Below are 55,886 nucleotides of genomic sequence, written 5' to 3'. Positions count from 1 at the left end.
TGATCGTGGTGTTCGTCGGTCTCGTCTACTGGGCGCCGGATATCTTCAAGCTGCTGGCGCGCCCGCTCATGAACAACTTGCCGAAGGACGGCAAGATGATCGTCACCGACGTCACCGGCTCGTTCTTCGTGCCGATGAAAGTCACGATGCTCGTCGCCTTCGTGATCGCGCTGCCGGTCGTGCTCTACCAGATCTGGGCGTTCGTGGCGCCCGGTCTCTATCAGCACGAGAAGAAGCTGGTCGCGCCGCTGGTGGCGAGCAGCTACACGCTGTTCCTGTGCGGCATGGCCTTCGCGTATTTCGTGGTGTTTCCGACCATCTTCCGCGTGATGGCGCACTACAACGCGCCGCTGGGCGCGGAAATGACCACCGATATCGACAATTACCTGAGCTTCGTGCTGACGATGTTCATCGCGTTCGGCGTGACTTTCGAGGTGCCGATCGTCGTCGTGATTCTCGTGCGCATGGGCCTCGTGACGGTCAAGAAGCTCAAGGAAGTGCGGCCGTATGTGATCGTCGGCGCGTTTATCATCGCGGCCGTCGTGACGCCGCCGGACGTGTTCTCGCAACTGATCCTCGCGCTGCCGCTGATCGTGCTGTACGAACTGGGCATCATCGCTGCGCGAATCTTTATCGGCACCGGCGAGAAAGCGCCGGACGAGAGCGAAGCGACCAGCTGACCGGCACGCCCGGATCGACAAGGAAAAAAGCCCGCGAACAGCGCTGTTCGCGGGCTTTTGTCTTATTGCGTTTGCCGATGAGGGCGGCGGCCTCAACCGCCGTCGTCTTCGCCTTCGCCGTCTTCGTTGGCGGGCTGTTTGGGCGGCGGCGGGCGCTTGCCGATCGTCACGTCGAGGTCCATGTCCTTGTTCTTGCGTACGAGGTGGACCTTGGCGTCGGTGCCCGGTTTGATCTGCGCGATCACGTTCAGCAGGCGCGTGGTGTCGGTGATTTCCTCACCGTTGACGGACAGCAGGATGTCGCCCGGCTTGATGCCGGCCTTGTCCGCCGGGCCGCCTTGCAGCACGCCCGCGACGATCGCGCCCGACTTCTGGTTGATGCCGAACGATTCGGCGATCTCGGGCGTGAGATCCTGCGGTTCGACGCCGATCCAGCCGCGCGTGACCGAACCCGTCGTGATGATGCTTTCCAGCACGCTGCGCGCCGTGGACACCGGAATCGCGAAGCCGATACCCAGCGAGCCGCCCGAGCGCGAGTAGATGGCGGTATTGATGCCGAGCAGGTTGCCGTTCACGTCGACGAGCGCGCCGCCCGAGTTGCCGGGGTTGATCGGCGCATCGGTCTGGATGAAGTTCTCGAAGGTATTGATGCCGAGGTGATTGCGCCCGAGCGCGCTGATGATGCCCATCGTCACCGTCTGGCCCACGCCGAACGGATTGCCGATGGCGAGCACGACGTCGCCCACGCGGGTCTGATCCATGCGGCCGAGCGTGATGGTCGGCAGGTTCGGCAGGTTGATCTTGAGCACCGCGAGGTCGGTTTCCGGGTCGATGCCGATCACCTTCGCATTGGTGGTGCGGCCATCGGACAGGGCGATTTCGATCTGATCCGCGCCGTCGATCACGTGCTGGTTCGTTAGAATGTAACCGTCCGGACTCACAATGACGCCCGAGCCGAGATTCGCCGCAGGCTGTTCCTGCTGCTTGTTGTTCTTGTTGCGATCGCCGAAAAAGTAGCGGAATAGCGGGTCGTTCTGGCGCGGATCGGGCGGCAACGAGCCATCCTTGCTCGAGAACACGTTGACGACCGCGGGCATCGCCTTCTGGGCGGCATCCGCGTAGGAGCCCTGGGCGGAACCGCCGCCGATGCCCGGCGCTACCTCCCGTAGCGCGACGATCGGCTCGGCGAGCTGCTTGCCGAATTGCCCCTGGTGCTGAAGCCATTGCGGCTTGAGCGTCGCGATGATGAACATCAACGCCAGCAGGACCGTCACCGCCTGGGCGAAGAACAGCCAAAAGCGTCTAAGCATCTGAAGATTAGAGGATTATATGGATCGGATCGAACTGGAATTGTATCTGAACAATCTTCTGGAAACCGCGCGGTTCAAGGACTACTGCCCCAATGGCCTGCAGGTGGAAGGCCGGCGGCGCGTGGAGAAGATCGCCACCGGTGTGACCGCTTCGCTGGCTTTTCTCGAAGCCGCGCTGGAATGGGGTGCGGACGCGGTCCTCGTTCACCACGGTTATTTCTGGAAGAACGAAGCGCCGCAGATCACGGGCCGCAAATATCAGCGCCTGAAGACGTTGCTCGCCAACGACCTTAACCTGTTTGCGTATCACCTGCCGCTGGATTGCCACCCGGAACTGGGCAATAACGCGCAGTTGGGCGCGAAATTCGGCTGGAACGGCGAACAACGCTTTGGCGAGCAGAACCTTGGCTGGATGGCCACGCTGCCCATGCCGATCACGCTCGCGCACTTTACCGCCGAGGTCGAACAGACGCTCGGCCGCACGCCGCTGGTGCTGGGCGACCCGGACTGGCAGATTCGCCGCGTGGCGTGGTGCACGGGCGCCGCGCAAAGCCTGTTCGATTCCGCCATCGACGCGGGCGCCGATGTCTTCCTCACCGGCGAGATTTCCGAGCAGACCACCCACACGGCCGCCGAAAGCGGCGTGGCGTTCCTCGCGGCCGGTCATCATGCGACCGAGCGCTTCGGCGTGCAGGCCGTGGGCACGCATCTCTCCGAAGCCTTCGACATCGAACATCTGTTCATCGATATTCATAACCCGGTCTGAGCATCGGGTCCGATGCGGGTTTTAGATTCATCGCGCATAAAAATCGCTTCGCCCGGTCCTTCGTGGCGAAGCGCATTGCGTTTATGTATTCGCCGGGCATTTACAAAAGCAAAAGAAAATGGCCCCGTTTCTTCGGGGAAAACCCCAAGATATCAAGGACTTCGGGCGCTTTCTGGTAACCGCCCCTTGTAAATGGCAACTCCATTCGAGCACACTAGCGTTCGGCAGCACCGCGGGTAAGCAACGGCGTGACGGAAAAATCCAACTCAGAAGTGGGGCGATGTGATGCGAGACAAAGATAATGACCGCGTCGATGGCAGCCGCCGTACCTGGCTGATTGCGACGTCCGTAGCAAGTGGCATAGGAGGCGTTGCCACAGTCGTACCGTTCGTAGGCTCGTTTGCACCATCCGAAAAAGCCCGCGCCGCCGGCGCGCCCGTCGAAGTCGACATCACCGGGCTCGAACCCGGCTCGATGATGACCGTGGCCTGGCGCGGCAAGCCCGTGTGGATTCTCAACCGCACCGACCGCATGATGGCCGACGTCAAGAAGGCCGATCCCGAACTGGCGGACCCGAATTCCGAGCATCCGTTTTCCATGCCGATGCCCGAGTACTGTCAGAACGAATTCCGCTCGCGTCCCGAGCACAAGAACATCCTCGTGGCCGTCGCCGTGTGCACCCATCTGGGCTGTACGCCGACGGCGCGCTTCCAGGAAGGCCCGCAGCCCAACCTGCCCGACGACTGGCCAGGCGGCTTCCTGTGCCCGTGCCACGGCTCCACCTACGATCTTTCCGGCCGCGTGTTCAAGAACAAGCCCGCGCCGCAGAACCTCGACATCCCGCGCTACATGTTCGCGTCGGCGACGACGATCGTGATCGGCAAGGACGAAAAAGGAGAAGCGTGATGGCGACGGGAACCGACAAGGAAGTGGTGGAGGCGTCCGAAGCATCCGGTCTGCAGGGCTGGATCGACAAACGCTTTCCGATGACCGCGACGTGGAAAGCCCACGTCTCCGAGTACTACGCGCCGAAGAACTTCAACTTCTGGTACTTCTTCGGCTCGCTCGCGCTGCTGGTGCTGGTGAACCAGATCGTCACCGGCATTTTCCTCACCATGAACTACAAGCCCGATTCGACGCTCGCGTTCGCATCGGTCGAGTACATCATGCGCGAGGTGCCGTGGGGCTGGCTGATCCGCTACATGCACTCCACGGGCGCGTCGATGTTCTTCGTGGTCGTGTATCTGCACATGTTCCGCGGGCTGCTTTACGGCTCGTACCGCAAGCCGCGCGAACTAGTGTGGATCTTCGGCTGCGCGATCTTCCTGTGCCTGATGGCCGAGGCCTTCTTCGGCTATCTGCTGCCGTGGGGGCAGATGTCGTTCTGGGGCGCGCAGGTGATCGTGAATCTCTTTTCGGCGATTCCTTTCATCGGCCCCGATCTGTCGCTGTGGATTCGCGGCGACTACGTGGTCTCCGACGTCACGCTCAACCGCTTCTTCGCGTTCCACGTGATCGCGATTCCGCTCGTGCTGGTCGGGCTGGTGGTGGCGCATATCGTCGCACTGCACGAAGTGGGGTCGAACAACCCGGACGGCATCGAGATCAAGGAGAAAAAGGACGCGAACGGTATTCCGCTCGACGGCATTCCGTTCCATCCCTATTACTCGGTGCACGACTTCATGGGCGTGTGCATCTTCCTGATGATCTTCGCGGCGATCGTGTTCTTCGCGCCGGAAATGGGCGGCTACTTCCTCGAAGCGAATAACTTCGTGCCCGCCAATCCGTTGCAGACGCCGCCGGAAATCGCGCCGGTCTGGTACTTCACGGCCTTCTACGCGATGCTGCGCGCGACCACCGATCCGTTCAAGATCGTGCTGATGATCGTGATCGGGCTGCTCGGCCTGTTCGCCATCGTGCGGGCGCGGGGCAAGTGGCGCGCGGGTCTGCCGGCGCTGGCGGTGCTGGTGATTCTGGCGATGGCCTTCACCGAGTCGAAATTCTGGGGCGTGGTGGTGATGGGCACAGCGGTGATTTCGCTGTTCTTCCTGCCGTGGCTCGACCGCGCGCCGGTGAAGTCGATCCGCTACCGGCCGCTGTTCCACAAGGTTTTCCTCGGCATCTTCGTGCTTGCCTTCCTGACGCTGGCGTTTCTCGGCACTAAACCGCCTTCGCCGGCGGCCACGCTGATCGCCCAGTTCTGCGCGCTCGTCTACTTCGCGTTTTTCCTCGGCATGCCGTTCTGGACGCCGCTTGGCACCTTCAAGCAGCCGCCCGAACGCGTGCGGTTCAAGCCCCATTAATCTGCGAGCGAGGAAGACATGATGATGAAATTGTTCTTTTCGACGCTCGCCCGGGCGAGCGTCCGGATGGGCCTGACGGTGGCTTGCGCGCTGTCGCTTGGGGTCGGATCTGTGGCGGCTCAGGAAAACATTCCGCTCGACCGCGCACCCGATAACGGCGAAAATCTTGCTTCGCTGCAACACGGCGCGCAATTGTTTGTAAACTATTGCCTGAATTGCCACAGTGCGAATCTGATGCGCTATAGCCGGTTGCAGGATCTCGGCATTCCGCAAAAGCAGATCGAAGATAATCTGTTGTTCACGACGGACAAGGTCGGCAACACGATGTCGGTCGCGATGCGCCCGGACGACGCCAAGGCGTGGTTCGGCGTGCCGCCGCCGGACCTCTCCGTGGAGGCGCGCGCAAAAGGGCGCGACTGGCTGTACACGTATCTGCGCAGCTTCTATCGCGACGACACGCGCCCGACCGGCTGGAACAACATGGTGTTCGAGAACGTAAGCATGCCGCACGTGCTCTGGCAGTTGCAGGGCGTGCGCACGGCGAAGTTCGAAGACACGGTGGATGAAGAAACGGGGGAAAAGGTCCGCCGGTTTGTGGGGTACCAACAGGTCACGCCAGGGAAGCTTTCGCCGGTAGATTATGATTCTGCCGTGGCCGACCTGGTTGCGTACCTCGGCTGGATGTCCGAACCGGAGCAGCGCACCCGCAAGCAGCTTGGCGTCTGGGTGCTTCTGTTTCTCGGCGTCCTGAGCTTTTTCGCGTGGCGATTGAACGCTGCGTACTGGAAAGATATCAAATAGGCACGTCCTGACCGACGTGGGGCCGGTATGACGACACACCGCCTGACAGTCTAGCGACCGTCGGGCGGTGTTTTCGCCCGCTGGCCTTTTGGGTTTATTGAGGAAATGTAAATCATGATGGTTCTGTACTCCGGCACTACCTGCCCGTTCTCCCAGCGCTGCCGGCTGGTGTTGTTCGAAAAGGGCATGGACTTCGAAATCCGCGACGTCGACCTGTTCAATAAACCGGAAGACATCGCAGTGATGAATCCGTATGGTCAGGTGCCGATTCTGGTCGAGCGCGACCTGATTCTGTACGAGTCGAACATCATCAACGAGTATATCGACGAGCGCTTCCCGCATCCGCAACTGATGCCGGCCGACCCGGTCCAGCGCGCCCGCGCGCGCCTGTTCCTGCTCAACTTCGAGAAGGAACTGTTCGTGCACGTGAGCACGCTCGAAAACGAGAAGGGCAAGGCCGCCGAGAAGAACCACGAGAAGGCACGTCTGGCGATCCGCGACCGCCTCACGCAGCTCGCGCCGATCTTCCTGAAGAACAAGTACATGCTGGGCGAAGAGTTCTCGATGCTCGACGTCGCGATCGCGCCGCTGCTGTGGCGTCTGGATCACTATGGCATCGAACTGTCGAAGAACGCCGCGCCGCTGATGAAGTACGCCGAGCGCATCTTCAGCCGTCCGGCCTATATCGAAGCGCTGACGCCGTCGGAAAAGGTGATGCGCCGCTAAGCGGTCACTGTTGCAACAGGAGGCGCGGGTGCCGGCGCGATTCACTGCCGGCGCGCGCTGCCTCTTCTGAGGATTGTTGATGCAAGAGATTTCCACCAAGCCGTATCTGCTGCGTGCGCTGTACGAATGGTGCACGGACAACGGCTTCACGCCGCATATCGCGGTGCGGGTCGACAACCGCACGCGCGTGCCGCGCCAGTTCGTGCGCGACGGCGAGATCGTGCTGAACATCAGCTTCGACGCTACCAGCCAGCTGCAGATGGGCAACGAGATGATCGAGTTTCACGCTCGCTTCTCGGGCAAGTCGCACAAGATCGAAGTGCCGGTGTCGAATGTGCTGGCGATCTACGCGCGCGAGAACGGCCAGGGTATGGCGTTCCCGGTCGAAGCGCCCGCTGGCGACGCCGACGACGTGCTGCCGTCCGCGCAGGACGAGCACGAAGATGTGCCCGCTTCGGCAGTCGAAGCTGCGCCACAGGAGGCCAGCAGCAGCGAAGAGGCCGCATCCGCAGCAGAAAAAGCCGACGATGGTGCAGCAAAGGGCGGTAAGGGTCACCTCAAGATCGTGAAATGAAGTAGAATCACGGGCTACGCCGGCTTAGCTCATCTGGTAGAGCAGTTGATTTGTAATCATCAGGTGGCGGGTTCGAGTCCTGCAGCCGGCACCAAACATCGCGAAAAGGGTTACAGCTAAAAGCTGTAACCCTTTTTTCGTTTTGGCCTGTTTGTCTTTTTGCCTTCGTTTCAGGCGCGGCTGTTTGCGGGCTGCTCGATCAGCGCGATTTCATCGGCGTTCAGTCCGTACGCTGCGTAAAGCATGCGGTCGATGTGGCGGGCGAGCGTTTCGCTTTTTACGTGTTCGCCGGTCTGTGCCAAGCGCATCACTTCATTGACTTGCCTGGCGATGCCCGCGCGCACGTTGGCGTCGTGAGGTACCGGTAGCGCATCGATCATCGCCTTCGTGAACGCCACGCCGCCGTTGTAGCTCGACGCTCCGAAACGCGAGCGCGTGACGAAGGCTGCGAGCGGGCAGTTCAGCACGGCGGCCGCAAATTTCAGCAGGTCTTCGTCGGCCGAACGCAGGATCAGCGTGGTCTTGCCGGGCACGGTATCGCCGCTCAGATCGAGTGTGGCGTGCAACAGCGTGAGGCCTTTCACGATGATCTTTTTCGCCGCGGCTTTGCTGCGATAGCCGTTTGCGAAAGCCGCTTCGAAGTCCGCGCGCGCGACAACCGGCTGCGCGTAGCGGCGGCCCAGATACGTCATCGGTTTGCTGGCCCAGCGCGAGACGTAGCGGCCTAGCGTGCCCGTGTTCACCACGCGATAGTGCTGTGAGGCGTCGAAGTCTGCGCTGGATTCGACCAGCAAAGGCGCAAGCCGATACGCGTCGCCGGTCGCGCAGGCGTTCTCGCAACTGAGCAACGTGCCGAGCGTCGGATGCGCGCGCGCGAGCCGCTGCACAAACGCGTAGTGCGCGCAGAGCAGGGCGTCGAGCGTCCACGGCGCTTCGATTTCGCATTTGTTCACTGTCGCGAGCATTTGAAGCGTTGCGTTTTCCAGGCGAGCCGTTGCGATCGTTTCGCTACCGGCTTTGCGATAGACCGTCACGATCGAATCGACCAGCGCACGCTCGAACACATCGCGGCCCAGCGCGACGATGCGCTCGATTTTGTCGAGATGGCGCGCGCGAAACGCCTCGCCGAAGGGCCGCGCGAGCCATTTGTCCGGCGTGAGATACGCCATCGCGCCGTGCGGCGCCATGAGTGCGACGCCCAGTTCCATGAACGGAATGTAGAGATCCCAGTTGCCGCGTGCGCCCGGCCAGCGTTGCGCGAGCGTTTCGCGCAGCGGCTTCTGGCCGGCGTTGATCATGCGTTCGGAGTCGATATACGGCGGGTTCGCGATGACCGCGTCGAAGCCCGCGAAGCGTCCCTGCGCATCGCACGCCGAGGGGAAGGCGCGGTGCCAGGCGAAGTCGCCGGGCGTGTGGGTGTCGTCGGCGAAACTGGCGAGTACGGCGTTGCCGAGTTTGAGATTGGCGGCGAGGTCCGGCAGTGCGGGAAACTGGCCTGCGCCGTCATAGGTGGCATGGGCGAGCAGTTCGAATGTCAGGCGCAGTCGTGCGAGCTGGAGCGCGTGCGCGTCGATATCCACACCGAACAGATTCTGCTCGACGATGGCGCGTTTTTCGCGATAGAGCGCGGCGTCATTTTCCACGCGTAGGCCGAGCTTCGTCTGGATATCGATTAGCGAATCGAGCGCGGAAACCAGCAGATGCCCGGTGCCGACAGCCGGGTCGCAAATGCGCAGTCCGCTGAGGATCGTGCGCGCTTCGGCATGGTCCGAAATTCGTTCGGATAGCTGATCGAGCGACGTGCAGTGCCAGTTTTTATGGCGATTGAAACGGCCCAATACGGCACGTGTGAGTGCTTCTTCGGTGAGCAGTTTTGCCACGCTTTCGGGCGTGTACCAGGCGCCGTTTTGATAACCGTTGAGCCGCTCGAAAATCAGCCCGAGCGCGGCGGTTTCGCCGTGAAATTCGAAGGCAGCGAAAAAATCGAGCAGATCGCCGATGGGATGCGGCGCCAGTGCGGCGTCGAATGCGGCGAGATCGGCGGAGTCGAACAGGGTGGTTGCGAAACGCGGCAGGTGACGAGAGTGACGCGCAACTTCATCGCCTTGCTCGTCACCGAAGAGTTCGCGGCACAACGCCGTAAGCTCACCGAACGTAGCGATCCGGCTGCTGCTCAGGAAGGCATAAGCCGGGTCGTGCGCATGCAGCGTCAGCAGGCGCGCTTCGAGCAGCTTGAGCAACACGAGGCGGCCGATCCATTCGATGCAAAGCCGCAGCGCGGCGTCGATTGCCGGATCATCGACTGTGCGCTCACGCGCTTCGATGTGCGTGGTCGCGTGTTCGATCAGCGCGTTTGCGTGCCGCTCGCCCGGCGCGTGCCGCACGACGATCGCCGCGCCGCGCTCAATCCGCTCCTGCACGCCCACGATATGCAGCAGTGCCGCATAAAAATCCGCGTCGAGGCCCGCGCGGGACGTGCATGCATTGCGTATGCCTTGCTTGCGCGCGGGTGCGTGGCGCGTCGTCGGATTCGTCTCTGACATATTCTGTTGATGGCGCCATTGCGCGGATTGGCGGTCATTTTACTGGCGAGTGCGCGGCGAATCTGCCTGGCCGTTCGGCTTATGCCATTCGGCTGAGTCGACGTCCGCGCCAGGCTGCGCGATGATGCGCACATGCCTGCACCTGGCCGCAACAGCCGGCCATGACCGTGCTCTGCTATAAGATGGCGCCGCATCGCAGGCGCGCCGTCGCGGCGAGCCTTTTAAGCATCGAGCGTTACGTATCAAGCATCCAGACCTTATGACCGACTTTCCCACCTTGAGCTGGCCCGACACGGACGGCCCGCGCACCGTCCGCTGGCGTTCGGAGGCGGGCGTGCCCGAGCCGAAGCGCGTGGTCGTCGCCGACGATCGCACGACGGCCGACGCCGCCTACCGTCTCGCCTGCGAGGGCACTGCACTGCTGTGGCGCGGCGACTACCAGAACGCGCGGCAACTGCTGCAGGCGATGGCGCGCCGCGCCGAGCGCAAGCCGCGCAAGGGCGAGCCGAAGGCGCCCGCCACGCCGCTCGAGGCGTTTCACCTGCATCGCCAGGCGCAGGCGCAACGTGCGCGCACGCTCGGCATGGTGCTGCTGCCGCTCGAAGGCGATTATTCGATCGCGCTGCGCCGCGCACCCGACGTCAAGCTGGCCTGCGAAGAGGCGTGGGGCGCGCCGGACGGCGAGCCGTCCGCTGTCTCGCTGCGCGAAGTGCTCGGCCTGATCGGCGCGCACGAGTGGCGCAGGAAGGGCGTGCCGATTCCCGCGCTCGGCGGGGCGCACGTGCATCCTTACTACGGCGTGTTTTCGCCGGTGCGCGGCGAATATCTCGATCTGATTGGGCGTGTGCCGTTGCCGGCTGCCGCGGTCGAAAAAGCGTTCGACATCGGCACGGGTACGGGCGTGATCTCCGCCGTGCTCGCGCAGCGCGGCGTGAAGCACATCGTCGCCACGGATCAGGACGCGCGCGCGCTGGCATGCGCGCGCGAGAATCTGGACATGCTCGGCGTGGGCAAGCAGGTCGAGGTATTGGAAGCCGATCTGTTTCCGTCCGGCCGTGCGCCGCTCGTGGTCTGCAATCCGCCGTGGGTGCCGGCGCGGCCCGCGTCGCCCATCGAATATGCGGTGTTCGATCCCGATAGCCGCATGCTGCGCGGTTTCCTCGGCGGGCTTAAGGATCATCTGGAGCCGGGCGGCGAAGGCTGGCTGATCCTGTCCGATTTCGCGGAGCATCTGGGCCTGCGCACGCGCGACGAACTGCTGGACATGATCGGGCAAGCGGGTCTGGACGTGGCGGGGCGCGAGGATATCCGTCCGCGCCATCCCAAGGCGAGCGATCCCAACGATCCGCTTCATCGCGCACGCGCGGCCGAAATCACATCGCTGTGGCGACTGAAGGTGCGCAGCGCCTGAACTCGTGAACGTCTGAACGCCTGAACGTCTGGGCGGAGGAAAGCGCAAACGCCGCCGTGTGGAACGGCGGCGCGAAGAAAGGTGAGCGGTATAAGCGCACGGACCGACCTCGGAATCGGGAGTGCGCTTTGTCCTTCTAAACGGCGGGCGTGGCGCCCGCCGGTCACTCATCGATGCTCAGCCCGCATCAACCGGGATAAGCCTCGTCCACACGCAAGCCGGCGAGCTTGAAAATCACCCGCAGCGTTTGTGGCTTGATGTCCCGCCGCGCAGCCAGCGCGGACATCACGAAATCGAGCACTTTGGCGTACTTCAGCAGGATCAGACAGGCTTCCAGATCCGAAGCGCCATCGCGCATATCTTCGGCTAGCCGCAGCATCTCGACCGAGATGTCGCGTGCCATTTCCAGTTCCAGTTGTTGCTTTTCCGTCCACTCGGGTACCTCTACGAGCCTGGCCAGCATTTCCTGGAATTTTTGCTCAGCGTTACCGTCGGGTATTGTGTTCATTGCATGCCCCATGCAAGGTCGCGCAGCACCGTGCGCTCGTGCGCAAGCGGAATCTGCGTCGTACCTGATTTATCGCGCCCGGCCAACCCGGTGCGATCTCCCATGCGCGCTTTCCCGATACTTTGCCGGTCGGTCGCGCCCCAAAAACGGTCCTTTCTGAACATCGGCGCGCGCAGTCATACCGCCTGGCGACGGCGTGCCGTGTCTCTTTTAATCAACCCCTCCCTGCCGTCCGGACGTGGGTCAGCGTGCCGGACGCTCCAACTATCAGATGAATGGCTCGCTCGGGCTGGCGGCCTCTTCCTGCTTTTTCCGTAAAATGACAGATATATTTGCGTCGTTCCGTCGCCTGCCGCACGTTTCCCGGCAAAAGACCCTTTTCTTTTTAAGCCGCCCCGATGTCCAGTAAGACTTACGAAATCCGTCCTAACCAGTCGATCGAGCTTCTCAAGGAGCTCCATATCCTCACGCGTGACGGAAAGATGAACCAGGACAGCCGCCGCAAGCTGAAGCAGGTCTATCACCTGTTCCAGTTCATCGAGCCGCTGCTCAAAGACGTCAAGCAGGATGGCCGCGACGTGACGCTTGTCGATCATGGTGCGGGCAAGTCCTACCTTGGTTTTATTCTCTACGATCTCTTTTTCAAGGAACTGCGCGACAAGTCGCATATCTTCGGCATTGAGACGCGCGATGAACTCGTTCAGCGGTCTCGCGAACTCGCGCAGCGACTTGGCTTCGAAGGGATGTCGTTTTTGAATCTCTCGGTCGCCGATTCGATCACGTCGAAGGCGCTGCCCGAGACGGTCGATATCGTGACGGCGTTGCACGCCTGCGATACCGCCACCGACGACGCGCTGCATTTCGCGCTCAGGAAAAAGGCGCGCCATATCGTCGTGGTGCCGTGCTGTCAGGCGGAAGTGGCGGGCGTGTTGCGGCGGAACAAGGGCAAGTCGCTCGGCCAGGCGCTCACGGAAATCTGGCGCCATCCGCTGCATACGCGCGAGTTCGGCAGCCAGATCACCAATGTGCTGCGCTGCCTGCAACTGGAAGCGCACGGCTACCAGGTGAGCGTGACCGAGCTGGTGGGCTGGGAGCACTCGATGAAGAACGAGCTGATCATCGCCCAGTACAAGAACCTGCCGCGTCGCCGGCCGACCGAGCGGCTCAACGAAATCCTCGATACCTTCGGGCTGGCGGAGTTGCGCGAACGCTTCTTCTCCGATGAAGGCGAGGCCGCGGCAGAAGCGGGCTAAACGTAGCCCGCTCTAAACGCGAATAGTGATGCGCGTGTAGCGCTGGCGTTAGTCTTCGCCGCGCTTCGCCATCCATTCGCGCCAGCCGTCCAGACCCAGACGGCGCAGCGTTTCCTGATTGCGTTCGTAGATGTCGGCGGCGTCCGGGAAGGCATCCACGGCGCGCTCGATGCTGTCTTCGCGCAGCAGATGCAGGATCGGATACGGCGCGCGGTTCGTGTAGTTTTCGATATCGTCGGGACCCGTACCTTCGAACTGATATTGCGGATGGAAGCTGGCGATCTGCAGCGTGCCGTCCAGACGCAACTGGCCAAGCAGCAGATCGGCGAAATGCAGTGCGTCGTTGTATTCGAGGAAGTCGGCCAGTGCGTGCGGCACGATCAGCAGCGTCGTGTCGATTTCGGCTGGGTCCGTATCGGCGAGCGTGCGCAGTTCGGTTTCGAGATCGGTTAGTACACCTTCCAGATCGGTCGCCTCGCTGATTGCGTAGCGGATCTGGCCCTTCACGTGGACGCTTTTCGCAAACGGGCAGAGATTCAGGCCGATGACGGCGCGCGTGAGCCAGTGGCGCGTGGCGTCGATGATGTCGGCGTGATCGGGCGAGGGGGAGGCGGCGGTATCGTTCATGGCCGCGATTCTACTCGCGGGTGCTCGCGCGGTTACGCCGCGAGATCAATCGTCCTGCCGCACGCCGCTTCGATCAGCAGCTTCGCTACGCGCGGCGCGGCGAGGATCGGTCCGCAGCCGGGGCCGTAGGTCTGGCTCGCGGCGTAGACGCCTTCGACCAGCAGCGCCAGTTCGTCCGCGAGCGATGCCGGGTCGCCCGCCTGGGCTGCGCGCGCCATCTCGTTCAGGCGCGCCATCAGCCGGGTTTTATTGTCGATGACGCTGCGGCGTGCCGGATGCTCGACGTCGGGAAACTCGGCGGCGACGTTCACGAACGGGCAGCCGCGATACTCGGGCGTCGATGCGCGTTGCGCCAGATCCACGAAACACTGCAACAACTGCTTCGCGGCGTCGCCGGGATGTTTGGCGACGCTCGCCTCGAAGCGCTCGAAGAAACGCACATCGCAGCGCTTCAGATACGCCACCACCAGATCGTCTTTCGACGAAAACTGCCGGTACAGGCTCATCTTGTTCACGCCCGCGCGCTCGACCACGGCTTCCACGCCGACGGCGCGTACGCCCTCCTGATAGAACAATTCGTCGGCGGCAAGCAGCAGTTGCTCCTGCGCGCGCGGGCCGGCCGTCTGTGTGCGGGCGGGCGTGCTCGAAGCAGTGGTGGCGGAATCGGGGCGCTTGGCCATGGCGGGCATCTCGTCATCAGGGTTACGCTTGACATGTTACCGAGCGGTCACTACTATCGCAACACACTTGTGACCGATCGGTAACAATCCGCGGCTGATGTACTGTGGCGAATGGCGGACGAGATCGGCCCGACACCAATCAGGAGCAGGGATGAACTGGGCAGCGAGAATGGCCGGCGGGCGTTTCCACTATGGATGGCTCGTCGTGGCGGTGGTGTTCCTCGTGCTGCTGGCGGCGGCCGGCACGCGCGCGACGCCGAGCGTGATGATGGTGCCGCTCGAGCATCAGTTCGGCTGGAGCCGGGCGACGATTTCGCTGGCGATTTCGGTCAACATCGCGCTTTACGGCCTGATGGGCCCGTTCGCGGCGGCGGCGATGCAGCGCTTCGGCGTGCGGCCCACACTGCTCGTGGCGCTCGGCACGATGGCGGCGGGCGTGGCGCTGTCTTCGCTGATGACGCATCCGTGGCAGATGATCCTGATCTGGGGCGTCATGGTTGGCGGCGCGACGGGCGTGGCGGCGCTGTCGCTCTCGGCCACCATCGTCACGCGCTGGTTCACCACGCACCGTGGTCTCGCGATGGGCATCCTCACCGCAAGCTCGGCCACGGGCCAGCTGGTGTTCCTGCCGTTCCTCGCCGCCATCGCCGAAAAGCACGGCTGGCAGATGGTCGTGCTGGTGGTGGCGATCGCCGCCGCCGTGGTGCTGCCGCTGGTAGCGTTCCTGTTGCCGGAGCGCCCGGCCAGCGTCGACCTGCGCCCGTTCGGCGAGCCGCACGACGCGCCCATCGTCCCGCCTGCGCCGCAGCAGAATCCGCTCACGCTCGCGTTCGGTGCGCTGGCATCGGCCAGCCGCACGCGCGACTTCTGGCTGCTGTTCTTCAGCTTCTTCATTTGCGGTGCGAGCACCAACGGTTACGTGGGCACGCACCTGATCGCCATGTGCGGCGATTACGGCATGACGGAAGTGCAGGGCGCTTCGCTGCTCGCGACCATGGGCATTTTCGATCTGTTCGGCACGACGCTTTCGGGCTGGCTCTCGGACCGCTTCAATAGCCGCGTGCTGCTGTTCTGGTACTACGGGCTGCGCGGGCTTTCGCTGATCTATCTGCCGCACGCCTTCGGCATCGACTTTTTCGGTCTGCCGATCTTCGCCGTGTTCTACGGCCTCGACTGGATCGCGACCGTGCCGCCGACGGTGCGCCTCGCCACCGATGTGTTCGGCAAGGAGCGCGCGCCCATCATCTTCGGCTGGGTGGTGGCGGGTCACCAGCTGGGCGCGGCGTTCGCGGCATTCGGCGCCGGGCTGCTGCGGTCGAGTCTGGGCACCTACACGGTGGCGTCGATGATTTCGGGCGGGTTGTGCCTGATCGCTTCGTTCCTGGTGCTGCGCATCAATCGCCGCGCGCGTGAAGTGGGCGTGCAGGCGGCTTGAGACGCTTTGCGTCGAGGTTGCGGCGTCCACATCGTATTCGATGCTTGAGCGCGTTTTGTGCAGCGCGGGTATGCTGATGGCCCCGGGCGAGCGCCCGCTATCCTCAAGGACAGACAAGGCATGACGAAGCAAAAACCCGCACCGACAGCCGTGCCCATCCACGAATTGATCGCCGGCCGCTGGAGCCCGCGCGCCTACTCGAACGAGCCGGTCTCGCGCGAGGCGCTGCATGCGGTGATCGAGGCTGCGCGCTGGGCGCCGTCGGGCTACAACCTGCAGCCGTGGCGCTTCATCGTGTTCGATCGCACGGCCGACGAAGCCGCGTTCAAGCGCGCCTTCGGTACGCTCGTGCCGTTCAACCAGCAGTGGAACGCGCCCGCGCCCATCCTGATCGCGGTGACGGCGCAAACGCTCAACGCGAAGGGCGAGACCAACCGCACGGCGCAGTACGATGCGGGCGCGGCGGCCATGTCGCTGGTGCTGCAGGCGCATGCGCTCGGTCTGGCCGCGCACCAGATGAGCGGCTTCGACGTGAACGCCTTCCGCAAGGAGTTCGCCCTGCCGAACGACGTGGAACCGCTCGCGATCATTTCGATCGGCCACTACGGCGAGATCGAAAAGCTCGAACCGGTGCTGCGCGACCGCGAAAAGGCAGAGCGCACGCGTTCGGCCGTCGGCGAGATTGCCTACGCGAACGCATGGAAGCAACCGTTCAAGGGCTGACCGGTCCAAAGCGATAAAACAGGACGCGCGGATGATCCGCGCGTTTGCGCTTACAGGGCCGCATCAGGGCCCTGCGGTTGCCCCGCGCCGCGCTTTCGTGATACAAAGCCGGTCCTCCCAGCCTTCCTCATCGCGCGCGCCTTGTGCCGTGCGTCATTGCCATGACCCCGTTTTGCGCGATCGACTTCGGTACTTCCAATTCGGCCGTGGCGCTGCCAGGCGCCGCTTCCGGCGATGCCATGCGGCTCGCGCCCGTGGAAGGCGCGCACACCACGTTGCCGACTTCGGTGTTCTTCAACACCGACGAGCACACGCGTGAATTCGGCCGCGCTGCGCTCACCGCTTATATCGACGGTTTCGACGGGCGCCTGATGCGCTCGATGAAGAGCATTCTCGGTTCGCCGCTGGCGGAAAGCACTACCGATCTCGGCGACGGTAGCGCGATGCGCTATACGGAAATCATCGCGATCTTCCTCGATCACCTCAAGCGCAGCGCCGAGCGTTGCGCCGGCGCGCCAATCACGCGCGCGGTGCTGGGCCGCCCGGTGTTTTTCGTCGACGAAGATCCGCGCGCCGACAAGCTCGCTCAGGATCAGCTCGAAGCGGCGGCGCGCACGGTCGGTTTCAAGGAAATCCAGTTTCAGTACGAGCCGATTGCGGCGGCATTCGACTATGAATCGCGTCTGACGGAAGAAGGGCTGGTGCTGGTGGCCGACATCGGCGGCGGTACGTCGGACTTTTCGCTGGTGCGCGTCGGGCCGCAGCGCATGACGCGTCTGGAGCGCAAGGACGACGTGCTCGCACACCACGGCGTGCACGTGGCCGGCACGGACTTCGACCGCCGCGTGGAACTGGCGACGATCCTGCGTGAACTCGGCTATCAGGCGCTCGACCCGGAGGGCCGCGAACTGCCGAACCGCGTCTATTTCGATCTGGCCACCTGGCATTTGATCAACACGGTTTACACGCCCAAGCGCGCGACCGAACTCAAGCTCATGCGCCATCTGTATACGGATACCGCGCAGCACGACCGTCTGCTGCGCGTGGTCGACTGGCGTCTGGGTCACGCGCTGGCGGCGCGGGCGGAAGAGGCGAAGATCGGCGTGTCGGCGGGCGGCGAAACGATGATCGATCTGGAGCAGGTGGAAACCGATCTGCGACTTGCCTTCGACGATGCGCAACTGGTCGAGGCCGGCCGCGAAGAAACGCGCCGCATCGTTCAGGCCGCGCGCGACACGGTGCAGGCAGCCGGTGTGGCGCCTGCGTCGGTGAACGCGCTGTATTTCACGGGCGGCTCGACGGGTCTGCTGTTCCTGACCCAGGCGCTCGCCGATGCATTCCCGCATGCGCAAGCCGTGTTCGGCGACCGTCTCGCCAGCGTGGCGACGGGTCTGGGCATTCACGCGAAGCGCCTGTACGGCTAAACGTCAGGCAGAAAGTGGGGGGGGCGCAAAATGCGCAGGCGACAAAAAACCCCACTTTCAAAGAGAAGAGTGGGGTTTTTCTGTAAGCTTGCCAGTCAGGACCAGAGGTAAATCCTGACAGTCAAAGACGGTATTTAGACCGGCTTGATGTTCGCAGCTTGCTTGCCCTTCGGGCCCGTACGCACTTCGAATTGAACCTTTTGGTTCTCTTGCAGCGTCTTGAAGCCGTCGATCTTGATTTCCGAGAAGTGCGCGAACAGATCTTCGCCACCGCCGTCCGGCGTGATGAAGCCAAAGCCCTTAGCGTCATTGAACCACTTGACGGTACCGGTTTCCATATTACTTTCCTAAAAATGAATGAACAAAGAGGTGCCGAAAATCAAGGAAGGGGTATGGGACCAACCGGAGTACCGTTGATGGGCGAACTACGAAAGACCTATTCACACTCGCCGCTTGAAATCCTGCCCGAACTTTATACGGCTTATTGATTAACAGGTCAACTAGGACCCAGGGAATCTCCATATATTTTTACCCTGGGGTCGAAACAAAGTCTTACAAAGCTTGCTAAGTTGCTGTTTTTTTTGTAGTGGCAGAAGATTTTCGGCGCCTTTTGGCGGTGCAACCGTTAAACTACGCGCCGCGCATGAGTTGCGCCTACGGGCGCAATCGACATCGCGCGCAGGTGCGACTGCCGCTGGAACCCCGCCCGCACAACAGACGGGGCATGCGGTGTTGAACTGCTCTTGATACAGGAGAAGACGTGAAAAGTTCTATTCAACGGAACATCGGCCCGTTCGCGCTGATGTTTACCGGCCTCGGGTCGATCATCGGCTCGGGCTGGCTGTTCGGCGCATGGAAAGCCGCCAAGATCGCGGGTCCCGCCGCGGTCTGCGCGTGGGTGATCGGGGCCGTGGTCATTCTGGCCATTGCACTCACTTATGCCGAACTCGGCGCGATGTTCCCGGAATCGGGCGGTATGGTCCGCTACGCCCGTTACTCGCACGGCGCACTGGTGGGTTTCATCAGCGCATGGGCGAACTGGATCGCCATCGTTTCGGTGATTCCGATCGAAGCCGAAGCCTCCATCCAATACATGAGCACCTGGCCCTATCCGTGGGCACACGCGCTGTTCGTCGACGGATCATTGACCCATTCCGGGTTGTTCCTGTCGGCGCTGCTCGTGATCGTGTACTTCATGCTGAACTACTGGGGCGTGAAGCTGTTCGCGCGCGCCAATAGCGCCATCACGATTTTCAAGTTCATCATCCCGGGTCTGACGATCATCGGCCTGATGACGACGGGTTTCCACCACGAGAACTTCGGCGAGGCGACCACGTTCGCGCCTTATGGCTGGTCGGCAGTGTTCACGGCAGTCGCGACCAGCGGCATCGTGTTCGCGTTCAACGGTTTCCAGAGCCCGATCAACCTCGCGGGCGAAGCGCGTAATCCGTCGAAGAGCATTCCGTTCGCGGTGATCGGTTCGATCGTCTGCGCACTGGTGATCTACGTGCTGCTGCAGGTGGCGTACATCGGCGCGGTCGATCCGGCTGAAGTGGCGAAGGGCTGGAACCTGTTCAACTTCAAGTCGCCGTTCGCGGAACTCGCGATCGCGCTGAACCTGAACTGGCTGGCGATCCTGCTGTATGTGGACGCGTTCGTGAGCCCGAGCGGCACCGGCACGACCTACATGGCAACGACCTCGCGCATGATCTACGCGATGGAGCGCAACAACACGATGCCGGCGATGTTCGGCAACGTGCACCCGTTCTACGGCGTGCCGCGCCAGGCGATGTGGTTCAACCTGGTCATCTCGTTCATCTTCATGTTCTTCTTCCGCGGCTGGAGCTCGCTGGCAGCGGTGATTTCGGTTGCGACCGTGATCTCGTACCTGACCGGCCCGATCAGCCTGATGGCGCTCAAGCGCGCTGCGACGGATATCGAGCGCCCGCTGTCGGTGCCGTTCATGAAGGTCATCGCGCCGTTCGCCTTCGTCTGCGCATCGATGATCCTGTACTGGGCCAAGTGGCCGCTGACGGGCGAAATCATTCTGCTGATGGTTGTCGCGCTGCCGGTGTACTTCTACTTCCAGGCCAAGCAAGGCTTCGGCGGCTGGGGCCAGGATCTGAAGGCTGCATGGTGGCTGTGCGCCTACCTGCCGACGATGGCCGTGCTCTCGCTGATCGGCAGCAAGCAGTTCGGCGGTCACGACCTGATTCCCTACGGCTGGGACATGCTGGTCGTCGCGATCATCTCGCTGGGCTTCTACTTCTGGGGCGTGAATTCGGGTTACCGCACGCCGTATCTGGAAGAGCGCAAGGAACACGACGAAGTGCTCGAAGGCATCGGCGCGCACTAAGCAACGCTAGCGCATCGAGCCAACAAAAAGCCCGCCTGAAGCGATTCAGGCGGGCTTTTTTGCGTCTGGACGTTGGTTTGTGCGCTTACTGGGCGATAGCCGATCCGAACACGTAATTCGTCATCGCCAGCGCGCGCTGGTAGGTGCCGAGCGATTGGACGCCCAGCGTGTAATCGTCGTCGGCGGCGCCTAGTGCGGCGAACACCGGCAGCAGATGTTCGTCGGTCGGGTGCATCAGGACCGCGTGCGGCGCCTGGCGCCGATAGTCGAGCAGGGCGTCGATGTCGCGTTCCGCAAGGCGCGCTTCGAACCATTCGGTGAACTCGGCCACGCGCGGATCGGCATCCTCGGGGCGCGCCGAAAAATCCGCCTGACGCAGGTTATGCGTGATCTGGCCCGAACCGATCACCATCACGCCTTCGTCGCGCAGTTCGCGCAGCGCGCGGCCCACGGCGAAGTGATACGCGGCGTCGTTGCGCGGCTGGATCGACAACTGGGCGACGGGGATGTCGGCGTCCGGGAACATCAGCAGCATCGGCACCCAGGCGCCGTGGTCGAGCCCGTGCGCCTCTTCATCGACTTCCACGCCCTGGGCGCGCAGCAGCGCCGCCGCGCGCTGCGCGGTTTCGGGCGCGCCGGGCGCGGGGTACTGGATCTCGTAGAGCGCGCGCGGAAAGCCGTAGAAGTCGTGGATGGTTTCGGGCTGCGTCGCCGTGCTCACGGCCGGGCGCTGCGTGTACCAGTGCGCGGAGAGCATCAGGATCGACTTCGGACGCGGCAGATGCTGGGCCAGCGCCGTGAAGCCTTCGCGCGGCATGGCGGGATCGATCGGCAGCGTGGGTGCGCCGTGCGACAGGAAAAGCGTGGGAGTACGGGTGGTCATGATCGTAAGCCACGTGGAGTGGCTGAAAAGTTTTGCATTACGATCAATATAAGACTCAACTCTCGCGAATTAAACGTGTGTCGAGCGAATTGATTGTGTCGCCGATGTTGATAATCGGCGTGGCGATACAAACCAGAAAAGGTCAGTCGGCGGTATGGCGCAAACCGGGCCAGGCAGGCGCCAGTGCGGGGCCGAGCGCGAATTGATCGAGCACGCGCGCGACCGTGTGATCGACCATTTCGTCGATCGAGGCCGGCTGGCTGTAGAACGCGGGCAAAGGCGGGAAAATTACGCCGCCCATTTCGGTGACGGCCGTCATATTGCGCAGATGCGCGAGGTTGAACGGCGTTTCGCGCACCATCAGCACGAGCCGGCGGCGCTCCTTGAGCGTGACGTCGGCGGCGCGGGCGATCAGGTTGTCGGAGAGGCCGTGAGCGACGCTCGCGAGCGTCTTCATCGAGCAGGGCGCGACGATCATGCCGTCGGTCGCGAACGAGCCCGAGGCGATGGTGGCGCCGACGTCGCGCACCGAATGCACGACATCGGCGCGCGCATGGAGGTCTTCCTTGCTGAGCTGCAGCTCGTGCTGGATATTGAGCCAGCCGGCGGCAGAAACCAGCAGATGCGTTTCGACGCCGCCCACGCGGCGCAGCGTCTCCAGCATCCGCACGCCGTAGATCGCGCCGGTGGCGCCGGTGATCGCGATGATCAGGCGGCGTTGCACCGGCGACGGCGTGGCGTTCACGTCAAACGACAAGCGGGGCGTGCCGGGAAGACGTGCTTACGCTGCTGCGAACAGCTGTTGCAGTTCGCCGTTCTGGTACATCTCCATCATGATGTCCGAACCGCCGATGAATTCGCCCTTCACGTAGAGCTGGGGAATCGTCGGCCAGTTCGAGAATTCCTTGATGCCCTGACGGATGCCGTCGTCTTCGAGCACGTTGACGGTCTTGAGCTGATCGACGCCGCACGCCTTCAGGATCTGCACGGCACGGCCGGAGAAACCGCACATCGGAAACTGCGCGGTGCCCTTCATGAAGAGGACGACGGCGTTTTCGTCGACGATCTGCTTGATGCGCTGTTGGGTGTCCATGTCTGACCTTGGCTTGCTTGAATAGGGTTGATGCGGAATACGTGGATTGCAGAACGAAATGATAGCGGATTTCGCCGGTGCGGGCCTGGCATGGCCTGGGCGAGCCAGGTCGCGCTGCGCGGGCTAGCCGCTAAAACGTCCGCCGCTGATGCGCTCGATCTCCGCCAGATCCCGCTTTGAAGCGACATCGGCGAAACCGCGCGCGTCGAGCAGCGTGCGGACCGCCGCCGCCTGATCGTAGCCGTGCTCCATCCAGAGCACGCCGTTCGCCACCAGCCGTGCGGGTGCGCCTTCGATAATCGTGCGCAGGGCGCTCAGGCCGTCGGCTTCGTCGGTGAGCGCGCCGCGCGGTTCGAAGCGCAGATCGCCCTGATCCAGATGCGGGTCGCCGTTCGCGATATAGGGCGGGTTGCTCACGATCACATCAAAGCGCAGCGCGGCGTCGAGCGCGTCGTACCAGCTCGCTTCGATAAACGTGAGCGCGCCGCCCGGACGCGCGGCGTCGAGCAGCTTCGCGGCATTGCGCGCGGCCACGGCCAGCGCGCCCGCCGAACGGTCGACGGCCCACACGCGTGCATCGGGCCGCGCCGAGGCGATCGCCACGGCAATCGCGCCGCTGCCCGTACCCAGATCGAGCACGCGCGGCTGCGCCGTGCCTTCCATCGCCGCGAGCGCGGTTTCCACCAGCAATTCGGTTTCCGGGCGCGGAATCAGCACGTCGGGCGTGACTTCGAAATCGAGGCCGAAGAACTCGCGCGCGCCCACCAGTTGCGCGATCGGCTCACCGGCCGCGCGGCGCGCTTCGAGCGCGCGATACGCGGCAACGTTGGCGGCATTGAGCGCCTGATCGCCGCGCGTGATGAGATCGGTGCGACGCCAGCGCAGCACGTGCATCAGCAGAATGCGCGTTTCGAGCGCGGGCAGCGGCGAGGCGCGCAGCAGCGCGTCGGCGGTGACTTGCGAGTCGGATTGCGAAGCGTTCACGGGTTCAGCGCGCCTTAATCCGCATCGCCGAGCGAGGCCAGCTGTTCAGCCTGATGCTCGGACAACAGCGCGCCGATCAGCTCTTGCAGATCGCCGTCCATGATTGCTTCGAGGCGATAAAGCGTCAGATTGATCCGGTGATCGGTCAGACGCCCTTGCGGGAAGTTGTAGGTGCGGATGCGCTCCGAGCGGTCGCCCGAGCCCACGAGGCTCTTGCGCGTGGCCGCTTCCTTCGCGTGCTGCTCCTGATACTGCTTGTCCTTGATGCGCGCGGCCAGCACCTTGAGCGCGCGATCCTTGTTCTTGTGCTGCGAGCGATCGTCCTGACATTCCACGACGATGCCCGTGGGCATGTGCGTCACGCGTACAGCCGAATCGGTTTTGTTGATGTGCTGACCGCCCGCGCCGGAGGCACGGAAAGTGTCGATGCGCAGATCGGCGGGATTGATTTCGACTTCGCCGATTTCGTCCGCTTCCGGCATCACCGCGACCGTACACGCCGACGTATGGATGCGGCCCTGCGTTTCGGTCGCCGGCACGCGTTGCACGCGATGGCCGCCCGACTCGAACTTGAGCCTGGAGTAGGCCGCCTCGCCCGCGATGCGCACGATCACTTCCTTGTAGCCGCCCAGATCCGACTCGCTCGCCGACATCATCTCGATCTGCCAGCGGTTGCGTTCCGCGTAGCGCAGATACATGCGCAGCAGGTCGCCCGCGAACAGCGCCGATTCGTCGCCGCCCGTGCCCGCGCGGATTTCGAGGAACACGTTGCGGTCGTCGTTGGGGTCCTTCGGCAGCAGCATCATCTGCAATTCGTGCTGAAGCTGCGCCATGCGTTCGCGCGAAGCTTTCACCTCTTCTTCGGCGAAATCGCGCATCGAGGCGTCGCTCAGCAGATCCTTCGCGGCCGTTTCGTCGTCTTTCGCCTGGCGCCATTGCGCGTAATGCTCGACCACCGGCCCGATTTCCGCGTGCTCGCGCGTGAGCTTGCGGTACTGGTCGCGGTTGGACGTCACATCGGGACGGCTCAACAGGTCGTTCAGCTCGGCCAGGCGTGTCGTCAGCTGGTCGAGCTTCGATTGCATGCTCGTTTTCATCGGGCGGTACGGAGCGGGCTCCGGTCAGGACTGCGGGAAAAGAGGGGCGGGCGCAAGCCCAGGCGTTGCCGCGCAAATGCCATGCGCGGACGTTTGGCGCGGCGAGTGCCGCTAACGGTCCGAAGAGCCGGACGCGTTGGACGATTCGTCGAGGTTCGATGCCTGCGCGGTGGTCTGCGGCTCGCGCGCATCGTTGCCTTTGGCCAGCTGGCCGTGGCGATAGAAACCGCTCATCAGCTCGATCAGCGAATCGCGGCTTTCGCCGCTCGACGTGTTGAGCGCGTGCGTCGGGCCGTGGATCAGCTTGTTCGTGAGCGCCTGCGACAGCGCTTCGAGCACGGCGGACGGATCTTCGCCGCGCGCGAGCATCTTGCGCGCGCGATCGAGTTCGGCGCGGCGCAGCGCGTCGGCTTGCGTGTGCATGTGGCGGATCACTGGCACGATGCTGCGCGAGTCGAGCCACTGCATGAAGTTCGCCACGCGCGATTCGATGATGGTTTCGGCCTGCGCAACCGCCGCCTGACGCGAAGCATTGCCTTCGCGCACGATGGTGCCGAGGTCGTCGACGGTGTAGAGGAACACGTCTTCGAGCTGGCCGACTTCGGCTTCGATATCGCGCGGCACGGCGAGGTCGACCATGAAGATCGGACGGTGACGGCGCGCTTTCACCGCACGCTCGACCGCGCCCAGACCGATGATCGGCAGCGTGGAGGCCGTACACGACACGATGATGTCGAACTCGTGCATGCGCGCGGGCAGCTCGGAGAGCGGAATCGACTTGCCGCCGAAACGTTCTGCAACAGAGCGGCCGCGTTCGGCGGTGCGATTGGCGACCACCAGTTCGCGCGGCTGCTGCGCGGCGAAGTGCGCGGCGCACAGCTCGATCATTTCGCCCGCGCCGATGAACAGCACGCGCTGGTTGGCGATCTTGTCGAAGATGCGCTGCGCGAGACGCACGGCGGCGGCGGCCATCGATACCGATTGCGCCCCGATTTCCGTGGTGCTGCGCACTTCCTTCGCCACGGCGAAGGTGCGCTGGAACAGCTGGTTCAGATAGGTGCCCAGCGCGCCAGCCTCGGTGGCGGTGCGCACGGCCGTTTTCATCTGACCGACGATCTGGGTTTCGCCCAGCACCATCGAATCGAGACCCGAGGCCACGCGAAACGCGTGACGCACGGCTTCGGACTGCGGCAGCGTATAGACGTGCGGCGCGAGTTCCTCGGCGCGGATACCGTGATAGTGCGAGAGCCATTCCACCGCGGAGTCGCGCGAAGCCTGCGCGTCGGTCGCGCAGTAGAGTTCGGTGCGGTTGCAGGTGGAGAGGATGGCAGCTTCGGGCGCGCTGAGGGAGCGCTTGCCGCCGGTCCACGCCTCTTTGAAGAGTTCGAGGGCCGGTTTGATCTGTTCGAGCGGAAACGCCACGCGTTCGCGCAAGGCGACGGGCGCGGTGTGGTGATTGATTCCGATCGTTAGAAGCTGCATACCATGGGGCGAAGATTTAGGCGGATATTATAACTTTTCCGCGCTTCTGACATTGGCGTCGGCAATGTCAGCGTCCTCCCCAGTATTAATCGGCAGTCGTTCGAGTTGATATCCGTAGCCGTATAGCGTGGTTAAGCGCCAGCCATGCTCGGGCCCGAGCTGCAATTTGCTGCGCAGCCGCGAGGCGTGCGTATCGAGCGTGCGCGACCGAACGTCGCGGTTCAGATTCCAGACCGTTTCCAGAATGCGCGCGCGCGAAACGGGGCGCGATGCATTGGTGAAAAGCAGCAGTGCGAAGCGAAATTCCTTGGGCGTGAGCGTGACGCTATGGCCCCTGAAAGTGACCGCGTAGCGCGCCGAATCGAATTGATAATCGCCGAAACCATAGTGCGCGCGATTGCGCGGGCGGCGCACGCCGGCGCGGCGCAGCAGCGCGTCGATGCGGGCGAGCATTTCGGGGCCGCGTACCGGCTTGGCGATGCAGTCGTCTGCACCGGCCTGGAGGCTGGCGACGATTTCGCTTTCGTGCGGCGAGGCCATCAGCACGATGGCGGGCAGGCCCGGCAGCAGACGGCGCACACGCGGGATGAGTTCGTCGCCGCCGGCGTCGCCGCACCAGTAGGCGGCCATCAGCAGGTCGAAGGCGTCGTCTTCGAGCGCTTCGACGAGCGGAGCGCCGAGAGGGAAATGGCGACAGGCGTGACCGCCTGCAATCAGCAGACGTTCGATGATTTCGGCCTGGCGCGCGTCAGGTTCGACAAGAGCGATTCGCATAGGGGTGTCCAGCCAGGGCGGGCCGGGGTGCGCTTGCCTTGCGCCATCCCGCCCCCTACACTCAACCGCTACGCGGGAAGCGCCAAGCCGACCGTTTTCCGGTAAAAATACTGTTGTAAAAGAGACAAAAGAATGCTATCCGCCGCCCTCTTGCAGTCCTATAGGACTCGTCTGAAATTCCTTAGGACAAAGCGCTAATGGGCTGGCCAGGCATCGTCGTGCTCGGACTCGCCACGGGTTTCGCGGGATGGCTGCTCCATCCGCTGCGCCGCGCCTCCGGGCCCGCCGCTCGCACGCTCCTGCTCGCGATTGCCGCTGCGCTCATTGGCGCGGCGCTCGCGAAAACGGCGGGCCGCGCGACCGGTCTTTTCTACGATGGCGAACTGCTCGAATGGCCGGTCTGCACGGCCGTCGCGTTTGTCTTCGTGGCCGTGCTGGTGGCGCTGCGCGCCCGCCGCTGACCGCCCAGACATCCGCCAATGCGCACCTGATTAATGCCTATCCAAGGTTCGAATAGCGCCCCACGCGCATCACTACTCTCGCAGGTGAAAACATGAACGCCCGACTCCCCGAAACGTCCACGACTCCCGAACGCATTGCCGCGCTGCGTGTCGCCATGGCCGCTGCCGCCGTGGACGCCGCCCTCGTGCCGTCCGCCGATCCGCATCTCTCCGAATATCTGCCGCGCCGCTGGCAGGGCCGCGAGTGGCTGTCGGGCTTCACGGGCTCGGTGGGCACGCTGGTCGTGACGAAGGATTTCGCGGGCGTGTGGGTCGATAGCCGCTACTGGGTGCAGGCCGAAAACCAGCTCGCCGGCACCGGCGTGCAACTGATGAAGATGACGGCCGGCCAGCAGAGCGCGCCGCACATCGCCTGGCTCGCGCAGAACGTGCCTGCGGGCGGCGCGGTCGCGGTGGATGGCGCCGTGCTGGGCGTGGCCTCGGCGCGTGCGCTGGCCGAGGCGCTCGAAGCGCGCGACGTCAAGCTGCGCACCGATCTCGATCTGCTCGACGATGTCTGGAGCGCGCGTCCCTCGCTGCCGGTCGAGCCGGTGTACGAGCACGTCGCGCCGCACGCCGACGCGCAACGCGCGGGCAAGCTCGCGCAGGTGCGCGCGGCGATGGCCGAACTGGGCGCGCAGTGGCACTTCGTTTCGACGCTCGATGACCTCGCGTGGCTGTTCAATCTGCGCGGCACCGACGTGAACTACAACCCGGTGTTCGTCGCGCACGCGCTGATCGGCCCGGACGATGCAACGCTGTTCGTCGCCGACGGCAAGGTGTCCGCCGATCTCGTGCAATCGCTCGCGCGCGACAACGTGCGCGTCGTGCCTTACGCGCAAACCGCGGCGGCGCTCGGCGCGCTGCCTGCGGGCGCTGCGCTGCTGGTCGATCCGCGCCGCGTGACCTTCGGCGTGCTCGAAGCGGTGCCGGCGCAGGTGAAGCTGGTCGAGGCGCTGAATCCGAGCACCTATCTGAAGTCGCGCAAGACGGCCGTGGAAGCGCAGCACGTGCGCGCGACCATGGAGCAGGACGGCGCGGCGCTGGCCGAATTCTTCGCGTGGTTCGAAGCGGCGCTGGGCCACGAAACCATCACCGAACTCACCGTCGACGAAAAGCTCACGGCGGCGCGCGCGCGCCGTCCGGGCTATGTGTCGCTGTCGTTCTCGACGATTGCGGGCTTCAACGCAAATGGCGCGATGCCGCATTACCGCGCGACCGAACAGTCGCATAGCGTGATCGAAGGCGATGGCCTGCTGCTGATCGATTCGGGCGGCCAGTACCTGGACGGCACCACCGACATCACCCGCGTGGTGCCCGTGGGCACGCCCAGCGCGGAGCAAAAGCGCGACTTCACGCTGGTGCTCAAGGGCATGATGGCGCTCTCGCGTGCGCAGTTCCCGCGCGGCATCCGCTCGCCGATGCTCGACGCCATCGCGCGTGCGCCGATCTGGGAAGCGGGCGCCGATTACGGTCACGGCACCGGTCACGGCGTGGGCTACTTCCTGAACGTGCACGAAGGCCCGCAGGTGATCTCGCACTACGCGCCGGCCGAGCCGTGGACCGCGATGGAAGAGGGCATGATCACCTCGAACGAGCCGGGCATCTATCGTCCGGGCAAGTGGGGCGTGCGGATCGAAAACCTCGTGCTCAACGTGAGCGCGGGCGCGACCGAATTCGGCGATTTCCTGAAGTTCGAAACGCTGACGCTTTGTCCGATTGATACGCGTTGCATTGATCTGGCGCTGTTGCGCGAAGACGAGCGCGCGTGGCTCAATGCGTACCATCAGACGGTTCGCGAACGCGTCTCGCCGCACGTCAGCGGCGATGCGCTGGCGTGGCTCGAAAAGCGCACGCAGCCGATCTGACCTTTCAACGGCGGAGCAACGCAAACGCAACGCAAACGCAACGCAAACCCAGGGAGCGCAGGCGCATGGCGATCAAGGCAGTGGTGTTCGATTTCGGCGGAGTGCTGGTGGACTGGAGTCCTGAGTATCTCTATCGCAAGCTGATTCCCAACGACGACGAACGCCGCTGGTTTCTCACCCACGTCTGCGCGATGGACTGGGTCGTGCGTCAGGACGGCGGCGAGCCGATCGCCGTCGGCACCGAAGAACTGGTCGCGCGCTTTCCCGGGCACGAAGCGCTGATCCGCGCTTTCTACGAGCGCTGGCACGAGATGATCGGCGGGCTGCTCGAAGGCGGCGTGGCCACGTTCGAGCGTCTGGAAGCCGCCAATGTGCCGATCTTCGGTCTGACCAACTGGTCGGCGGAAACTTTTCCGTGGGCGTGGGAGCGCTTCGGCATCCTGCGCCGTTGCCGCGATGTGGTGGTCTCGGGGCGCGTGCGGCTCGCGAAGCCCGATCCGGCGATTTACCACGAGATGTTCCGCCGCATCGAAGCGCAACTGCCCGGCGTGCAGCCCGACGAACTCGTTTTTATCGACGACAACCCGCACAACGCCGCGACCGCCACGAAGCTCGGCTGGCATGCGGTGCATCACACGAGCAACGCCGGCACCGATGCGAAGCTGCGCGAACTCGGTCTGCCGGTTTAAGCCGGCGTCACTTTGAAGCCGGCGCGGCAGGCTGCGCCGGTTTGACGAACAGGCTGCGCAGCGCGTCGGCGATGCCCTTTGCGGTTTGTCCGGCGCCTTGCGCCACACCTTGCGCGCTCACCCCGAGCGCCTGCGCGAAGCCCGCGCGCAACTCGGTCATCAGGCTCTCGTTGAGCTTGAACTTCGGATCGTGCAAATCTCCGTCGAGTACGAAATGCAGCGTGATGTCGCCCTTGTGCGACTTGAGCGCGGCGACGGCGGCGCGCGTCGGAATCGACATGAAGGTATCGAGCGGATCGCTGCTTTCGGCCAGTTGAAGCTGGCGGATCGTCACCACGCCAGGCGCGTGCAGGCGATAGCCGCGCACCGTCGCGGTGAGATCGAGATCGAGCGTGCCGCCGGTGATACGGGTCTTCGCGCCGGCTTTTTTCAGCAGATAAGGATCGAGCGTGAGGATGTCCACGCCGCGCAGCACCGTATGCGTCTGCGAGTCCTTGCTCGCGATGCGGATGGTGCCTTCGAAACTCACGTGGCCGGTGTGTGCCGGACCCTTGATCGCGCCCGTGACCGCGACGTGCGTGGGTTCGTCGAGCGTGGGTAATTGCACGTGATCGACGCTCGCGTGGGCGTCGCTCACCGTCACGCGCCACGGCGGATTGCCCACCGAGCGGTCGTAGAACACGAAGCGGCCATTGTCGAAGACGATGTGGTCGATCAGCTTTTCGCTGGGAAGTTTGATAACGCTGTCGCTCGCAGCGCCCGATGCCGAAGATGCCGGGCCAGCGCTTGCCGCTTCCATTTCGCGCCGCAGATTCGGCAGCAGCGCGATCGAACCGTTCGGGCGGCGCAGCACCGTCATCGTGAAATCGCTCAGGTGCACTTCGCGCACGTGTACGCGGTTCGAAAGCAGGGCGCGCAGATCGGGCGTGATGGTGATGCGGCCGGCGCGCAGCATGTCGGCGGCCGGCCAGTCGGGCGGCGGTTTGAGGCGCACGTCGGTGAGTTCGACCGAGGTGAGCCAGAACGCCACGTTCACCTGCGCCGCCGTGCCGATGGGCGCGAGCGCCGCTTCCACGCGCGCTTTGGCCTCGCGCTGCAGCGCGTACAGCGCGCCGAACGCGAGCACCAACAGCGCCACGACGACCATCGCGACGATCAACAGAATTCGGGAAGCCGGACGGTGGCGGTTCGGCGTCGACATGCGGTGCACCTCGGCGGGAGACAGTGCGGCGTGAGCGGACAAGGCTTCAAGCGTAGCCGCATCCAGCAACCGCCGTGCCGCAGATGCGCGGCGTCACGGCATGCGCGCGAAAAAAAACGGCAGCCCGCAGGCTGCCGTTTTCGTCGATACACCGCCGGGATTAACGGCTGATCGGCTTGTAGCGCAGACGCTTCGGACGCGCGGCTTCTTCGCCCAGACGCTTGATCTTGTCGGCTTCGTATTCCTGGTAGTTGCCGTCGAAGAACGTGACTTGCGAGTCGCCTTCGAACGCCAGGATGTGCGTGGCGATACGGTCGAGGAACCAGCGATCGTGGGAAATCACCATCACCGAACCCGCGAATTCGAGCAGCGCGTCTTCGAGCGCGCGCAGCGTTTCGACGTCGAGGTCGTTCGACGGTTCGTCCAGCAGCAGGACGTTGCCGCCCGAGATCAGCGTCTTGGCCAGATGCAGACGGCCGCGCTCACCACCCGACAGATTGCCGACGATCTTCTGCTGATCGCCGCCCTTGAAGTTGAAGCGGCCGATGTACGCGCGCGACGGCGTTTCGTACTTGCCCACCGTCAGCACGTCCGCGCCGCCCGAGATTTCCTCGAACACGGTCTTGTTCGACGCCAGCGCGTCGCGGCTTTGATCGACGTAGGCGAGCTTGACCGTCGGGCCTTGCACGATTTCGCCCGAATCCGGCTGTTCCTTGCCCGTGAGCATGCGGAACAGCGTCGACTTACCGGCGCCGTTCGGGCCGATGATGCCGACGATCGCGCCCGCCGGAATCTTGAAGCTGAGATCGTCGATCAGCAGACGGTCGCCGTACGACTTGCTGACGTTCTTGAACTCGATGACTTCGTTGCCCAGACGCTCGCCCGCCGGAATGAAGATTTCCTGCGTTTCGTTGCGCTTCTGGTAATCCGAGCTCGACAGTTCCTCGAAGCGGGCGATACGCGCCTTCGACTTCGCCTGACGGCCCTTCGGGTTCTGGCGCACCCACTCCAGTTCCTTCTTGATGGCCTTCTGGCGCGCCGATTCCGTCGCTTCTTCCTGCTTCAGGCGGTCTTCCTTCTGGTCGAGCCAGCTGGAGTAGTTGCCCTTCCAGGGAATGCCGTGGCCACGGTCGAGTTCGAGAATCCACTCGGCGGCGTTATCCAGGAAGTAGCGATCGTGGGTGACGGCCACGACCGTGCCCGGGAAGCGCGTGAGGAACTGTTCGAGCCACTCGACGGATTCGGCGTCAAGGTGGTTGGTCGGCTCATCCAGCAGCAGCATGTCGGGCTTTTCGAGCAGCAGCTTGCACAGCGCGACGCGGCGCTTTTCACCGCCCGACAGATTGCCGATCTTCGCGTCCCATGCCGGCAGACGCAGCGCGTCGGCGGCGATTTCGATCTGCTGTTCCGCGCTGCCGTCAGACGTGGCGAGGATCGCTTCGTACTTCGCCTGTTCGGCGGCCAGCGCGTCGAAGTCGGCGTCCGGTTCCGCGTAGGCGGCGTAGATCTCGTCGAGCTTCTTTTGCGCGCCGAACACTTCGCCCAGACCTTCTTCGACCGCTTCGCGCACGGTCTTTTCCGGGTCGAGCTGCGGTTCCTGCGGCAGGTAGCCGATGTTCAGGTTCGGCATCGGCGTGGCTTCGCCTTCGATGTCCTTGTCGACGCCGGCCATGATCTTGATGAGTGTGGACTTGCCCGAGCCGTTCAGGCCGAGCAGACCGATCTTCGCGCCGGGGAAGAACGACAGCGAAATGTCCTTCAGGATCTGGCGCTTGGGCGGCACGATCTTGCCGACCCGGTTCATGGTGAAGACGTATTGGGCCATGAGAGTGTCTTTGGAGTCTGAAAAAGCGGGAGAAAAAGGGGCGGCATTCAGTCTTGAAACGCGGCGATGGCGTCCAGCGAGGCTGGGGATGCCGCGTCGAAACCGCGAATGCGGAAATGCGCAAACCGCTATTGTACGGGGCGCGGGCGATGGGGGAGCGACGCGTGGCTAGTCGCCGTACAGCCCGCCGTTAGGCTCGCAAACAAGCCCGCAAAAAAGCCCGCTTGCAGGCGGGCTTTTCGGCACTTCCAGACAGCGTCGCTTAAACGTTGAACAGGAAGTTCATCACGTCGCCGTCGTGCACGACATATTCCTTGCCTTCGGCGCGCATCTTGCCGGCTTCCTTCGCGCCGGTTTCGCCCTTGTACTGGATGTAGTCGTCGAACGCGATGGTCTGCGCGCGGATGAAGCCGCGCTCGAAGTCCGTGTGGATCGCGCCGGCGGCCTGCGGGGCCGTATCGCCAACGTGAATCGTCCACGCGCGCACTTCCTTCACGCCTGCCGTGAAGTACGTTTGCAGACCGAGCAGACGGAAGCCCGCGCGGATCACGCGGTCGAGGCCCGGCTCTTCCATGCCCATGTCCGAGAGGAAGGCGATCTTGTCTTCGTCGTCCAGATCGGCGATTTCCGCTTCGATCGCGGCGCACACGGCCACGACCGGCGCACCTTCGGCTTCGGCGTGCTTGCGCACGGCGTCGAGGTACGGGTTGTTGTCGAAGCCGTCGTCCTTCACGTTGGCGACGTACATCGTCTTCTTCGCCGTGATCAGGCAGAACGGCTTGAGGAGCGCCTGTTCGTCTTCGTTCAGGTCGAGCGCACGCACGGGCTTGGCCTGGTCGAGCTGGGCGCGCACGCGCTCCAGCACGGCGACGAGCTTCGCCGCTTCCTTGTCGTTACCCGACTTGGCCGCCTTCGAGTAGCGCGTGAGCGACTTTTCGACGGTGCTGAGGTCGGCCAGCGCCAGTTCGGTGTTGATGACTTCGATGTCGGCGAGCGGATCGACCTTGCCGGCGACGTGAATCACGTTCTCGTCTTCGAAGCAGCGCACGACGTGGGTGATCGCATCGGTTTCGCGGATGTTGGCGAGGAACTGGTTGCCCAGACCTTCACCCTTGCTCGCGCCCGCGACCAGACCGGCGATGTCGACGAATTCGACCACGGCCGGCACGACGCGCTCGGGCTTGACGATCTCGGAGAGCGCCTTCAGACGCGGGTCCGGCACTTCCACGACGCCGACGTTCGGCTCGATCGTGCAGAACGGATAGTTTTCAGCCGCGATGCCGGCTTTGGTCAGCGCGTTGAAGAGGGTGGACTTGCCGACGTTGGGCAGGCCGACGATGCCGCATTTGAGGCTCATGAAATTCTCTGCATGTCAGGGTGGCGACGTGCGGCTCGCCGGGGTCGGGCGTGAGCTGCGGGGCCGGACCGGCTGGCGCGGGAGCGCCTGGCGGGCAGCCCGGATGGCACGAAAATGCACGTCAGGGGCGTGACGCGAAGTCACGAAAACCGTAATTGTAACCTTGTCCGCGCATGGCTTTGACGATGGCTGTGGCGCGATGCGCAAGCGGCGCAAAGGGCGCGATCCGGTGCGGGCGCCGAAGTCCCTGCGGCAAGCCACCGCGCCCGCTTGCCGTAACGCAAGCGGCGGTGCGCCGGGCTGCCCATCCGGCCCTGTCAGACAAGGCCCCGCAGCTATAATGCGCGGATGACTGCAAGCAACCAGACCTTTGATGTCGCCGTGATCGGCGGCGGGCTCGTCGGCAAGTCGGCGGCGCTGGCGCTGACCCAGAACGGCCTGCGCGTGGCGCTGCTCGCGCAACCCTGCGCGCCGCTGCCGCCCGGCGCCGTGTTCGACGCGCGCGTCTACGCTTTCTCGCGCAGCTCCCAGGCGCTGTTCGAGCGGCTGCGGGTCTGGCAGGCGGTCGACGCCACGCGCCTCACGCCGGTCTACGACATGCGCGTGTTCGGCGACGCGGCCGCGGAACTGCACTTCTCGGCGTATCAGGCTTCGGTTTCGCACCTCGCGTGGATCGCCGAATCGTCGCTGGTCGAGCGCGCGCTGGATTCCGCGCTGCATTTCCAGCCCAATCTCACCTGGATCGATTCGCGCGCGCAAACGCTCGACATCAAGCCGGACGCCGCCGTGATCGGCCTCGCCAACGGCCGCACGATCGAAGCCGATCTGGCCGTGGGCGCCGACGGCGCGCATTCCTGGGTGCGCTCGCAGATCGGTTCGAAGGTCGATCGCCGCGATTACCGGCAGACCGGCGTGGTTGCCAATTTCCGCGCGCAGAAGCCGCACGGCGAATGCGCGTACCAGTGGTTCCGCGATGGCGAGATCATCGCGTTGCTGCCGTTGCCCGATCAGCACGTCTCGCTCGTGTGGTCCGCGCAGAGCGAGCATGCCGAAGCGCTCCTCAAGCTCGAACCCGAACAACTCGCCGCCGAAGTCGAACGCGCCACGCAAAATCTGCACGGCGCGCTCGAATGCGTGACGCCCGCGCGCGGTTTCCCGCTTTCGCTGCAAACGGTCGACAAGCTGATTGCGCCGCGCGTCGCGCTGGTGGGCGACGCCGCGCACCTGATTCACCCGCTCGCCGGGCAGGGCGTGAACCTGGGCCTGCGCGACGTGGCTGCGCTGGTCGACGTGATCGCGAAGAAGGAAGCGTTCCGCGATCTCGGCGATACCGTGCTGCTGCGCCGCTATGAGCGCGGCCGTCGCGAGGACATTCAAAAGCTCGTCGTGGCCACCGACGGTCTGCAGCGCCTCTTCGCCGTGCCCGGCACGATCGCGCGCGCGGTGCGCAACACCGGCATGGCGTTTGTCGGCGCGCAGCCGCTCGTCAAACGCTGGCTCGTCGCCGCGGCGCTCGGCTGATTTATCGCCGCCCCTGCAACTCCCAGGCGCCGCGCGGGCATTTCCGTTGCTCCAGGCCTCAAGCGGCTTAGAATGGCGGATCAGGCCGTGCCGGCGTCAGGTTCGATCGAATCGACCGATATCGATCCGATCCGCGCCCGAATTTCACCTGGACCGTGTCGCGCACCGAACCTGCGCCGCGTTCCCGAATCAGGAAAGCATTCCATGCAAAAGCGTATCCGCATTGCCGCGCTCGTCGTCGCGGCGGCCGCCTCGGTGCTCGGCTGCTCGGCACAGGCCGACCAGACCACCGACAAGATCAAGGCCGCGCTGCAGCAGCGTCTGGGCGTCGATGCCGGCGATATCAAGGGCATCCAGAAAGCGCCCGTCGCCGGTCTGTACGAGGTGAACCTCGGCACGCAGATCATTTATAGCGACGTCAACGGCGACTACGTGCTGACCGGCGATCTCGTCGATACGAAAGCGCACCGCAATCTCACCGAAGCGCGTCTGGCCGAACTGAACAAGGTCGATTTTGCCAAGCTGCCGTTCGAAAACGCGGTGAAGGTGGTGAAGGGCAACGGCAAGCGCACGATCGCGGTGTTCTCCGATCCGAACTGCCCGTACTGCCATCAGCTCGAGACCACGCTCAAGTCGATCGACAACGTGACGGTCTACACCTTCCTCTATCCGGTGCTCTCGGACGATTCGACGGCCAAGGCCAAGTCGATCTGGTGCTCGACGGACCGCGCCAAGGCGTGGGAATCGTGGATGGTGGACCGCAAGGCGCCCACCGCTGCGGGCACCTGCAACACGGCCGCGATCGACAGCAATCTGAAGCTGGGCGCGAAGATGAACGTGAACGGCACGCCCACCGTGATTCTGGCCGATGGCCGCCGCCTGCCGGGCGCGGTCAGCGCCGACAAGCTCGAAAGCGAGCTGAGCGCCGCGCACTGACGCCTCGCCCGAATCCGCCGGCCGCTTCTGCGGCCGGTACTTTTTTGTCTGCCGGATTTTTCGCCGAATTTTTGCCGTCCCGCGTTTCGCAGACGCGCGCCACGAGCGCCACGCCGCGCGAGCGCTGGACCTAACGCTTACCGAATCGTCACCACACCTAGCCGATGAAGCCGATCCGATACACCATCGTCCCGAAGAATCCCGCCGCGCATCTGTTCGAGGTGACGCTCACCGTTGCCGATCCCGCGCCGGACGGCCAGCGCTTCATGCTGCCCGTGTGGATTCCGGGCAGCTACATGGTGCGCGAATTCGCGCGCAACATCGTCACGCTGCGCGCCACCAACGAAGCGGGCCGCAAGGTGCGCGTGACCAAGACCGACAAGCATTCGTGGCAGGCCGCGCCGGTCAAGGGCGCGCTCACGCTGCGCTACGAGGTGTACGCGTGGGATCTGTCGGTGCGCGCCGCGCATCTGGACGACATGACCGGCTTCTTCAACGGCACGAGCGTGTTTCTCGCGGCGCTCGGCCATGAGGACGCGCAACATATCGTCGATATCCAGCGCCCGGACGGTCACGCGTTCCGTCACTGGCGCGTGGCGACCGCGCTGCCGGAAGCGCGCGGCACCAAGCGCTATGGCTTCGGCGACTACACGGCGGCGAACTACGACGAGCTGATCGATCATCCGGTGACGCTCGGTGAATTCACGCTCGCGAGCTTCAAGGCGCATGACGTGCCGCACGACATCGTGATCGCCGGCCGCGTGGTGGCGCTCGACATGGAGCGTCTGTCGAACGATCTGAAGAAGATCTGCGAAGCGCAGATCGCAATGTTCGAGCCGCGCACCAAACGCGCGCCGATGGAGCGCTACGTCTTCATGACGCAGGCCGTGAGCGACGGTTACGGCGGCCTCGAACACCGCGCATCGACGGCGCTCATCTGCAATCGCACCGATCTGCCCGTGAAAGGCAAGACCGAGATGACCGAGGGCTACCGCACCTATCTGGGTCTGTGCAGCCACGAGTATTTCCACACCTGGAACGTCAAGCGCATCAAGCCCGCGGCCTTCGTGCCCTACGACCTCACGCAGGAGGACTACACCTCGCTGCTGTGGCTGTTCGAAGGTTTCACGTCCTACTACGACGATCTGGTGCTGGTGCGCAGCGGCCTGATTTCCGTCGATGACTACTTCGGCCTCGTCGGCAAGACGGTGGCCGGGGTGCTGCGCGGCGCGGGGCGCCTGAAGCAGAGCGTCGCGGAAAGCTCGTTCGACGCGTGGGTCAAGTACTACCGCCAGGACGAGAACGCGGCCAACGCCATCGTCAGCTATTACACGAAGGGCTCGCTGGTCGCGCTCGCCTTCGATCTGGCGATCCGCACGGAAACCAGCGGCCGCAAATCGCTCGACGATGTGATGCGTCTGCTGTGGCAGCGCTACGGCCGCGACTTCTATCGCGGCAAGCCGGTGGGCGTGGGCGAGGACGATGTCGAAGCGCTGATCGCCGAAGCCACCGGCGTGGAACTGGGCGCGCTGTTCGCCGATGCCGTGCGCGGCACGCGCGATCTGCCGCTGGCGACGCTGCTGGAGCCGTTCGGCGTCAAGCTCGAAGGCGAGCCGGAACGCGGCGCAAAGCCGTCGCTGGGCGCGCGCCTGCGCGGCGGCGCGGAAGCCACGCTCGCGGTGGTCTACGAAGGCGGCGCGGCGCAGAAGGCCGGGCTATCGGCCGGCGATGTGGTGATCGCGCTCGACGGCCTGCGCGTGACGGGCGGCAATCTCGACATGCTGCTCTCGCGCTATCAAGCGGGCGCGAAGGTGGAGATCCACGCGTTCCGCCGCGACGAACTGCGCGTTGCGCGCCTCACGCTCGACGCGCCCGATATCGCGCGCTACAAGCTCAGCGTCACCGACAAGCGCCCGGCCTCGCGCACGCTGCGCGATCGCTGGCTGGCGGCCTGATCTTGGCTTGAGCCTGGCTTGAACCTGGCTTGAACCTGGCTTGAACCTGGCTTGAACCCGGTCTGATCGCTTGATCCGGCGGCGCGACGAACGCCGCCGCACCCCACACGATGCGGCGAGGCCGATCCGGCCCCGCCGTTTTTTATGCCCGCGATTGTTCTACCGTTGCAACAATCCGTCATCGGCGGGCTACTTTTTCGGGGCGCAGCAAAAAAACACAATGGCTCCACTCGCGCAACACCGCGCACACAGACCCGAAGGAGTGACCATGACCACGATCCTGCAAATCAATTCCGCCGCCCGCTCGCAAGGCGCCCAGTCGACGCTGCTCGTCAACGAATTGACGGCCAAGCTGCAACAATCGAATCCGGGCGCGCAAGTCGTCTCGCGTAATCTGCAGGCCGATCCGCTGCCGCACCTGGACGACAGCGTCCTCGGCGCGTTCTTCACGCCCGCCGACCAGCGCACGCCGGAACAGCAGGCTATCGCCGCACGCAGCGAAGCACTGATCGCCGAACTGCAAGCCGCCGACATCGTCGTGATCGGCGCGCCGCTGTACAACTTCGGCATCTCGTCGCAACTGAAGACGTACTTCGACTGGATCGCCCGCGCTGGCATCACGTTCCAGTACACGGCGAACGGCCCCGAAGGCCTCGTGAAGGGCAAGAAGGTGTTCGTGGTGTCGGCACGCGGCGGCAAGTACCAAGGCACCGCGCACGACAGCCAGACGCCGTACCTGACGTCGTTCCTGGGCTTCCTCGGCATGACCGACGTGAACTTCATCTACGCCGAAGGCCTGAACATGGGCCCGGAAGCTGCCAGCGCAGCGCTCGCCGGCGCGCGCGAAGCCATCGCCGCTGCTTAAGCGATGACGCAGGCCGCGCTTCGTTGCGCGGCAAAGCAAAAACGCCACGAAAGCGATTTCGTGGCGTTTTTTTATGGCGTTTGTGCTGGCGAGAAAAACCTCAGGCGAGCACTTCGCCGACTTCCGGCAAGCGCCATTCGATCGGCTGGCGGCCGTGGGCCTGCAGGTAGGCGTTCGCCTGCACGAAATGCCCGCAGCCCAGAAAGCCGCGATGCGCCGAAAGCGGCGACGGATGCGGCGCTTCCAGCACGCAATGCTTGCCATTGCCGAGCAGCGCGCGCTTGTTCTGCGCATGCGCGCCCCAGAGCATGAACACCAGATTCTGGTGACGCGTGGCGAGTTCGCGGATCAGCGTATCGGTGCAACGTTCCCAGCCGCGCTTCGCATGGCTCGCGGCGTTGGCGCGTTCGACCGTCAGCACGGTGTTGAGCAGCAGCACGCCCTGACGCGCCCAGGCGTCGAGACAACCGTGCGCGGGCGCGTCGATGCCCAGGCTCGCCGCGATCTCCTTGAACATATTGCGCAGCGACGGCGGCGGCCGCACGCCCGGCGGTACCGAAAACGCCAGGCCATGCGCCTGCGGCGTGCCGCGATCGTCGCCGTGATACGGGTCCTGGCCGAGGATCACCACTTTGACGTCGTCGGGCGAGGTCAGGCGCAGCGCGCGGAACACATCGGCGGGATAGACGGTCTTGCCCGCGTCGCGCTCGGCGTCGACGAATGTGCACAGCGGCGCAAAGGCGTCGCTGGCGATGAACGGATCGAGCAGGCCGCGCCACGCAGCGGGCAGGGCGGCGAACTGGTCTTCGAGGCGCGCGGGTGCGGCAGCGGTCTGGGTCATGGTTTTGGCGGGAGCAGGTGCGGGCACGGGTGCGGCGTCTTGCAGGGTTGCTGCGGTGCTCGTGGCAGCCGGCAGCGGAAATTCGTCATCCCCGAACAGCGAAAAAATCGTGATCTGGCGCGGATCGACTTCAGGCAAGGCCGGGTCGTCCAGCGTGGCCTGCGCGAGGTCGGGCAGAGCGTCGTCGAAGAGCGAGGCTTGCACCGACGTCGCGGCGCGCGTGCGTTTCGTGGATGTCATGGGCGGGAAGTGTCGCAGCAAACTCGCGGCGGTTCAATGCGGCGGGCGCGGCGTGGGGCGCTTCGGTATTTGTTGTGCAACTAACTGCGGGTTCGCGCTGAAAGTGTCGGGCGATAAAAAACGGCGCGATTGTATCGCGCCGCCTGAGAGTTCTGGATTTAGCCTTCGCGCAGCCTGTAACCGCGCTGGGCCTTGCTGATGTCGTCCGGGGCGAGGCCCGGCAGCGCTTTCGCGAGTTCATCCGCGAGCGTGTGCAGGGCAGCTTCGTCGCCGTCTTTCAGTTCCAGCTCGATTTCGCAGATGGGCGCGCGGCGGGTTGCACCGTTCACCTCGGCCACGATCTCGCCCTGATCGACCGCCGCTTCGACCTGCGTGCCCGCCACCGTCAAGGTCCAGAGCGTGCGCGTGAAGTCGGTGCGAAAGAGCGGAATCAGGTTCGCAGCCGCGGCGGAAAGCGCCGTCGAAACGCCCGCTTCATCGCATTCGTGCAGCAGCTTGCCGACTTCCAGCGCTTCGCCCGCCACCGGCATTTCCCACTCGTGCCGCGCATGCAGACCATTCTGCGCCACACCCACGGTCTTGAAGGTTTGCAGCCAGCCTTCCGGCGCACGGCGCAGACGCAACGCGCTTTTCGCGCGCGCGAGCGTCAGTTCCGGCGTGTCGAAGTAGATGTTCTCCAGCCGGATCGCGTGGCCAGGCGCGCCCGCGCGCGTTTCGAAGAAACGCAGCGCGGCGTCCACCTGATCCTGCGGCAGCGCGAGCTTGATTTCGCGTTCGATACCCATGACAGCCTGTATCCCGAAACTTAGAAGAACATGCGGGCGAGTTCCGCGCCCGGTTGTTCGGCGCGCATGAACGCCTCGCCGACCAGGAACGAATGCACGGCCAGTTCGCGCATCTTCTCGACATCGGCGCGGGACAGAATGCCCGATTCCGTCACGACGATGCGGTCTTCCGGCACATCGTCGAGCATGCCGATGGTGGTTTGCAGCGTCGTTTCGAAGGTGCGCAGATTACGGTTGTTGATGCCGATGAGCGGCGTCTTCAGCGTGAGCGCGTGCGTGAGTTCTTCGCGGTCGTGCACCTCGACCAGCACGGCGAGGCCGAGCGAGTGCGCCAGTGCTTCGAGATCGCGCATCTGCTGCGGTTCGAGCGCGGCGGCGATCAGCAGGATCGCATCGGCGCCCATCGCGCGCGCTTCGACGATCTGGTACGGATCGACGATGAAGTCCTTGCGCAGCACCGGCAGATCGCACGCGGCGCGCGCGGCCTGCAGATACTCGACGCTGCCCTGGAAGAACTGAACGTCGGTGAGCACGGAAAGGCAGGCGGCGCCGTGATCGGCATACGAGCGCGCGATTTCGGCGGGCTCGAAGTTCTCGCGCAGGATGCCTTTCGATGGGCTGGCCTTCTTCACTTCGGCGATCACAGCCGCCTGGCCGTTCGCGTGTTTCGCACGCATCGCGCCGACGAAGTCGCGCAGATCGCGCGTGCTCGCGGCCAGACGCAGTTCTTCGAGCGGGGCGCTCTGCTCGGCGGCGCGCACTTCTTCGTGCTTCACCGCGATGATTTTCTGGAGGATGTCGCTCATGATGGTCTGCTAAAAACGGTGCTGGATCAGCGGGTTAGCGCTTGAATTGTTGCGTGAAGCGTACCAGTTCATCGACTTTGGCGCGCGCGCGGCCGCTGGCGATGGTCTCGCGTGCAAGCGCGATGCCGTCCGCGATCGAATCGACTACGTTCGCCGAATAGAGCGCCGTGCCGGAATTGAGCGCGACGATTTCGCGCGCCGTGCCCGCTTCGTTCGACAGCGCGCCCAGCAGCATGGCCTTCGATTCGTCGGCGTTTTCGACCTTCAGCGAGCGGTTCGACACCATCTGCAGACCGAAGTCTTCCGGATGAATTTCGTACTCGCGAATCTCGCCGTCCTTCAGTTCGCCCACGAGCGTGGCCGCGCCCAGCGACACTTCGTCCATGCCGTCCTTGCCGTACACCACGAGCACGTGCTTCGCGCCCAGGCGCTGCATCACGCGCACCTGAATCCCGACGAGATCGGCATGGAACACGCCCATCAACTGATTGGGCGCGCCGGCCGGATTGGTGAGCGGGCCGAGGATATTGAAGATGGTGCGCACGCCCAGTTCGCGGCGCACGGCGGCGATGTTCTTCATCGCCGGATGATGGTTGGGCGCGAACATGAAACCCATGCCGGTTTCGGCGATCGACGCGGCAACCTGATCCGGTTGCAGATCGATATTCACGCCGAGCGCGTCGAGCACATCCGCGCTGCCCGATTTGCTGGAGACGCCGCGATTGCCGTGCTTGGCGACCTTCGCGCCCGCCGCCGCCACGACGAACATCGACGCCGTGGAAATATTGAAGGTGTGCGAACCATCGCCGCCCGTACCGACGATATCGATGAAATTCGAGTTGTCCTTCACCTCGACGTGATTCGCGAATTCGCGCATCACCGTCGCGGCCGCCGTGATTTCGCCGATGGTTTCCTTCTTCACGCGCAGGCCGGTAATGATGGCCGACGACAGCACCGGCGACAGCTCGCCGCGCATGATCATGCGCATGAGATGCAGCATCTCGTCGTGGAAGATTTCGCGGTGCTCGATCGTGCGTTGCAGCGCTTCCTGAGGGGTAATCATGTTCGTGCCTCCCGCTTTACGCGCGCTTGGTCTGCTTCAGAAAATTCTCGAAGAGCGCGTGGCCGTGCTCGGAGAGAATCGATTCCGGATGGAACTGCACGCCTTCGACCGCAAGCGTCTTGTGGCGCACGCCCATGATTTCGCCGTCTTCGGTCCACGCGGACACTTCGAGGCAATCGGGCAGCGATTCGCGCTCGATCGCCAGCGAGTGATAGCGCGTGATGTTGAAGTGCTTCGGCAGATCGGCGAACACACCTTTGCAATCGGTTTCGATCTGACTGACCTTGCCGTGCATGATGGTTTTGGCGCGCACGACGCGCCCGCCGAATGCTTCGCCGATAGCCTGATGGCCGAGGCACACGCCCAGAATCGGCGTCTTGCCGGCGAATTCGCGCAGCACGTCGAGCGTGATGCCCGCGTTCTGCGGATTGCTCGGGCCCGGCGAGAGGCAGATGCGCTCGGGGTTGAGCGCCTTGATCTCGTCGATGGTGATTTCGTCGTTACGATGTGTGCGGACGTCTTCGCCAAGCTCGCCGAAGTACTGGACGATGTTGTAGGTAAACGAATCGTAGTTGTCGATCATGAGCAACATGGTCTATCTCCGCTCAAATCAGAAGTCGCTGTCGAGGCCGTCCTGCACCTGCTCGGCGGCGCGCAGCACGGCGCGCGCCTTGTTTTCCGTCTCTTGCCATTCCGACTCGGGCACCGAATCGGCCACCACGCCGGCTGCGGCCTGCACATACAGATTGCCGTTGTGGATGACGCCCGTGCGGATCGTGATGGCCAGATCCATCTCGCCGTTAAACGAGAGATAGCCGACCGCGCCGCCGTACAGGCCGCGCTTCACGGGTTCGAGTTCGTCGATCAGTTCCATCGCGCGCACCTTGGGCGCGCCCGACAGCGTGCCGGCGGGGAAGGTCGCGCGCAGCACGTCGTAATTCGTCATGCCCTGCTTGAGCTTGCCTTCGACCGAACTCACGATGTGCTGCACGTGCGAGTACTTTTCGATGACCATCTTGTCGGTCACCGTCACCGAACCGATTTCGGCGATACGGCCCACGTCATTGCGCGCGAGGTCGATCAGCATGACGTGCTCGGCGATCTCCTTCGGATCGTTGAGCAGTTCGGTCGCGAGTTCGGCGTCGCGCTCGGGCGTGTTGCCGCGCGGACGCGTGCCGGCGAGCGGACGGATCGTCACGATGCGGTCTTCGCCGCGCTGTTCCTGGCGCACCAGAATCTCCGGCGACGCGCCCACCACGTGGAATTCGCCGAAGTTGTAGTAGTACATGTACGGCGACGGGTTCAGCGAACGCAGCGCGCGATACAGCGAGAGCGGATTATCGCGATACGGCTTGGTCAGGCGCTGGCCGACCTGCACCTGCATCAGCTCGCCCGCCGCAATGTATTCCTTCGCCTTGCGCACGGCCGCGAGGTAATCGTCCTTCTTGAATTCGCGATAGGTCTCGGTGCGCACGCTCGCCGTCGTGACCGGCGGCTGCACCGTGGCACGCAGACGCTGCTTGAGCTCACGCAGGCGAAGTTTCGCCTTGGTGTAGGCCTCGGGCGTTTGCGGATCGGCGTAGACGATCAGGTAGAGCTTGCCCGCGAGATTGTCGATCACCGCGACTTCTTCGCTGAGCAGCAGCTGGATGTCGGGCAGGCCGAGATCGTCGGGCGGGCAGGTCGTCGCGAGTTTTTTCTCGATATAACGCACCGCGTCGTAGCCGAAGTAACCGGCCAGGCCGCCGCAGAAACGCGGCAGGCCCGAACGCTGCGCGACCTTGAAGCGCGACTGGTACTGGGCGATGAATTCGAGCGGATCGCCGTTGTGCGTTTCGATCACCTGGCCGTCGCGCACGACTTCCGAGACGCCGTCTTTCACGCGGATCAGCGAGCGTGCGGGCAGGCCGATGAACGAGTAGCGCCCGAAGCGCTCGCCGCCCACGACGGATTCCAGCAGGAAGGAGTTGGCGCCGCCGCGCTCGGGTTGCGCGAGCTTCAGATACAGCGAAAGCGGCGTTTCGAGATCGGCCAGTGCTTCGGCGATCAGCGGGATGCGGTTGTAGCCCTCGTTGGCGAGGGACTGAAATTCGAGTTCGGTCATGTTCCGATCCTGTGCGTGCTGCCGTTCGCGACGTCGGGTGCGGGCCCAGTGCGGCTCAAAAAGGGGCGCGGCGTGTGCGCGATGGCGTCTGTTTTGAGTGCTTGAGTACGCTGGCGCTCGCTCGTGCGGCCCGTTGTCGTGCAGGTGCGCGAGCACTTGCCGGGCCGGAGTGCGGACAATCGGCAGCGAGGTGTGGCGTAGGCGCTGGCGGCCCGGCATGCGCGAGATCGGCATGCAAGGACGGCGAAAGCCCACGGCAAAACCAGCCGACGGGTAACCGCAACAGTGTAGAGACGAGTGGGACGAAACACGCGCAAGCGCGCAGCGAAGTAAAAAACGGAGCTGAAGAGGAGCTTGCGCGCGACTTCAGCGAACCTCGAGTGAGGTTAGCGCGACCAGCGACGCCAGGGCCAGGCTCCCCGGTCGATGCTGCTCAGACTCCGTTTTTTATTCAGAAACATGAGGATAAGGTGACGGTAAGTACAGAACTTAGGTCAGAAGATTGTGTGCTGCGATGGCGTTGGACGCCTCAAGCAGCGTGGCAACTATACCATCCGACTCAATTTTTTGTACAGGTTGGCCGTGATTGTAGCCATAGGGCACCGTGAGCGTTGCCGCACCGGCTGCACGGCCGGCGATCGCGTCGTTTTCCGAATCGCCGATAGCGACGGCCGCCTGCGGTTTCACGCCCAGGCGCTCGCACGCCGTGAGCATGGGCAGCGGATCGGGCTTCTTCTTCGGCAGACTGTCGCCGCCCAGCACGACCTCGAAGTAGCGCGCGAGGCCGTATTGCTGGAGCAGCTCGACGGCAAAGCGATGCGGCTTGTTGGTCACGCAGGCAAGACGAATACCCTGATCGCGCAGCGCGGCCAGACCCGCTTCCACATCGGGATACAGATGCGTGTGGCGGCCGTTGATCTTCGCGTACTCGTCCTGATAAAGCGCCAGCGCTTCGTCGAAGCGCGACTGGGCTTCATCTTGCGCAAAACGCGGGGCGAGCACGCTCTTGATCAAATGTTCCGAACCCTTGCCGACATAACCCATCACTTCTTCGCGCGTGGTTTCCTCGGCGTCGAACTGGGCGAGCATGCCGTTCAGGCCGGCGGCGAAGTCGTCGGCGGTATCGACCATGGTGCCGTCGAGGTCGATCAGCGCCGCTTCGATGCGCGGCGCCGTGAACTTGACGGTGGCGCTCATTGCGCGCCCGCGCCCTTGACCGTGGCGAGCTGCGCGCGCATCTGGTCGATCACCGCCTTGTAATCGGGCTTGCCGAACACGGCCGAACCGGCGACGAAGGTATCTGCGCCTGCTGCGGCGATTTCGGCGATGTTGTCGATCTTCACGCCGCCATCCACTTCAAGGTGAATTTCGCGGCCGGTGCGCGCTGTGTAGGCGTCGATCTTCGCGCGTGCTTCACGCAGCTTGTTGAGCGCTTCGGGAATGAACGACTGGCCGCCGAAGCCCGGGTTCACCGACATGATCAGCACGAGGTCGACCTTGTCCATCACGTGGTCGAGATAGCTCAGCGACGTGGCCGGGTTGAACACCAGACCGGCCTTGCAGCCGTGGTCGCGGATCAGCGACAGCGTGCGGTCGATGTGATCCGAGCCTTCCGGGTGGAAGCTGATCAGGTTCGCGCCGGCCTTGGCGAAATCGGGCACGATGCGGTCGACCGGGCGCACCATCAGATGCACGTCGATGGGCACGTCCACGTGCGGGCGGATCGCCTCGCACACGAGCGGGCCGATGGTGAGGTTCGGCACGTAATGGTTGTCCATCACGTCGAAGTGAATCCAGTCGGCGCCGGCGGCGACAACATTACGGACTTCCTCGCCAAGCCGCGCGAAGTCGGCCGAGAGGATGCTGGGAGCGATGCGGAATTGCGTCATGGCGGCAATCGGAAAGACAGACGGGAAAACCGTATTTTACCGTCAGAGCGAGGGCGGCCTGCTCGTCCGAAGGCGCTTTCCGGCAACGTTGGCCATCCGGCCAGGACGGTGCACCGCGCTGGTGCGAAAGCAGACGAAGCCGACCGCGCGGGGACAGACTGGCGAGCCGCGCCGGAGGCGGATCTGCGGGCGATGCCGGGTTGCGGGGGGCGGGCGCATCAAGCAGAATGCCATCCCATGTCCCCCGCATATCGGGCGGCCCGTCACAGCGGCCAAGTGGCCCGGCACATGGAACAAGGATGAGTCAGTACGAATTCAGCGTGACCTCGCAGGTGCGCTACCTGCCCGAAGAATCGGACCCGGAGCGCCGGCAATATGCTTTCGCCTACACGCTGACGATTCGCAACACCGGCCAGGTGAGCGCGCAACTGATCGCGCGCCATTGGGTCATCACGGACAGCGAAGACCACGTGCAGGAAGTGAAGGGGCTCGGCGTGGTCGGCCATCAGCCGTTGCTCAAGCCAGGCGAGCAGTTCGAGTACACGAGCTGGGCCGTGATCGCCACGCCCGTAGGCACGATGCGCGGCGAATACTTCTGCGTGGCCGAAGACGCCGAGCGCTTCGAGGCACCCGTGCCCGAGTTCGTCCTGCGCATGCCGCGCACGCTTCACTGAACTGAAGCGTTGGCGCGCGCCATTTCACCTGTTGCCGTTATCGTTTTGAACCGTTGCCCGAATTTGGGGTCTGCTAGTCACGCCGGTCGTGCGGGGCTCGCTTTTTCCTGCCCGACGCGGTCCATACAACGATGAAAATCAACAGGAAGAGCGCGAGCAGCGCTTCCAGCCCAAACATGAGCATCGGGTATTCGTCGAGCAGATCAGACATGGCGGCTTCCATCGAAAACAACGCAGATTGTGCGCCAGAATTGGCGCGCACTTCCGGCCTGATGCCGGAATTAACGGCGGCGCGCGCATCGGTGCGCCGGTTCATTTCGACGCGTGCGACGAAGCGCGCGGGCACGCGGCTCGGCAAGCAGGTCGCCGGCTGGATCGGTGCGGCAACGCTCGCGGCATTGCTGGCCGCGTGCGGCGGTTCGAACTACACGCGCACGGCGCCGCCCAAGGGCGCGCCCACCTTGCCCGGCCAGATCGCGGCCGCGCGTCTCACGCCGGTGGCGTGGCAGCAGGTGCCAGGCTGGCAGGACGATTCGCTGATTGGCGCGACGGCCGCGCTGCGCGCCAACTGCACGCGGCTGGCGCGCGAACCGCGCTGGCAGCGCGCCTGTGCGGCGGCTTCGCAACTCGACGATCTCGACGCCTCGGGCGCGCGCACCTTCTTCGAGACGTACTTCACGCCGTATCAATTCGCCAATAACGACGGCACGCTCGACGGTCTCGTGACCGGTTACTACGAGCCGCTGCTGCATGGCTCGCGCACGCGCCACGGCATTTATCAGACTGCGCTGTATCGCTGGCCGTCCGGTTATCGCGCGGGCACGCCGCTGCCGGTACGCGCGCAGCTCGAGCGCTCTGGCGTGCTCAACGGCAACGAACTTGTCTGGGTCGACGATCCGATCGAAGCGTTCTTCCTGCAGGTGCAGGGCTCGGGGCGCGTCGTCATGGAAGACGGCAGCGTGATGCGCGTGGGCTTTGGCGGCACCAACAATCAGCCGTACAAGTCGATTGGCCGCTGGCTGCTCGATCGCGGGGAACTCACGCCCGCGCAGGCGACCATGCAGGGCATCAAGGCCTGGGCGCGCGCAAATCCGACGCGCGTCGATGCGCTGCTCGATACCAATCCGCGCTTCGTGTTCTTCCGCGAAATGCCGTCGGCCGAGAGCGCGGCGCAAGGTGGCGCAGATGGCCCGATCGGCGCGCTGGGTGTGCCGCTCACGCCGGAGCGCTCGATTGCCGTCGATCCTTCGTCGATCCCGTTGGGCACGCCGGTGTTTTTGACGACCACGCGACCGCTCACGAACACGCCGCTCAATCGCCTCGTGTTCGCGCAGGACACGGGCACGGCGATCAAGGGCGGCGTGCGCGCCGACTACTTCTGGGGTCTCGGCGACGACGCGGGCGACCTGGCCGGCAAGATGAAGCAGGGCGGCCGCATGTGGCTGCTGTTCCCGAATTCCTGAGCGCTTTCGCGACGCTCGGGCAGATGTGAAAAGCCGGCTCATGCCGGCTTTTTTGTTGCTGCATGCGTTGTTCGATTCGCTGAGCTTATTTAGGCCGCTTGTCGATCACGCGGCGCGCCTTGCCGACCGAACGCTCGATACCGTTCACATCCAGCACATTGATCTTCGCCGTCACGCCGATCAGCGCCTTGATGTCGTAAGCGAGCGCCTTCGCCGCGGCATCGAGCGCGCCATAGTCGGGCGCGGTTTCGGGGCAGGGCTCGCAGTTCAGCGTCATCACGTCCATCGGCCCTTCCTTGGTGAGGACGATCTGATAGTGCGGCGCGAGCGCGGGCTGCTTGAGCAGCAGTTCTTCGATCTGCGTGGGGAACACGTTCACGCCGCGGATGATGAGCATGTCGTCCGAGCGGCCCGTGATCTTTTCCATGCGGCGCATGGTGCGCGCGGTGCCTGGCAGCAGACGCGTGAGATCGCGCGTGCGATAGCGGACGATCGGCAGCGCTTCCTTCGTGAGCGAGGTGAAAACGAGTTCGCCGAATTCGCCGTCGGGCAGCACTTCGCCGGTATCCGGGTCGATGATCTCGGGATAGAAGTGGTCTTCCCAGATGGTCGGGCCATCCTGGGTTTCGGCGCACTCGGACGCCACGCCCGGACCCATGACTTCGGAGAGCCCATAAATATCGACGGCCTTGATGCCCATGCGCTTTTCGATCGCCGTACGCATGTCGTTGGTCCACGGCTCCGCACCGAAGATGCCGATGCGCAGCGACGTCGACGCCGGATCGATTCCCTGACGCTCCATCTCATCGGCGATCGCCAGCATGTAGCTGGGCGTGACCATGATGATGTCGGGGCGGAAATCCTGGATCAGTTGCACCTGTTTTTCAGTCTGGCCGCCGCCGAACGGAATCACCGTGAGACCCGCGCGCTCCGCGCCGTAATGCGCGCCGAGACCGCCCGTGAACAGACCGTAGCCGTAGCTGATATGCACCTTGTCGCCACGCTGCGCGCCCGCCGCCCGCACCGACCGCGCGACGAGATTCGCCCACGTATCGATATCCTTCGCCGTATAGCCGACCACCGTAGGCTTGCCCGTCGTACCCGACGACGCGTGAATGCGCGAAATCTGCTCCTGCGGCACCGCGAACATCCCGAACGGATAGCTGTCGCGCAGATCCTTCTTGGTCGTGAACGGGAAGCGCGCGAGATCGGCGAGCGTTTTCAGTTCGGACGGATGGACGCCCGCTTCGTCGAACTTGCGCCGATATACCGGCGAATGCTCGTACGCGTGAGTGAGCGACCATTTCAGCCGTTCGAGCTGAAGCGCCGCGAGTTCTTCGCGGCTGGCCGTTTCGATCGGCTCGAGCGGCAGCGTGGTAGTCATGAATGTCTCCGTAACTATAAGAATGGTTTGCGGGGCGGGCTGGCTTTTTGTTCAGTCTTCCGCCTGGCCTTCGATGGGAATCACGGTGCCGCGAATCTGTGCGGATTTGCCTCTGAATATCGCCACCGCTTCGCCTGCGCGGTTCGTCACGCGGATGTCGTAGATGCCGGTGCGGCCGGATAGCACCTGTTCGACGGCTTCGGCGGTGAGCACGTCGTCGGGCTGGACCGGGCGCAGGAATTCGATCGCACAACCCGCCGCGACCGTGTTTGCGTTGTACGAGTTGCACGCGAACGCGAAGGTCGAATCGGCCAGCGTGAAGATCATGCCGCCGTGGCAGATCTGATGACCGTTGAGAAACTCGGGCCGCACGGCCATGGACAGGCGCGCGTAGCCGGCGCGCACTTCGAGCAGTTCCATGCCGAGCGCGCGGCTGCACCCATCGGTTTCGTACATGGCCTGCGCGGTGGCGCGTGCGAGTTCGTCGGGCGACATGTCGGCGTGGGCGCGAATCGATGCGGATGTGGACATATCAGCGACCCTCGAAGCGCGGTGCGCGTTTTTCGATGAAGGCCTGCACGCCTTCCGCGTAATCATGCGAATTGCCGAGTTCGCGTTGCCGGTCGCGTTCGAGATCGAGCTGCTGGTCGAGCGTATTCGTGGCCGAGGCGCGCAAGGCTTCACGCGTAGCGACAATAGCGCGCGTGGGCTGCTTTGCGAGTTGTGCGGCAAATGCGGTGGCCGTGGCCGCGAGTTCGGCGTCATCCGTCACTTGCCAGACGAGGCCCCAGCTTTCGGCTTTTTCGGCGCTGAGTTTGTCGCCGGTCATTGCCAGTCCGAGCGCGCGCGCCATGCCCACGCGCTTTGGCAGGAACCATGTGCCGCCCGAATCCGGCACGAGGCCGATTTTCACGAAAGCCTGAATAAAGCTCGCGCTGCGCGCGGCCAGCACGAGATCGCAGGCGAGTGCGAGATTCGCGCCTGCGCCGGCGGCCGTGCCGTTGACGGCGGCGATCACCGGCATCGGCAGCGCCTGCAGCCTTCTGATGAGCGGATTGAAATGCGTGTCGATGAGCGCGCCCAGATCGGTCATCGCGCCCGGCGTGAAATCGAGATCGGCGAGATCCTGGCCTGCGCAAAAACCGCGACCCGCACCGGTCAGCACGAGCGCGCGCGAACCGGCTTTTTCGACTTCGTCGAGCGCCTGTGCGAGTTCGCCGTGCATGGCGCGCGTGAAGCTGTTGAGCTTGTCCGGGCGGTTCAGTGTGATTGTCGCGACATGCGTGGAAGGGTCGATTTCGACGCGGATCGTTTCAAAGGGCATTGCCTGTCTCCTCCTGTATCCGCCGCGCCTGCCGCCCGGCGGTGTGCTACGCCGTTCTGTTGCCGCTCAGACCCGCTCGATGGCGAGTGCAATGCCCTGACCGACGCCGATACACATCGTGCAGAGCGCATAGCGCCCCTGCGTACGTTCGAGTTGATGCAGCGCTGTTGTGACCAGGCGCGCGCCTGATGCGCCCAGCGGATGACCGAGCGCGATGGCGCCGCCGTTCGGGTTCACGCGCGCATCGTCGTCGGCGATGCCGAGTGCGCGCAGTACCGCGAGCCCTTGCGAGGCGAAGGCTTCGTTGAGCTCGATCACGTCGAACTGGTCGATCGTCATGCCGAGCTGCTTGAGCAGCTTCTGCGTGGCGGGCGCGGGACCGAAGCCCATGATGCGCGGCTCGACGCCGGCCGTGGCCATGCCCAGCACGCGGGCGCGACGGCGCAGGCCGTACTGGCTGGCGGCGGTGTCGCTGGCGAGCAGCAGCGCGCAGGCGCCGTCGTTCACGCCCGATGCATTGCCCGCAGTGACCGTGCCATCCGGCTTCACTACGCCTTTGAGTTTGCCGAGTGCTTCGAGCGACGTTTCGCGCGGATGCTCGTCGAGCGTTACGCGCACGGGATCGCCTTTCTTCTGTGCAATCTCGACCGGAACGATTTCCTGCGCGAGCGTGCCGTCTTGTTGTGCGCGTGCGGCTTTCTGCTGGCTGCGCAGCGCGAACGCGTCTTGATCGGCGCGGCTGATGTTGAAATCGACCGCGACGTTCTCTGCGGTTTCCGGCATCGAATCGACGCCGTATTGCTGCTTCATCAGCTTGTTGACGAAACGCCAGCCGATCGTGGTGTCGTAAATGGCGGATTCGCGCGAAAAGGCCGATGCTGCCTTGCCCACGACGAACGGCGCGCGCGTCATGCTTTCGACGCCGCCCGCGATCATCAGATGCGCCTCGCCTGCCTTGATGGCGCGCGCGGCGCTGCCCACCGCATCGAGCCCCGAGCCGCACAGCCGGTTGAGCGTGGCGCCGGGCGCGTCCGCCGGCAAGCCCGCAAGCAACGCGGACATACGCGCGACGTTGCGATTGTCTTCGCCCGCCTGGTTGGCGCAGCCGTAGAGAATGTCGTCGAGCGCGCGCCAGTCCACGCCGGGATTGCGCTCGACAAGCGCGCGGATGGGCACGGCGCCGAGGTCGTCGGCGCGCACGTCCTTGAGGGCGCCGCCGTAGCGGCCGAACGGAGTGCGAATCGCATCGCAGATATAGGCTTCGGTCATCTCGGATTCCTGCGGCACGAGCGCGGAAGTGCACTCGTGCCGGACATGCTAGAGGGAAGGGGATTCGTGCGCCATTCGGCCAAACGGCATAGGCCGTTTAGCCGACTGTTGCCGCAGCCGCTTTCGGTTCAACATGGACGCGGCTTTGAACCACGCGGAAGCGGTTCGCCACGAATGCGGCGTCGGCCAGCGCGGCGTTGGCGGCGGGGTTCGCGCCGGTGCCGTGGAAATCCGAGAAAGCCGCCGACTGATTCACGAACACGCCACCCGTCAGATTGATCGACAGCGCTACGCCGCCGGTGATCGCGGTGTCGTGAGCGGCGTCGATCACCGCGTCGCTCGTGCTGTATACAGAGAGCGTGAGTGCGCCGTGGTCGCGTGCGGTCGTGCCGGCGATATCGAGCGACTGCGCGGTGGAGTCGGTCGCGATCACGAACGAGATCGGGCCGAACCATTCGCGCGTGAACGAGGCGGCGTCGCGGGCCGCGTCGAGCGAGAGGACAAGCGGCGTGCGCACGCGTGCGCCAGGGAATTGCGGGTGCTCGAGGGTTTGGCTATCGGCGAGTACGGTGCCCAGCTTGCGCGCCTCGTCGATGCGGGCGGTCACGCCGTCGTTCTGGATCGCGCCGAGCACTTCCACGGCGCGTGCCGGATCGGCCACGAATTTCGTGACGGCGCCGGCGATGGCTTGTGCCACGGCTTCGAAGCTCACGTGGCCTTCGGCGGTCTCGATACCATCGCGCGGCACATAGATGTTCTGCGGCGCGGTGCACATCTGGCCCGAGTAAAGCGAGAGCGAGAAGGCGATGTTGCGTGCGGCGGTTTTCAGGTCGGATACGGAATCGATCACGATCTGGTTCACGCCGGCTTTCTCGGTATAGACCTGCGCCTGGTGGGCATTGCGTTCGAGCCAGTCGCCGTTCTGCGTGCTGCCGGTGAAATCGATCAGCTTGATTTCCGGGCGCCGTGCGAGTTGCTGGACGAGCGCGCCGTCGTTGGGATCGGTCGCCAGCAGCGTGACGACGTTCGGATCGAAGCCGGCTTCGCGGAGCACGTCGCGCGCGATGCGCACGGTGATCGCGAGCGGCAAAATCGCGCCGGGGTGCGGCTTGACGATGACCGTATTGCCGGTCGCCAGATCGGCGAACAGGCCCGGATAGCCGTTCCAGGTCGGGAAGGTGCAGCAGCCGAGCACGAGACCGGTACCGCGCGGCACGACGGCGAAGCGCTTTTGCATCGCGAGCGGCGGATTCTTGCCTTGCGGCTTTTCCCAGTGCGCATCGGCCGGAATGCGACGCAGCTGATCCCACGCATAGGTGACCGCTTCGAGCGCGCGGTCCTGAGCGTGCGGGCCACCTGCCTGGAAGGCCATCATGTAGGCCTGGCCGGTCGTATGCATCACGCTGAACGCAATTTCGAAGCTCGCGCGATTCAGTCGCTCGAGAATTTCGAGGCTTACGCCGACCCATGCCTGCGGGCCGGCTGCGCGCCAGTCGCGTTGCGCCTGCTGGGCGGCGTCGATCAGCTGATCGGGCGTCGATTTCGGATAGCGCGCACCGAGCGCGAAGCCAAACGGCGAAGTCTCGCTGCCGACGGTTTCTCCGGTCGAGGGCTGATCGAGTTCGAAGCTGCGATCGAGGTGCGCCTTGAACGCGGCTTCGCCCTCTGCGCTGGCGGTTTCCCCGTACACTTTGGGGCTCGGCATTTCGCTGAACGGGCTCCAGTACCCGCGTGTTTCGATGGCGGCCAACGCTTTCTGCAGCAGGCCTTCGTGCTTGGCGAACAACGGATGTGTCATGGCTCGACTTGAATTGAGGGGTGAGTAGAGGCCCGTGCCAATTAATTGACCGACCGGTTGGTTGGCAAATGTTAGCATTAGTCAAACTTCGGCGTAAAAGATTTTTTTGGGGACTTTCTTTAGAGGGAAGGAGGACGTATGGGGTACGAAAACATCCTGGTCGAGACGCGCGGCAAAGTCGGCCTGATCACCTTGAATCGCCCGAAAGCGCTCAATGCGCTGAACGATGCGTTGATGGACGAACTGGGTGCGGCGCTGAAGGCGTTCGACGCGGATGAAGGTATCGGCGCGATCGTCATCACGGGCAGCGAGAAAGCGTTCGCCGCAGGCGCCGACATCGGCATGATGGCGAGCTACAGCTTCATGGATGTCTACAAGGGCGACTACATCACGCGCAACTGGGAGACGATCCGCTCGATCCGCAAGCCGATCATCGCGGCGGTCGCGGGCTTCGCGCTGGGCGGCGGCTGCGAACTGGCGATGATGTGCGACATGGTCTTCGCGGCCGACACCGCCAGGTTCGGGCAGCCGGAAATCAAGCTCGGCGTCATTCCGGGTGCGGGCGGGACGCAGCGCCTGCCGCGCGCGGTCTCCAAAGCAAAGGCGATGGATCTGTGCCTGACGGCGCGAATGATGGATGCAAATGAAGCCGAGAGGGCTGGACTGGTGTCGCGTGTGATTCCGGCTGCGGATCTGCTCACGGAGACGATCGCTGCCGCGACGACCATCAGCGAGTATTCATTGCCCGCAGTCATGATGGCCAAGGAGGCGGTGAATCGCGCCTACGAGACAACGCTTGCCGAGGGCGTGCATTTCGAGCGCCGCATGTTCCACTCGCTGTTTGCGACCGAAGATCAGAAGGAAGGGATGGCCGCGTTCGTTGAGAAGCGCAAACCGGCGTTCAAGAACAAATAAGCGGTGCGCGGGCGAGGGCGGGTGGATTTTTTGCAGCCACCCCCTTGCGGGGCGACGTCCATAGCGCTAAGATTCGCCCCCTTCGCTGCACGCCGTACCGCAGCGAAGCCGCCGACGAAACACGGCGGTTCGATCTGGCAGCATCTTTTAAGCAGTAGCGTAAAAAAAGATGTTGACGAAA

The 55,886-nt window shown here is 64.1% G+C and carries 52 protein-coding genes and 1 tRNA gene (1 of these 53 running past the window's edge); 24 read left to right on the top strand and 29 right to left on the bottom strand.

Annotation, left to right across the window (positions count from 1 at the left end; genetic code table 11):
- Nucleotides 1-680, top strand: partial view of a twin-arginine translocase subunit TatC gene (gene tatC, locus U5A67_RS32330; RefSeq protein ID WP_205987158.1) — the 3' portion only. It extends 100 nt beyond the left edge of the window; 680 of the gene's 780 nt are visible here — the last part of the coding sequence; its start codon lies beyond the left edge, outside the window; its stop codon occupies nt 678-680.
- 92 nt (nt 681-772) lie between these two features.
- Here tatC and U5A67_RS32325 read toward each other — a convergent pair whose 3' ends face one another.
- Nucleotides 773-1,990 (bottom strand): Do family serine endopeptidase, encoded by a 1,218-nt coding sequence (locus U5A67_RS32325; RefSeq protein WP_205987159.1) that lies wholly within the window; start codon nt 1,988-1,990, stop codon nt 773-775.
- A 19-nt stretch (nt 1,991-2,009) separates the two neighbouring features.
- On the opposite strand from U5A67_RS32325, the gene U5A67_RS32320 reads away from it, so the two are divergent.
- The 7 genes from U5A67_RS32320 to U5A67_RS32290 all read left to right on the top strand — a co-directional run bounded on the left by U5A67_RS32320 (nt 2,010) and on the right by U5A67_RS32290 (nt 7,254).
- Nucleotides 2,010-2,756: a Nif3-like dinuclear metal center hexameric protein gene (locus tag U5A67_RS32320; protein WP_205987160.1), complete on the top strand. Its 747-nt coding sequence runs from the start codon at nt 2,010-2,012 to the stop codon at nt 2,754-2,756.
- Between the two features lie 285 nt (nt 2,757-3,041).
- Nucleotides 3,042-3,662 carry a ubiquinol-cytochrome c reductase iron-sulfur subunit gene (gene petA, locus U5A67_RS32315; RefSeq protein WP_205987161.1) on the top strand — a complete coding sequence of 207 codons (621 nt, stop codon included), beginning with the start codon at nt 3,042-3,044 and terminating at the stop codon, nt 3,660-3,662.
- Nucleotides 3,662-5,059 carry a cytochrome b gene (locus U5A67_RS32310; RefSeq protein ID WP_205987162.1) on the top strand — a complete coding sequence of 466 codons (1,398 nt, stop codon included), beginning with the start codon at nt 3,662-3,664 and terminating at the stop codon, nt 5,057-5,059. Before petA ends, U5A67_RS32310 begins: the two co-directional genes overlap by 1 nt.
- Nucleotides 5,060-5,083: 24 nt before the next feature.
- Nucleotides 5,084-5,860 carry a cytochrome c1 gene (locus U5A67_RS32305; RefSeq protein ID WP_321817589.1) on the top strand — a complete coding sequence of 259 codons (777 nt, stop codon included), beginning with the start codon at nt 5,084-5,086 and terminating at the stop codon, nt 5,858-5,860.
- 114 nt (nt 5,861-5,974) lie between these two features.
- Nucleotides 5,975-6,586 carry a glutathione S-transferase N-terminal domain-containing protein gene (locus tag U5A67_RS32300; protein WP_027797364.1) on the top strand — a complete coding sequence of 204 codons (612 nt, stop codon included), beginning with the start codon at nt 5,975-5,977 and terminating at the stop codon, nt 6,584-6,586.
- A 79-nt stretch (nt 6,587-6,665) separates the two neighbouring features.
- Nucleotides 6,666-7,160, top strand: coding sequence for a ClpXP protease specificity-enhancing factor (locus U5A67_RS32295; protein ID WP_321817564.1), 495 nt, complete (start codon nt 6,666-6,668; stop codon nt 7,158-7,160).
- A gap of 18 nt (nt 7,161-7,178) precedes the next feature.
- Nucleotides 7,179-7,254 (top strand) — tRNA-Thr (locus tag U5A67_RS32290).
- Nucleotides 7,255-7,330: 76 nt separating this feature from the next.
- Here U5A67_RS32290 and U5A67_RS32285 read toward each other — a convergent pair.
- Nucleotides 7,331-9,703 (bottom strand): Eco57I restriction-modification methylase domain-containing protein, encoded by a 2,373-nt coding sequence (locus tag U5A67_RS32285; RefSeq protein WP_321817563.1) that lies wholly within the window; start codon nt 9,701-9,703, stop codon nt 7,331-7,333.
- Between the two features lie 259 nt (nt 9,704-9,962).
- Between U5A67_RS32285 and U5A67_RS32280 the strand changes: the two genes are divergently transcribed.
- Nucleotides 9,963-11,114: a class I SAM-dependent methyltransferase gene (locus tag U5A67_RS32280; protein WP_321817562.1), complete on the top strand. Its 1,152-nt coding sequence runs from the start codon at nt 9,963-9,965 to the stop codon at nt 11,112-11,114.
- A 187-nt stretch (nt 11,115-11,301) separates the two neighbouring features.
- Here U5A67_RS32280 and U5A67_RS32275 read toward each other — a convergent pair whose 3' ends face one another.
- Nucleotides 11,302-11,622, bottom strand: coding sequence for a DNA-binding protein (locus U5A67_RS32275; RefSeq protein ID WP_205987166.1), 321 nt, complete (start codon nt 11,620-11,622; stop codon nt 11,302-11,304).
- A 398-nt stretch (nt 11,623-12,020) separates the two neighbouring features.
- Between U5A67_RS32275 and U5A67_RS32270 the strand changes: the two genes are divergently transcribed.
- Nucleotides 12,021-12,875 carry a class I SAM-dependent methyltransferase gene (locus U5A67_RS32270; RefSeq protein ID WP_205987167.1) on the top strand — a complete coding sequence of 285 codons (855 nt, stop codon included), beginning with the start codon at nt 12,021-12,023 and terminating at the stop codon, nt 12,873-12,875.
- A gap of 48 nt (nt 12,876-12,923) precedes the next feature.
- Here the strand turns inward: U5A67_RS32270 and U5A67_RS32265 are convergent, their stop codons facing one another.
- A complete protein-coding gene (locus U5A67_RS32265) occupies nt 12,924-13,502 on the bottom strand; it encodes a DUF1415 domain-containing protein (RefSeq protein WP_321817561.1) in 579 nt (192 codons plus the stop codon).
- Nucleotides 13,503-13,534: 32 nt separating this feature from the next.
- Nucleotides 13,535-14,182 (bottom strand): TetR/AcrR family transcriptional regulator, encoded by a 648-nt coding sequence (locus U5A67_RS32260; protein ID WP_321817560.1) that lies wholly within the window; start codon nt 14,180-14,182, stop codon nt 13,535-13,537.
- 151 nt (nt 14,183-14,333) lie between these two features.
- Here U5A67_RS32260 and U5A67_RS32255 point away from each other — a divergent pair, with 151 nt between their 5' ends.
- The 3 genes from U5A67_RS32255 to U5A67_RS32245 all read left to right on the top strand — a co-directional run bounded on the left by U5A67_RS32255 (nt 14,334) and on the right by U5A67_RS32245 (nt 17,764).
- Nucleotides 14,334-15,617: an MFS transporter gene (locus U5A67_RS32255; protein WP_321817559.1), complete on the top strand. Its 1,284-nt coding sequence runs from the start codon at nt 14,334-14,336 to the stop codon at nt 15,615-15,617.
- 120 nt (nt 15,618-15,737) lie between these two features.
- On the top strand, nt 15,738-16,340 hold the full coding sequence (locus U5A67_RS32250) for a nitroreductase family protein (RefSeq protein WP_205987171.1): 603 nt from the start codon (nt 15,738-15,740) through the stop codon (nt 16,338-16,340).
- A gap of 161 nt (nt 16,341-16,501) precedes the next feature.
- Entirely contained in the window at nt 16,502-17,764 is a 1,263-nt protein-coding gene (locus tag U5A67_RS32245) for an Hsp70 family protein (RefSeq protein ID WP_321817558.1), read from the top strand.
- 134 nt (nt 17,765-17,898) lie between these two features.
- On the opposite strand, the gene U5A67_RS32240 is transcribed toward U5A67_RS32245, so the two are convergent.
- A complete protein-coding gene (locus U5A67_RS32240) occupies nt 17,899-18,102 on the bottom strand; it encodes a cold-shock protein (RefSeq protein WP_027819263.1) in 204 nt (67 codons plus the stop codon).
- A gap of 422 nt (nt 18,103-18,524) precedes the next feature.
- Between U5A67_RS32240 and U5A67_RS32235 the strand changes: the two genes are divergently transcribed.
- Nucleotides 18,525-20,120: an APC family permease gene (locus U5A67_RS32235; protein ID WP_205987173.1), complete on the top strand. Its 1,596-nt coding sequence runs from the start codon at nt 18,525-18,527 to the stop codon at nt 20,118-20,120.
- 85 nt (nt 20,121-20,205) lie between these two features.
- On the opposite strand, the gene U5A67_RS32230 is transcribed toward U5A67_RS32235, so the two are convergent.
- From U5A67_RS32230 to U5A67_RS32200, 7 genes are all read right to left on the bottom strand, one after another.
- Nucleotides 20,206-21,003: a DODA-type extradiol aromatic ring-opening family dioxygenase gene (locus U5A67_RS32230; RefSeq protein WP_205987174.1), complete on the bottom strand. Its 798-nt coding sequence runs from the start codon at nt 21,001-21,003 to the stop codon at nt 20,206-20,208.
- Between the two features lie 142 nt (nt 21,004-21,145).
- Complete coding sequence (locus tag U5A67_RS32225; RefSeq protein ID WP_277397964.1) at nt 21,146-21,760, bottom strand: UbiX family flavin prenyltransferase; 615 nt, start codon at nt 21,758-21,760, stop codon at nt 21,146-21,148.
- 24 nt (nt 21,761-21,784) lie between these two features.
- A complete protein-coding gene (grxD, locus tag U5A67_RS32220) occupies nt 21,785-22,096 on the bottom strand; it encodes a Grx4 family monothiol glutaredoxin (protein WP_205987175.1) in 312 nt (103 codons plus the stop codon).
- Between the two features lie 123 nt (nt 22,097-22,219).
- On the bottom strand, nt 22,220-23,080 hold the full coding sequence (prmC, locus tag U5A67_RS32215) for a peptide chain release factor N(5)-glutamine methyltransferase (protein ID WP_321817557.1): 861 nt from the start codon (nt 23,078-23,080) through the stop codon (nt 22,220-22,222).
- A gap of 14 nt (nt 23,081-23,094) precedes the next feature.
- The gene (prfA, locus tag U5A67_RS32210; RefSeq protein ID WP_205987712.1) at nt 23,095-24,177 is read right to left on the bottom strand and encodes a peptide chain release factor 1; all 1,083 of its coding nucleotides are present in this window, start codon (nt 24,175-24,177) and stop codon (nt 23,095-23,097) included.
- Nucleotides 24,178-24,288: 111 nt separating this feature from the next.
- The gene (hemA, locus tag U5A67_RS32205) at nt 24,289-25,659 is read right to left on the bottom strand and encodes a glutamyl-tRNA reductase (protein WP_321817556.1); all 1,371 of its coding nucleotides are present in this window, start codon (nt 25,657-25,659) and stop codon (nt 24,289-24,291) included.
- Between the two features lie 27 nt (nt 25,660-25,686).
- Complete coding sequence (locus U5A67_RS32200; RefSeq protein ID WP_205987714.1) at nt 25,687-26,433, bottom strand: response regulator transcription factor; 747 nt, start codon at nt 26,431-26,433, stop codon at nt 25,687-25,689.
- Nucleotides 26,434-26,630: 197 nt separating this feature from the next.
- Here U5A67_RS32200 and U5A67_RS32195 point away from each other — a divergent pair, with 197 nt between their 5' ends.
- The 3 genes from U5A67_RS32195 to U5A67_RS32185 all read left to right on the top strand — a co-directional run bounded on the left by U5A67_RS32195 (nt 26,631) and on the right by U5A67_RS32185 (nt 29,490).
- Entirely contained in the window at nt 26,631-26,894 is a 264-nt protein-coding gene (locus tag U5A67_RS32195) for a hypothetical protein (RefSeq protein ID WP_321817555.1), read from the top strand.
- A gap of 92 nt (nt 26,895-26,986) precedes the next feature.
- On the top strand, nt 26,987-28,801 hold the full coding sequence (locus U5A67_RS32190; RefSeq protein ID WP_321817554.1) for an aminopeptidase family protein P: 1,815 nt from the start codon (nt 26,987-26,989) through the stop codon (nt 28,799-28,801).
- Between the two features lie 65 nt (nt 28,802-28,866).
- A complete protein-coding gene (locus U5A67_RS32185; protein ID WP_205987717.1) occupies nt 28,867-29,490 on the top strand; it encodes an HAD family hydrolase in 624 nt (207 codons plus the stop codon).
- Nucleotides 29,491-29,497: 7 nt separating this feature from the next.
- Here U5A67_RS32185 and U5A67_RS32180 read toward each other — a convergent pair whose 3' ends face one another.
- The 3 genes from U5A67_RS32180 to ychF all read right to left on the bottom strand — a co-directional run bounded on the left by U5A67_RS32180 (nt 29,498) and on the right by ychF (nt 33,873).
- Nucleotides 29,498-30,691, bottom strand: coding sequence for a DUF748 domain-containing protein (locus U5A67_RS32180; protein ID WP_321817553.1), 1,194 nt, complete (start codon nt 30,689-30,691; stop codon nt 29,498-29,500).
- A 160-nt stretch (nt 30,692-30,851) separates the two neighbouring features.
- The gene (gene ettA, locus U5A67_RS32175; RefSeq protein WP_205987719.1) at nt 30,852-32,516 is read right to left on the bottom strand and encodes an energy-dependent translational throttle protein EttA; all 1,665 of its coding nucleotides are present in this window, start codon (nt 32,514-32,516) and stop codon (nt 30,852-30,854) included.
- Nucleotides 32,517-32,778: 262 nt separating this feature from the next.
- A complete protein-coding gene (gene ychF, locus U5A67_RS32170) occupies nt 32,779-33,873 on the bottom strand; it encodes a redox-regulated ATPase YchF (RefSeq protein ID WP_205987720.1) in 1,095 nt (364 codons plus the stop codon).
- Nucleotides 33,874-34,221: 348 nt separating this feature from the next.
- On the opposite strand from ychF, the gene U5A67_RS32165 reads away from it, so the two are divergent.
- The 4 genes from U5A67_RS32165 (at nt 34,222) to U5A67_RS32150 (ending at nt 39,150) form a co-directional block, all read left to right on the top strand.
- Nucleotides 34,222-35,394, top strand: coding sequence for a UbiH/UbiF family hydroxylase (locus tag U5A67_RS32165; protein ID WP_321817552.1), 1,173 nt, complete (start codon nt 34,222-34,224; stop codon nt 35,392-35,394).
- Between the two features lie 204 nt (nt 35,395-35,598).
- Complete coding sequence (locus tag U5A67_RS32160; RefSeq protein WP_205987722.1) at nt 35,599-36,330, top strand: DsbC family protein; 732 nt, start codon at nt 35,599-35,601, stop codon at nt 36,328-36,330.
- A gap of 164 nt (nt 36,331-36,494) precedes the next feature.
- A complete protein-coding gene (locus U5A67_RS32155) occupies nt 36,495-38,285 on the top strand; it encodes a PDZ domain-containing protein (protein WP_321817551.1) in 1,791 nt (596 codons plus the stop codon).
- 268 nt (nt 38,286-38,553) lie between these two features.
- A complete protein-coding gene (locus U5A67_RS32150; RefSeq protein ID WP_205987724.1) occupies nt 38,554-39,150 on the top strand; it encodes an FMN-dependent NADH-azoreductase in 597 nt (198 codons plus the stop codon).
- Between the two features lie 100 nt (nt 39,151-39,250).
- On the opposite strand, the gene U5A67_RS32145 is transcribed toward U5A67_RS32150, so the two are convergent.
- The 8 genes from U5A67_RS32145 to rpe all read right to left on the bottom strand — a co-directional run bounded on the left by U5A67_RS32145 (nt 39,251) and on the right by rpe (nt 46,878).
- Nucleotides 39,251-40,231 (bottom strand): uracil-DNA glycosylase, encoded by a 981-nt coding sequence (locus U5A67_RS32145; RefSeq protein WP_321817550.1) that lies wholly within the window; start codon nt 40,229-40,231, stop codon nt 39,251-39,253.
- Nucleotides 40,232-40,389: 158 nt separating this feature from the next.
- Nucleotides 40,390-41,016, bottom strand: a complete 627-nt coding sequence (locus U5A67_RS32140) for a CYTH domain-containing protein (RefSeq protein WP_321817549.1) — start codon at nt 41,014-41,016, stop codon at nt 40,390-40,392.
- Between the two features lie 20 nt (nt 41,017-41,036).
- The gene (gene trpC, locus U5A67_RS32135; RefSeq protein ID WP_321817548.1) at nt 41,037-41,822 is read right to left on the bottom strand and encodes an indole-3-glycerol phosphate synthase TrpC; all 786 of its coding nucleotides are present in this window, start codon (nt 41,820-41,822) and stop codon (nt 41,037-41,039) included.
- A gap of 34 nt (nt 41,823-41,856) precedes the next feature.
- Nucleotides 41,857-42,885 (bottom strand): anthranilate phosphoribosyltransferase, encoded by a 1,029-nt coding sequence (gene trpD, locus U5A67_RS32130; protein ID WP_321817547.1) that lies wholly within the window; start codon nt 42,883-42,885, stop codon nt 41,857-41,859.
- 16 nt (nt 42,886-42,901) lie between these two features.
- Nucleotides 42,902-43,477, bottom strand: a complete 576-nt coding sequence (locus U5A67_RS32125) for an anthranilate synthase component II (RefSeq protein ID WP_027819241.1) — start codon at nt 43,475-43,477, stop codon at nt 42,902-42,904.
- 18 nt (nt 43,478-43,495) lie between these two features.
- A complete protein-coding gene (trpE, locus tag U5A67_RS32120; protein WP_205987729.1) occupies nt 43,496-44,989 on the bottom strand; it encodes an anthranilate synthase component I in 1,494 nt (497 codons plus the stop codon).
- A gap of 489 nt (nt 44,990-45,478) precedes the next feature.
- Nucleotides 45,479-46,186, bottom strand: a complete 708-nt coding sequence (locus tag U5A67_RS32115; RefSeq protein WP_205987730.1) for a phosphoglycolate phosphatase — start codon at nt 46,184-46,186, stop codon at nt 45,479-45,481.
- Nucleotides 46,183-46,878, bottom strand: coding sequence for a ribulose-phosphate 3-epimerase (gene rpe / locus U5A67_RS32110; RefSeq protein ID WP_205987731.1), 696 nt, complete (start codon nt 46,876-46,878; stop codon nt 46,183-46,185). The genes U5A67_RS32115 and rpe overlap by 4 nt, the downstream gene beginning before the upstream one ends.
- Nucleotides 46,879-47,177: 299 nt before the next feature.
- Here rpe and apaG point away from each other — a divergent pair, with 299 nt between their 5' ends.
- Together apaG and U5A67_RS32095 are read left to right on the top strand one after the other, a co-directional pair.
- Nucleotides 47,178-47,552, top strand: coding sequence for a Co2+/Mg2+ efflux protein ApaG (gene apaG, locus U5A67_RS32105; protein WP_205987732.1), 375 nt, complete (start codon nt 47,178-47,180; stop codon nt 47,550-47,552).
- A gap of 131 nt (nt 47,553-47,683) precedes the next feature.
- The gene (locus U5A67_RS32095) at nt 47,684-49,015 is read left to right on the top strand and encodes a murein transglycosylase A (RefSeq protein ID WP_415767970.1); all 1,332 of its coding nucleotides are present in this window, start codon (nt 47,684-47,686) and stop codon (nt 49,013-49,015) included.
- 85 nt (nt 49,016-49,100) lie between these two features.
- Here U5A67_RS32095 and paaK read toward each other — a convergent pair whose 3' ends face one another.
- The 5 genes from paaK to paaN form a co-directional block, all read right to left on the bottom strand.
- Nucleotides 49,101-50,399, bottom strand: a complete 1,299-nt coding sequence (paaK, locus tag U5A67_RS32090; protein WP_205987733.1) for a phenylacetate--CoA ligase PaaK — start codon at nt 50,397-50,399, stop codon at nt 49,101-49,103.
- 51 nt (nt 50,400-50,450) lie between these two features.
- Nucleotides 50,451-50,930 carry a hydroxyphenylacetyl-CoA thioesterase PaaI gene (gene paaI / locus U5A67_RS32085; RefSeq protein ID WP_321817545.1) on the bottom strand — a complete coding sequence of 160 codons (480 nt, stop codon included), beginning with the start codon at nt 50,928-50,930 and terminating at the stop codon, nt 50,451-50,453.
- Nucleotide 50,931: 1 nt separating this feature from the next.
- Nucleotides 50,932-51,723, bottom strand: a complete 792-nt coding sequence (gene paaG, locus U5A67_RS32080) for a 2-(1,2-epoxy-1,2-dihydrophenyl)acetyl-CoA isomerase PaaG (RefSeq protein WP_321817544.1) — start codon at nt 51,721-51,723, stop codon at nt 50,932-50,934.
- 66 nt (nt 51,724-51,789) lie between these two features.
- Nucleotides 51,790-52,992: a 3-oxoadipyl-CoA thiolase gene (pcaF, locus tag U5A67_RS32075; protein ID WP_321817543.1), complete on the bottom strand. Its 1,203-nt coding sequence runs from the start codon at nt 52,990-52,992 to the stop codon at nt 51,790-51,792.
- 97 nt (nt 52,993-53,089) lie between these two features.
- A complete protein-coding gene (paaN, locus tag U5A67_RS32070; RefSeq protein WP_321817542.1) occupies nt 53,090-54,790 on the bottom strand; it encodes a phenylacetic acid degradation protein PaaN in 1,701 nt (566 codons plus the stop codon).
- A gap of 138 nt (nt 54,791-54,928) precedes the next feature.
- Here paaN and U5A67_RS32065 point away from each other — a divergent pair, with 138 nt between their 5' ends.
- The gene (locus tag U5A67_RS32065; protein ID WP_321817541.1) at nt 54,929-55,705 is read left to right on the top strand and encodes an enoyl-CoA hydratase; all 777 of its coding nucleotides are present in this window, start codon (nt 54,929-54,931) and stop codon (nt 55,703-55,705) included.
- Nucleotides 55,706-55,886 lie beyond the last annotated feature (181 nt).

Origin of the sequence: Paraburkholderia sp. J69-1 (assembly GCF_905220255.1) — a bacterium.
Lineage (GTDB): Bacteria > Pseudomonadota > Gammaproteobacteria > Burkholderiales > Burkholderiaceae > Paraburkholderia.
The sequence above is the reverse complement of the archived record's forward strand: the minus strand, read 5'-3'. Positions and strand labels throughout refer to the sequence as shown.

Excerpts from the sequence above, each read along its gene's own strand:
- paaG (WP_321817544.1), bottom strand. The coding sequence starts at position 51,723 with ATGCCCTTTGAAACGATCCGCGTCGAAATCGACCCTTCCACGCATGTC.
- pcaF (WP_321817543.1), bottom strand. The coding sequence starts at position 52,992 with ATGACCGAAGCCTATATCTGCGATGCGATTCGCACTCCGTTCGGCCGC.
- U5A67_RS32250 (WP_205987171.1), top strand. The coding sequence starts at position 15,738 with ATGACGAAGCAAAAACCCGCACCGACAGCCGTGCCCATCCACGAATTG.
- U5A67_RS32190 (WP_321817554.1), top strand. The coding sequence starts at position 26,987 with ATGAACGCCCGACTCCCCGAAACGTCCACGACTCCCGAACGCATTGCC.
- U5A67_RS32255 (WP_321817559.1), top strand. The coding sequence starts at position 14,334 with ATGAACTGGGCAGCGAGAATGGCCGGCGGGCGTTTCCACTATGGATGG.
- petA (WP_205987161.1), top strand. The coding sequence starts at position 3,042 with ATGCGAGACAAAGATAATGACCGCGTCGATGGCAGCCGCCGTACCTGG.
- U5A67_RS32260 (WP_321817560.1), bottom strand. The coding sequence starts at position 14,182 with ATGGCCAAGCGCCCCGATTCCGCCACCACTGCTTCGAGCACGCCCGCC.
- grxD (WP_205987175.1), bottom strand. The coding sequence starts at position 22,096 with ATGGACACCCAACAGCGCATCAAGCAGATCGTCGACGAAAACGCCGTC.
- U5A67_RS32305 (WP_321817589.1), top strand. The coding sequence starts at position 5,084 with ATGAAATTGTTCTTTTCGACGCTCGCCCGGGCGAGCGTCCGGATGGGC.
- trpD (WP_321817547.1), bottom strand. The coding sequence starts at position 42,885 with ATGATTACCCCTCAGGAAGCGCTGCAACGCACGATCGAGCACCGCGAA.
- U5A67_RS32200 (WP_205987714.1), bottom strand. The coding sequence starts at position 26,433 with ATGCGAATCGCTCTTGTCGAACCTGACGCGCGCCAGGCCGAAATCATC.
- U5A67_RS32285 (WP_321817563.1), bottom strand. The coding sequence starts at position 9,703 with ATGTCAGAGACGAATCCGACGACGCGCCACGCACCCGCGCGCAAGCAA.
- U5A67_RS32270 (WP_205987167.1), top strand. The coding sequence starts at position 12,021 with ATGTCCAGTAAGACTTACGAAATCCGTCCTAACCAGTCGATCGAGCTT.
- U5A67_RS32125 (WP_027819241.1), bottom strand. The coding sequence starts at position 43,477 with ATGTTGCTCATGATCGACAACTACGATTCGTTTACCTACAACATCGTC.
- rpe (WP_205987731.1), bottom strand. The coding sequence starts at position 46,878 with ATGACGCAATTCCGCATCGCTCCCAGCATCCTCTCGGCCGACTTCGCG.
- prfA (WP_205987712.1), bottom strand. The coding sequence starts at position 24,177 with ATGAAAACGAGCATGCAATCGAAGCTCGACCAGCTGACGACACGCCTG.
- paaN (WP_321817542.1), bottom strand. The coding sequence starts at position 54,790 with ATGACACATCCGTTGTTCGCCAAGCACGAAGGCCTGCTGCAGAAAGCG.
- ettA (WP_205987719.1), bottom strand. The coding sequence starts at position 32,516 with ATGGCCCAATACGTCTTCACCATGAACCGGGTCGGCAAGATCGTGCCG.
- U5A67_RS32065 (WP_321817541.1), top strand. The coding sequence starts at position 54,929 with ATGGGGTACGAAAACATCCTGGTCGAGACGCGCGGCAAAGTCGGCCTG.
- U5A67_RS32180 (WP_321817553.1), bottom strand. The coding sequence starts at position 30,691 with ATGTCGACGCCGAACCGCCACCGTCCGGCTTCCCGAATTCTGTTGATC.
- apaG (WP_205987732.1), top strand. The coding sequence starts at position 47,178 with ATGAGTCAGTACGAATTCAGCGTGACCTCGCAGGTGCGCTACCTGCCC.
- paaK (WP_205987733.1), bottom strand. The coding sequence starts at position 50,399 with ATGACTACCACGCTGCCGCTCGAGCCGATCGAAACGGCCAGCCGCGAA.
- U5A67_RS32300 (WP_027797364.1), top strand. The coding sequence starts at position 5,975 with ATGATGGTTCTGTACTCCGGCACTACCTGCCCGTTCTCCCAGCGCTGC.
- U5A67_RS32310 (WP_205987162.1), top strand. The coding sequence starts at position 3,662 with ATGGCGACGGGAACCGACAAGGAAGTGGTGGAGGCGTCCGAAGCATCC.
- U5A67_RS32230 (WP_205987174.1), bottom strand. The coding sequence starts at position 21,003 with ATGACCACCCGTACTCCCACGCTTTTCCTGTCGCACGGCGCACCCACG.
- trpE (WP_205987729.1), bottom strand. The coding sequence starts at position 44,989 with ATGACCGAACTCGAATTTCAGTCCCTCGCCAACGAGGGCTACAACCGC.
- trpC (WP_321817548.1), bottom strand. The coding sequence starts at position 41,822 with ATGAGCGACATCCTCCAGAAAATCATCGCGGTGAAGCACGAAGAAGTG.
- U5A67_RS32115 (WP_205987730.1), bottom strand. The coding sequence starts at position 46,186 with ATGAGCGCCACCGTCAAGTTCACGGCGCCGCGCATCGAAGCGGCGCTG.
- U5A67_RS32275 (WP_205987166.1), bottom strand. The coding sequence starts at position 11,622 with ATGAACACAATACCCGACGGTAACGCTGAGCAAAAATTCCAGGAAATG.
- hemA (WP_321817556.1), bottom strand. The coding sequence starts at position 25,659 with ATGCAGCTTCTAACGATCGGAATCAATCACCACACCGCGCCCGTCGCC.
- U5A67_RS32140 (WP_321817549.1), bottom strand. The coding sequence starts at position 41,016 with ATGGGTATCGAACGCGAAATCAAGCTCGCGCTGCCGCAGGATCAGGTG.
- U5A67_RS32195 (WP_321817555.1), top strand. The coding sequence starts at position 26,631 with ATGGGCTGGCCAGGCATCGTCGTGCTCGGACTCGCCACGGGTTTCGCG.
- U5A67_RS32240 (WP_027819263.1), bottom strand. The coding sequence starts at position 18,102 with ATGGAAACCGGTACCGTCAAGTGGTTCAATGACGCTAAGGGCTTTGGC.
- U5A67_RS32155 (WP_321817551.1), top strand. The coding sequence starts at position 36,495 with ATGAAGCCGATCCGATACACCATCGTCCCGAAGAATCCCGCCGCGCAT.
- U5A67_RS32280 (WP_321817562.1), top strand. The coding sequence starts at position 9,963 with ATGACCGACTTTCCCACCTTGAGCTGGCCCGACACGGACGGCCCGCGC.
- U5A67_RS32095 (WP_415767970.1), top strand. The coding sequence starts at position 47,684 with ATGAAAATCAACAGGAAGAGCGCGAGCAGCGCTTCCAGCCCAAACATG.
- U5A67_RS32185 (WP_205987717.1), top strand. The coding sequence starts at position 28,867 with ATGGCGATCAAGGCAGTGGTGTTCGATTTCGGCGGAGTGCTGGTGGAC.
- U5A67_RS32265 (WP_321817561.1), bottom strand. The coding sequence starts at position 13,502 with ATGAACGATACCGCCGCCTCCCCCTCGCCCGATCACGCCGACATCATC.
- U5A67_RS32295 (WP_321817564.1), top strand. The coding sequence starts at position 6,666 with ATGCAAGAGATTTCCACCAAGCCGTATCTGCTGCGTGCGCTGTACGAA.
- paaI (WP_321817545.1), bottom strand. The coding sequence starts at position 50,930 with ATGTCCACATCCGCATCGATTCGCGCCCACGCCGACATGTCGCCCGAC.
- U5A67_RS32165 (WP_321817552.1), top strand. The coding sequence starts at position 34,222 with ATGACTGCAAGCAACCAGACCTTTGATGTCGCCGTGATCGGCGGCGGG.
- U5A67_RS32160 (WP_205987722.1), top strand. The coding sequence starts at position 35,599 with ATGCAAAAGCGTATCCGCATTGCCGCGCTCGTCGTCGCGGCGGCCGCC.
- U5A67_RS32145 (WP_321817550.1), bottom strand. The coding sequence starts at position 40,231 with ATGACATCCACGAAACGCACGCGCGCCGCGACGTCGGTGCAAGCCTCG.
- U5A67_RS32320 (WP_205987160.1), top strand. The coding sequence starts at position 2,010 with ATGGATCGGATCGAACTGGAATTGTATCTGAACAATCTTCTGGAAACC.
- U5A67_RS32325 (WP_205987159.1), bottom strand. The coding sequence starts at position 1,990 with ATGCTTAGACGCTTTTGGCTGTTCTTCGCCCAGGCGGTGACGGTCCTG.
- U5A67_RS32245 (WP_321817558.1), top strand. The coding sequence starts at position 16,502 with ATGACCCCGTTTTGCGCGATCGACTTCGGTACTTCCAATTCGGCCGTG.
- ychF (WP_205987720.1), bottom strand. The coding sequence starts at position 33,873 with ATGAGCCTCAAATGCGGCATCGTCGGCCTGCCCAACGTCGGCAAGTCC.
- U5A67_RS32150 (WP_205987724.1), top strand. The coding sequence starts at position 38,554 with ATGACCACGATCCTGCAAATCAATTCCGCCGCCCGCTCGCAAGGCGCC.